Source organism: Pantoea eucrina, assembly GCF_002095385.1.
Lineage (GTDB): Bacteria > Pseudomonadota > Gammaproteobacteria > Enterobacterales > Enterobacteriaceae > Pantoea > Pantoea eucrina.
Map to the genome: position 1 here is coordinate 1 of NZ_MIPP01000015.1, position 57671 is coordinate 57671.

Here is a 57671-nt window from a genome sequence, read left to right on the forward strand (position 1 = left end):
CCCCTCCGCAATGAGGCGCACTATAAACATCCCCCAGGATGATGTAAAGCGGTGAATGAATCGTTCGGCTGAAAAACAGCCAGATTTGTTTTTTTTGCCGTCAAAAACAGCATTCTGCTTACTGAAACAGCAATTTATCGCGTAAAGATGGGTAAAACGCCTTTGCTGTTCTGAGCCCGCTGCGTATTCTCAGCGCATGTAAGGTGTCCTCTCTCTTTAAGGAGTAAATGATGGACAAAATTATCAGCTCATCACAGCAACAATCTCTGATCGGCACTCATAAAGTCCTGCGTAATACCTACTTTCTGCTCGGCCTGACGCTGGCGTTTTCTGCAGTGACCGCCACGCTGAGCACGGTCTATGCACTCCCCTCACCCGGCCTGATCCTGATGCTGGTAGGTTTTTATGGTTTGATGTTTCTGACCTACCGTCTGGCAAATAGTCCGGCCGGAATAGCAGCAGCGTTCGCCTTCACCGGCTTCCTCGGCTACTGCCTGGGGCCTATCCTCAGTTCATTTCTGAGCGCGGGTATGGGCGATGTAATCGCCATGGCGCTGGGCGGCACGGCACTGGTCTTCTTTTGCTGTTCAGCCTATGTACTGACTACCCGCCGCGACATGTCATTCCTTGGCGGTATGATGATGGCAGGCTTTGTCGTTCTGCTGGTTGCGGTCGTAGCAAACCTGTTCCTGCAGCTGCCGGCCCTGCATCTGGCTATCAGTGCGCTTTTCATTCTCTTCTCTGCAGGGGCTATTCTGTGGGAGACCAGTAACATTATTCATGGTGGCGAGACCAACTATATCCGCGCGACCGTTGGACTCTATGTCTCTCTCTATAACATCTTTGTCAGCCTGCTGAGCCTGCTGGGTTTCGCTAACCGCGACTAACGCTGCAGCGCACAAAAAGCAAACCCCGCTCTGGCGGGGTTTTTGCTTTTTCAGGCGGCGGGAATTTACAATAAGCGCAGATAACAGATGAGGAAAACGCGTGATTGTTAACGGCAGTGAGATTGTAACGGATGCAGAAGGCTATCTGACTAACCACGCAGACTGGTGTGAAGAGGTAGCGCTGGCGATCGCCCGGCAGGAAAACATTGAGATGAGCGAGGCTCACTGGGAGGTCGTCCACTTTGTACGCGACTTCTACCAGGAATTTAACACCTCGCCTGCAGTACGCATGCTGGTAAAGGCGATGGCGAAAAAGTATGGCGAGGAAAAAGGCAACAGCCGCTATCTGTTCCGCCTCTTTCCGGACGGCCCGGCAAAGCAGGCGACAAAAATTGCCGGCCTGCCTAAACCCGCAAAGTGTCTCTGATCAGCCAGTGGTAAAGCTGGCCGGTCGTTCGGCCGGCTCACAGGACTCAGTCACGACGTTGTCCACCCGCGCACTGCGCGGCCCGCCTGCCTGAAGCCAGCTGATTAGCGTTTCGACCTGCCGTTCCGGACCGCAGGCCAGCACTTCGACGCTGCCATCGGACTGATTACGGGCGTAACCGGTCAGGCCCAGCGCTTTCGCCTGCTGCTGGGTGTGATAACGAAAGCCCACGCCCTGTACCATGCCATATACCCGGATTGTGCAGCTGCGTTCAGCCATAGTGCCTTTCCCCTATTCCGCGTTGCAATTTGGCGCCATCCGCCGGAAAATAGCGCCTCATTTTTTCAGGTAAGCATAGCAAACTATGACCGTTCGATTGATTCTCACCAAGGGACGTGAAAAATCCCTGCTCCGCCGTCATCCCTGGGTCTTTTCCGGCGCCGTTGCGCGCATGGAAGGAAAAGCGCAGTCTGGCGAAACTATTGATATCTGCGACAGCTCTGGCAAATGGCTGGCACGGGCCGCTTATTCACCGGAGTCGCAAATTCGCGCACGCGTCTGGAGCTGGCAACAGGATGAATCAATCGATATCGCCTTCTTTGTTCGCCGTTTAGAGCAGGCGCAACAGTGGCGTGACTGGCTGGCGACCCGCGACGGACTCGATAGCTATCGCCTGATCGCTGGCGAATCAGATGGTATGCCCGGCGTAACCATCGATCGCTTTGGTCATTTTCTGGTACTGCAGCTTCTGTCCGCAGGGGCAGAGTATCAGCGGCCTGCCATTGTCTCTGCGCTGCAGCAGTGCTATCCGGAGTGCGCTATCTACGATCGTTCCGACGTCGCCGTGCGCAAGAAAGAGGGGCTGCCGCTGGCGCAGGGCCCGGTAAGCGGCGAACTGCCGCCTGCCCTGCTGCCTATTACCGAGCACGGTATGAAACTGCTGGTAGATATTCAGGGCGGCCATAAGACTGGCTACTATCTTGATCAGCGCGACAGTCGTTATGCCACCCGTCGCTATGCGCAGGACGCGCGCGTGCTTAACTGCTTCTCTTATACCGGTGGATTTGCCGTTTCGGCGCTGCTCGGCGGCTGTCGCGAAGTGCTGAGCGTGGATACCTCACAGGATGCGCTGGACGTAGCAAAACAGAACGTTGAGCTGAACGGGCTCGATGTGTCGCGGGCACAGTTCCTGCGGGATGACGTTTTTAAACTGCTGCGCCGCTATCGTGATGCAGGCGAAAAGTTTGATCTGATTATTATGGATCCGCCTAAATTCGTTGAGAACAAAAACCAGCTGATGGGCGCCTGCCGTGGCTATAAAGATATCAATATGCTGGCGATGCAGCTGCTTAATCCAGGCGGTATTCTGCTGACGTTCTCCTGCTCCGGCCTGATGGCTACGGATTTATTTCAGAAGATTGTGGCCGATGCGGCGCTGGATGCCGGACGTGATGTACAATTTATAGAGCAGTTCCGTCAGGCGGCCGATCACCCGGTAATAGCCAGCTATCCGGAAGGTCTTTATCTGAAAGGTTTTGCCTGCCGCGTACTGTGACTTGAAAACCCGATCCCTGCCCCCATATTTAGTGGCAGGTAAAGTTTTGGGAGGTCGCAATGATTGCCAGTAAATTTGGAATTGGACAGCAGGTCCGGCATCGTCTTTCTGGCGTGCTGGGTGTCATCGTCGATGTTGACCCTGAGTATTCGCTGGATGAGCCGGAACTGGATGAAGTTGGTGCAACGGAAACGCTGCGTGCCGCCCCCTGGTATCATGTGGTGATGGAAGACGAAGAGGGCGAACAGGTTCACACCTACGTTGCAGAAGTGCAGCTGGCAGGTGAAACGCTGTTCGAGCATCCAGAGCAGCCCTCTATGGATGAGCTGGCCGCCTCTATCCGGCAGCAGCTGCAGGCACCCAGCCTGCGACATTAATTATATCGGCGACGCAGGTCGCCGTTTTATTGTCTGATTCAGGCTGGCGTAATATTCAGACGCGGGATTTCAATCTTCGGACAGCGGTCCATAATCACCGTCAGGCCAGCATCACTTGCCAGCACGGCCGCCTGCTCATTGATAACGCCGAGCTGAAGCCACAGCGTTTTCGCGCCAATCGCAATAGCGTCCTGTGCCACCTCCCATGCCGCCTCAGCATTACGGAATACATCTACCATATCGACTTTACCGGGGATTTCTGCCAGTGAAGCGTAGGCGGTCTGCCCCATCAGCTGCTGCCCGGCCAGTTTAGGGCTCACCGGAATCACCTCATATCCCTGATCCAGCAAGTAACGCATCACGCCATAGCTGGGACGAGCCGGTTTGTCGCTGGCCCCCACCAGTGCGATACGACGGGTATTCATCAGCACATCACGAATTGTTTGATCGTTCATTCATTTCCCCTTCTCTTTATTGCCAGAGTGTAGCTGCCCTTTCCGCTCGCGGCGCAAGCCGCAAAGATGAAATGTTTGCGCCAGGGCACGAATAAATATGTTTAAATGTAAATTTAGTGCCATAATGAAATACTTTGCTACACATCACTGATTACCCGCCATATTTCGGGAGTAGAAATGAAGCTGTCACCGGCTGTCACAGGCATTATTGCGCTGCTTGTCACAGCATCCTGCCCCGCCATTACGCTTAAACTCGATCCGCAGATTGATTTGCTGGTGCTGGACGGGCGGAAAATTGCCGGCTCACTATTAAAAGGCGCAGACAGCCTTGAGCTGGAACAGGGGCAGCATCAGTTTCTGTTTCGCGTTGAGAAACCCTGTCCTGACGCAACCCATTTCCAGTCAGTGCCGATGATTGTCACATTTACCGCGGAAGCACACTCTGTGGCGATCCACCTGCCCTCGCTGAACAGCCGGCGTGAACGCAGCACGTTTAATAAGCTCCTGAACTTCAGGCTGATTGATGAGCGGGGCACAGAAATTGCCAGCCTGCGCGATCGTCTGCCGCAGAGCAGCAGCGGTGACATGATGCAGGCGATGATGGCTTACAACCGCGCAGCACAGACGGCATCCGTACTGCGCTTTGCTGCTCCTTCGGCGACAGCAGTAAGCGAAAACCCCGATTTTGCCTGGCAGGATGCCAGCGATTTGCCCTCAATACAGCGCTGGTTTAAACGCTTTGATGCAGCAACCCGTCAAAAGTTACTGAGCTGGATGAAAACGTTACGCACCAGCTAGCGCCTCACTTTTCCTGGCGCTGCCTGGCTCAGGCTTTACGCGCTACCGGTACACCCAGCTCACGCAGCTGTTCAACAAAGCGCGACGGACAGGCTTTATTAAACAGCAGCCACACCTGTTCACGTGCCCGCGTCATAGCCACATAAGCGAGGCGCCGCTCTTCCGCATCGGGAAAATCTTCCACGGGTGGCAGCAGCCCCTCCTCCAGCACCGACTCACGCGCCGGAGCCGGAAAGCCATCGGCTCCCTGATGGAGGCCGGTCAGGATGACGTACTCCGCCTGCTGACCTTTACTGGCATGGATTGTCATAAACTCCAGCTGTAATCCGGGCCAGCGCGTTTTTGCCCGGTCCAGCAGCGCCGGACGCAGATGATGGTAGCGCGCCAGCAGCAAAATCCTCTCTTCCGGTTTCGCAAATCCGCTGAGTTTGTCCAGCAGCCCCTCCAGCTGATCGTCCGGCAGCAGCGTTACCGCCTTTTTACTTCCTTTGCTCAGACTGGTGAGCGTTTTTTTCAGCTGGTGCGGATTTTGCTGGATAAAACCATTAGCAATGTCAGCAATGCGGCTATTGAAGCGATAGGTGGTATCCAGCACGCAGCTGTCGCCGTCGCCAAAATAGTGGTGAAAAGCGGTGGTCAGATTGAGCTTAGCGCCGCTAAAACGGTAGATTGCCTGCCAGTCATCGCCTGCAGCAAACAGGCTGGTATGAGCATTCTGCGCGCGCAACGCCTTTAAAAGTGCGGCACGCTGCGGCGAGATATCCTGAAACTCATCGACCAGAATATGCTTCCAGGAGCTGATAAAACGTCTTTTTTCCAGCACCTCTGTCGCCTGCTGGATCAGGCCGGCAAAATCAACGGCGCCCTCCGCTTTAAGCGCACTTTTCCAGGCTTTCAGCAGCGGAGCCATCAGTTTTATCCGCTTACTGAAGCTATCGCGCCACGCTTCCGGAACGGCCGCGATTGTTTCCGCCTGATTACCGCTCTGCATCCGCAGCAGGCCCAGCCACTGCTCAAGACGCGGCGCCAGCCGCTGCGCGATAGCGCTATCCTGCCAGAATGCGCCGTCCGGCAACGTCCACGCCAGATCCTCCTCCAGCCACTGACGCCAGCCGCTGGCCTGCGCCTTTTTAGCCGCGCACTGCTCGCGCCAGCTCTCCAGCAGCAGCTGGCGACGGGCAGCGCTGTCACTCTCCAGCTGGCTGATAACCGGCGGCTTGCGGCCACTCTCGCGAATAATATGCAGCGCCAGCGCATGAAAGGTACGCGCCTGCAACGCCTTTACGTTAAGTTGCGTGTCCAGGCGTTGATTTATCTCTTCTGCAGCCTCCCGGCCAAATGCCAGCAGCAGTATCTGGTCAGGATGAGCCAGTCGCCGCTGCAGCAGCCAGCCAGCACGTGCCACCAGCACGGCGGTTTTACCGCTGCCTGCACCCGCCAGGACCAGCAACGTCTCTTCACCATTAACCACCGCTTCTGCCTGCGCACGATTAAGCGGTGAGCGCTCAACCGTGGCGAAAAAATCCGGATTTGCCTGAATCACCTGCTCGCTCCAGCGACGGTTACGCTGGCGAATTGTGGCTTCGCCCTGCTCCAGCCACTGCCGGCAGCGATGCCAGCGTTCACGACAGTTATCCAGCGCCTCCAGGCGCGCCAGCGGCAGCGGCAGTGCCGCAATCGTCTCGTTAACCCGGGCCAGGATAGCAGCCAGCTCACTTCGCTTCAGCCAGCGATCCTCTGCGGTCAGCTGCGAAATATGCTGCAGCAGCTCATCCAGCACGCCCGTACTGATATGGCTCATTTCAGCGCTCCACTGCTGCCAGGCGTGCTGCAGATAGTGATAAAAACGCTGCGTCTCCTGCCACTCGGTACCATGCAGCCGCACCACCTGATTCTCCGCCAGCAAAAACTCCAGCTCGCCCCATACCAGACCGCGTTTGCAGCTGATATCCAGCAGCTGATTAAACGGAATAAGGTATTCATGACGATCGCCGCTGACTTCAACACCGGCGGTCAGCAAACGCACCCGGTTGTAAGGATGCTGCGCCAGACGTTTACCCATTGCTGTTGCTTTCAGTTCCATGTCCGCATCATCAGGTGAAATTCAGTTATTGCGCAGTTTACCTGTCAGACACTTGGCGCTCCAGCCTTAAAACAGGCTAAACTTGGCGACACATATTGCGGATTGCAAAAGGAAAAACGCGTTATGCGCACCGTACTTAATATTCTGAATTTTATCCTTGGCGGCTTTCTCACTACGCTTGGCTGGCTCTTTGCCACGCTGGTCAGCATTGTGCTGATTTTTACGCTGCCGCTGACGCGCTCCTGCTGGGAAATCACAAAACTTTCGCTGGTTCCGTTCGGCAATGAAGCGGTTCACGTTGATGTACTGCGTCCTGACAGCAAAAGTGCGTTTCTCAACGCTGGCGGTACATTTCTGAACATCTTCTGGCTTATTTTCTTTGGCTGGTGGCTCTGCGTAATGCATATCTCAACCGGAATCGTGCAGTGTCTGAGCATTATCGGTATTCCCACCGGGCTGGCGCACTTTAAGCTGGCTGCGATTTCACTCTGGCCGGTTGGCCGTCGGGTGGTGAGCGTCGAAGAGGCGCAGGCAGCGCGTGAAGCTAACGCGCGCCGCCGCTACTGAGGATCCGGTTTATGTCCGACGCTATGCCCGCCTGGCGCCGCTATCTGTTTAACAGCAGCCTGCGCTATCTGCTGCGTATTTTTCTGGCGCTGTCGGGCTGCGCCGCGTTTCCCTGGTGGCTGCAGCAGGTAGAGTGGACCATTCCGCTTACGCTGGGGGTGGTCGCTGCCGCGCTGGCCGATCTTGACGACCGCTGGACAGGCCGTCTGCGCAATCTGATCATCACCCTGTGCTGCTTCTGTATCGCGTCGGTCTCCGTTGAGCTGCTTTTCCCCAGACCCTGGGCGTTCACTGCCGGCCTGGCGCTCTCAAGCTGGGGATTTATCCTGCTGGGCGCGCTTGGCCAGCGTTACGCGACCATCGCGTTTGGTGCCCTGCTGATTGCGGTATATACCATGCTGGGTATCGGGCTCTTTCCACAGTGGTGGATGCAGCCCGCGCTGCTGCTGACGGGAGCACTCTGGTACAACCTGCTGACCTTTATTGGCCACCTGATGTTTCCGGTGCGACCCGTTCAGGAGCAGCTGGCGGCCAGCTTTTCCCAGCTGGCGCGTTATCTTGAGGCGAAAGCAAACCTGTTTGATCCGGACGGCGGTGAGCAGGATGATGCCGCTCTGATTGCCACCGCAATGGCTAACAGCCAGTTAGTCGCGCAGTTAAATCAGACTAAAAATACCATTCAGAGCCGGCTGCGTGGCGATCGGGGTTCGCGCAGTACCCGCCGCAGCCTGCATTACTATTTTGTGGCGCAGGATATTCATGAGCGCGCCAGCTCTTCGCACATACAGTATCATCAGCTGCGAAATAACTGGCGTTACAACGAAATCCTGTTCCGTTTTCAGCGTCTGCTGAATATGCAGGCGCAGGCGTGTCGCCAGCTGGCTGAAACGATCGTACTGCGCCAGCGCTGGCATCACAGCAGCCATTTTGAGCGTGCTTTTGCGCGCCTTGAGACGGCCCTTGAGCGCCTGCAGCAAAGCGACCCGGATGCCGGACATACCGCCCCGCTCTCCTGGTTACTGCGTAATTTGCGTGCCATTGACGCGCAACTTGCTTCGCTTGCTTCAGAACAGCAGCTGTTTGAGACGCCGCTGCAGAGTGAGCACCATCTTTCGCGTGACACGCTGCGTGGCTGGTCCGATATACGTCTGCGTCTGAGCCGTCACCTTACGCCCGCCTCTCCGCTGTTTCGCCACGCCATCCGAATGTCGCTGGTGCTCTGTATAGGTTATGCCTTTATTCAGATTACCGGGCTGCAGCGCGGTTACTGGATACTGCTTACCAGCCTGTTTGTCTGTCAGCCCAACTATAACGCCACGCGTCGCCGGCTGGCGCTGCGTATCGGGGGGACGCTGGCAGGTGTGGCAATCGGGCTGCCGGTGCTGTGGCTGGTGCCCTCGGTGGAGGGGCAGCTGCTGCTGATCGTCCTCAGCGGCGTGCTGTTTTTTGCTTTCCGTCAGATTCAGTATGCGCAGGCCACGCTGTTTATTACCCTGCTGGTACTGCTCTGCTTCAATTTACTGGGTGAAGGCTTTGACGTGGCCCTGCCGCGTATTGTTGATACGCTTCTGGGATGCGGACTCGCCTGGCTGGCGGTGGCGTTTGTATGGCCTGACTGGCGTTTTCGCAAGCTCACCACAATAGCCGATCGCGCGCTGAATGCTAACTGCCGCTATCTGGATGCCATCATGGAACAGTATCATCAGGGCAAAGATAACCGGCTGGCTTACCGGGTCGCACGCCGGGATGCGCACAACGCTGACGCCGAACTCGCCTCTGTGGTATCGAATATAAATAGTGAACGCCGGGCAGATCAGACGCTGCGGGAGCACGCCTTCAGACTGCTCTGTCTTAATCACTCGTTTCTGAGCTATATCTCAGCGCTGGGTGCACATCGCACCCGCTTATCACCGGGGAAACTGCTCACGCTGCTTGATGACGCCGTCTGTTTTGTTGAGGATGTTTTACAGATTGAGTGCGTGACAAACGATCGGGTAGCCGCGATGCAACATACGCTCCAGCAACGCATCGGCGAACTGAAAACCAGCTCTGAAGCCCAGGCACCTCTGATTTTGCAGCAGCTCGATTTACTGATCACGCTGCTGCCTGAGATCGCCCGCCTGCGCCGCGCCCTGGCGCAGGCCTGAAACAGTAACAGCGGCTCCCGGGTTTACCGGCGTAGCCGCTCCTGGTACCAGCTGCTCAGCGCCTCTTTTACGTCTGCCGGAAGCGCCGCCTGATGATGGCCAGAGATCGCTCCTTCCAGTGCCAGCAGCGTTTTCAACCCGACATGCTTGTTGACGCTGCGCAGCTTAAGCCAGCTCTGTCGTGACCCCATCTCCTGCAGTGATTCCACTGAGCTGATCCCCGCTTTATGCAGCATCAGCTCCATACGCAAACTGAGATTAGGAAGATCTTTGAGCCGCAGCGAAATATGTTTTACTGCGGCATCAGCCTGTGCCGCCTGCAGGGAGCTGGCTGACAAACTGATCAGCTGTCTCCTGTCCTGCCATAGCTGCTGATCCACTTTGAAGTAGCTCAGGGTGACAGGGATACCGCGCTTGCGGTAAACCAGCGGCTCCAGCGGCCGCTGAACGGCATAAAGCCGCAGCGCCTCACTGGCGCGCAGGTAGAGCGTGTCATTATCAATATAGGCGAACACCACGCGCTCAATAGCCAGCGCATAGCCGCCAAACTGCGTACGCGACTCTATATCTCCCAGAACCGACAGGGCGTCGATCGATTGTTCCACTACCTCATTTTTTCGCTTCATCATGTCCCTTTTCCTCATTCCTTGTGCAGGGTATTTCCTATAAAACAGTGACTATTCATTTAGTTAGAAGATAAAAAAAACGATTTACTGATTCAACGAATAAAACGCTTTTGGTGCCATCTTCTGCCAGTTTTGAGAGACATTTTCAGAAAATGAAGTTGATCTCTGTTAATTTAAACAGTACTGTACATTCATCCAGTTCACTACTGAGCGAGTATATTATGCGCACGCATTTCTCTGGCCCTGTTGATCGTTCCTCCTGGTTAGCGCCTTCCACTGCAGTTCAGCCGTCAATGGGCGGTATAACGGAATTACGCTACAGTGAGCATCCTGGCATGATGCAATTGCTTCTGCTTCCGGTGCTCAAACAGCTGAGCGAACAGTCACGCTGGCAGCTCTGGCTGACGCCAGCGCATAAAGTCAGCCGCCGCTGGATCCAGCAGTCTGGTCTGCCGCTTGAGAAAAGTATGCATATTACTGAATCAGACCGGATCAGTACGGTTGAGAACATGGCGAAAGCGCTGCGTACCGGAAATTACAGCGTAGTGCTTGCCTGGATACCCTGTGAACTGCATGAGAATGAGCGTCAGATGCTGCAGCTGGCAGCAGAAGAAGGCGAAGCTTTGGGTCTGATTATGCGACCGGAAGAAGCCGATATCATTTCTGCCAGACAACCCGGAAGCACAAAAATTCCCTCGGATTTGTTTCATTAAGTAAAAAGTGAGATTTATCTCAGCTTTTTTTTCCGGCCTGTTGCCGCTAAGCTACTGATAATGTTCCCGCCAGTCAGGACAAGGGCTTAGCTGCAATTCTCTATTTACAGACCGAAAATTTTGCCCCGTCAATTGTTAAAATGTGTGTATTTACACCTGTTTTTTTACCTGCTCACCTCACATCATACTTGTAAGTTTTCAATCTCGTTGTAGACTTTAGCTCGCCAGGGTGCTCAATAACCTCCGTTTTTTCGGTAGAGTCATAAGCGAGCGTTCAGACCCGGCGAAGGATTACAACCAAGAGCAACCTTTTTGCTCATTGCCTATTTGGATGATAACGAGGCGCAAAATGAAAAAGACAGCTATCGCAATTGCAGTGGCACTGGCTGGCTTCGCTACCGTAGCGCAGGCCGCTCCTAAAGATGACACCTGGTACACCGGTGCTAAACTGGGCTGGTCTCAGTATCACGATACTGGTTACTACGGTAACGGTTACGCGAACAACGACGGTCCAACTCACGAATCTCAGCTGGGCGCAGGTGCTTTCCTGGGCTATCAGGCGAACCCATACCTGGGCTTCGAGCTGGGCTATGACTGGCTGGGCCGTATGCCTAACAAAGGCGACAACATCAACGGCGCATTCAAAGCGCAGGGCGTTCAGCTGGCAGCTAAACTGAGCTACCCGATTGCTGATGACCTTGACGTGTACACCCGTCTGGGTGGCATGGTATGGCGTGCAGATTCTACCCAGAACAACACTCTGACCGGCGAACGCCGCAGCGACCACGACACCGGCGTTTCTCCGCTGGCTGCAGTGGGTGTTGAATACGCAGTGACCAAGAACTGGGCAACCCGTCTGGATTACCAGTGGGTTAACAACATTGGTGATGCAGGTACCGTTGGCGCGCGTCCAGACAACGGCATGCTGAGCGTAGGCGTTGCATACCGCTTCGGTCAGGATGAAGCTGCTGCACCAATCGCTGCACCAGCTCCGGCACCAGCTCCGGTTGTTGAAACCAAGCGTTTCACTCTGAAATCTGACGTGCTGTTCACCTTCAACAAATCTACCCTGAAGCCAGAAGGTCAGCAGGCTCTGGATCAGCTGTACAGCCAGCTGAGCTCAATGGATCCTAAAGATGGTTCCGTTGTAGTTCTGGGCTTTACCGATCGCATCGGTTCAGACCAGTACAACCAGAAACTGTCTGAGAAACGTGCTCAGTCTGTTGTCGACTACCTGGTATCTAAAGGTATCCCGGCTAACAAAATCTCTGCACGTGGCATGGGCGAATCCAACCCGGTTACTGGCAACACCTGTGACAGCGTGAAAGGCCGTAATGCCCTGATCGACTGCCTGGGTCCAGACCGTCGCGTTGAGATCGACGTGAAAGGCATCAAAGACGTTGTAACTCAGCCACAGGCTTAAGTTATCGCGTAAAAAAAACCCCGCTCCGGCGGGGTTTTTTGTTTCTGCTATCTGCTTACTTTTTGTTCTCTTCGCTGCCTAAGATGGCCTGCAGATCCTGCTTTAACGTAGACATCTGACTGGCATATTTCTCTTTCCGTTCGGCATCTTCAATCAGCTGTACAATTGTCTCAGAGAGCGTGCAGTGGCGACGCTGCGCCAGGCCCGCCAGCCGTTGCCACACCAGATATTCTAAATCGATAGATTTTTTACGCGTATGCTGGTGTTCAGCATTGAAGTGACGCTTGCGGCGGGCACGTATGGTTTGCTTCAGGCGATTTTCCAGACCCGGATGAATATGCTGCGCAATCCACTGGTTCACCTCAACCGGCGTATTTTCCAGCGCAAGCAGCGCGTCAACCGCAGCCTGTGCCGCGCTGAGCTCCAGATAGCGGGTGATTAGCTCCCCCTCCCGATGTTTTTTCACCAGGTATTTCCATTTCCATCCACTTTCCAGATTTTCAAGCTGCTGGTATTTCATCGGAATCCCACCGTGACCACGTAACAACTTAAGAATAACAGCTTTTTTGCGCGATGCAGCAACGAAAAACATGTTGCTCCTGTCACATTCACTACCGGAACTCGCCGTGATAAACCCGGTTGTATCCTGTATAATCACGCTTTTCCTAAATCAGACTAATGCGAATATTTTGACCAGCAACCAACTTACGTGGCAAGCCCTGCAGCCAGATAGCACCCCCTGGCAGACCCTCTTTTCAACGGTTTCACTGAAAGATAGCGATAGCCTTGCCGCGGTTCAGCCGCGTTTGCTGAATGCGCTGGCGCATTTACACCATCAGTCTGCGGGTTTTCCGCTGCTACTGTTACGCAGCCAGGAAAATAGCGACTATCTCGCCTGGATTGCCGGGGCCGCACGGCGTTTTCAGCCTGATGCCGGGCAGCTCTATGGCGGTGACTATCATGTGATGGGCGACACCGTTACGCTGCTGCCGCCTTCAGACATCAACCGTCCTTTTACCAGTAGCGGCGGCGTGTTTTATGCTGACTGGATCGAAGCAGAGCAGCTGTTTGGCTGCGTGCGTCAGTATAAGGATCGCGTGATGCCTGAGCCCGGGCTGCTGCATCGCGCTAACGGCGGCACGCTGATCCTCTCCATTAATACGCTGCTGGCACAGCCCCTGCTCTGGCTGCGCCTGCGCCGGTGTATCGAACTGCAGCGGTTTGAGTGGTATTCGCAGGATGAGCGACAGCCCCTGCCGGTGACAATTCCAGCTCTGCCGCTTAGCGTCCGCCTGGTTCTGTGCGGCGATCGCGATGCGCTGGCCAGCTTTCAGGAGCTGGATGCCGAAGTGCACGAAATGGCGCTCTACAGTGAGTTTGAAGAGAACCTGCAGATTGCCGATGAGAGCGATATGCTCAACTGGTGTCAGTGGGTTCTGACGCAGGCAGCACGGGCAGACCTTAATGCACCGGAGGCTGATTTCTGGCCACCGCTGCTGACGGAAGCGGTACGTTTTTCCGGCGATCAGGATACGCTGCCGCTCTGTCCGCGCTGGCTGAGGCGACAGCTGCATGAGGCCGCCCTGCACGGCGACATCATTAATGGTGAAGCGCTGACGGAGGCGCTTGAAGCACGCCAGTGGCGGGAAAACTACCTTACTGAACGCATGCGCGATGAGATCCTGCTAAATCAGATCATGATTGAAACAGATGGCGAGGTTATCGGACAGATCAATGGCCTGTCGGTTATTGAGTTTCCGGGGCACCCGCGCGCCTGGGGTGAGCCGTCACGTATTACCTGTGTGGTGCACCCAGGCGATGGTGAACTCAACGACGTGGAGCGTAAAGCTGAGCTGGGCGGTAATATTCATGCCAAAGGCATGATGATTATGCAGGCCTATCTGATTGCTGAGCTGGAACTCGATCAGCCACTGCCCTTCTCCGCTTCGATGGTGTTTGAGCAATCTTACTCTGAAGTGGATGGTGACAGCGCCTCGCTGGCAGAGCTGTGCGCATTAATCAGCGCGCTGGCTAATCAGCCGCTGAGCCAGCAGATTGCGGTGACCGGCTCTGTTGATCAGTTTGGTAATGTGCAGCCGGTCGGTGGCCTCAACGAAAAAATCGAAGGCTTTTTTCATGTCTGCCAGGCGCGTGAGCTGACCGGTAAGCAGGGCGTCATTCTGCCTGCCTCTAACGTGCGTCATCTCAGTCTTAGTCAGGAGATCGTTGACGCGGTGAAAGCAGGAGAGTTTCATCTGTGGGCAATTGACCGTATCGATGAAGCCCTGCCGCTGCTGACCGGCGTGGCGTGGCAGAGCGAGAGCGGTGAATCGCTGCTGACTATGATTCAGACCCGCATTACGCAGTTTAACCAGCAGGAATCTGCACCCCGCCCGTGGCCGTTACGCTGGCTCAACTGGTTTAACCACAAATAGGGGCATTGCCCGGCGTACAACTGTTCGCTAATATTCGGGCTTCACTAAAAGAAGGCATATTGAGAACATGGTAGATAAACGCGAATCCTATAGCAAAGAAGACCTGGTTGCCTCAGGTCGCGGCGAACTGTTCGGCGAAAATGGGCCACCGCTGCCCTCTGACAACATGTTGATGATGGACCGTGTGGTCAAAATGACCGAAGATGGCGGCAACTTCGACAAAGGTTTTGTTGAAGCTGAACTGGATATCCGCCCCGACCTCTGGTTCTTCGATTGCCATTTCAAAGGCGATCCGGTTATGCCTGGCTGTCTGGGCCTGGATGCCATGTGGCAGCTGGTTGGTTTCTATCTCGGCTGGTTAGGCGCGGAAGGCAAAGGCCGTGCGCTGGGCGTGGGCGAAGTGAAGTTTACCGGTCAGGTGCTGCCAACAGCGAAAAAAGTGACCTATAAAATTCACTTCAAGCGCGTAATCAACCGCAAGCTGGTGATGGGTGTTGCAGATGGTGAAGTCTTTGTTGACGGTAATCTGATCTACACCGCTACCGATCTGAAAGTCGGTCTGTTTAAAGATACCTCTGCGTTCTGATCCTGCTTAACAAAACCTCCGCCGCGGCGGAGGTTTTCCCTTTGCTGACATCCGGCAGGCTACGCCACCGCCGACCTGTCCTCCATGGCCTGACGCCAGCCTCCCAGCCAGTGAGACCGCGCATCGATCAGTTGATAGGGGCACAGCTCCTTAGAGCGGCCAGTAATGCCGGCCTGATAACCGCGTGAATGTGCACGTTCTAAACGGTCTCTCTTCTGTCTCTTCATACCGCGTTTCCCTCATTTTAGGTCTGGTGGAATCTGGTGGAAAGAAAGAGTGGCGAATTAATGTTCAGCCACAGTAAAGTTCTAACCCCAATGCGCAGAAAAAGCAATGCGCAAAATTCACGCCAGCGTCACGGTTTTGCCGTTAAAACGACATAAAGAAATGTCAAAGCAGTGTCTATGTTTCTGATTAGGCAAAAAAAAGCCCCCGATCTCCGGTGCAACGTTGCTACGAAGAATCAGGGACTTAGCAGTTATCTAAACCAATTCCTAATTTAGCGAAGCCACACTGTCCGCGATCTGCTGTGCGGTCTGCTGCCAGCCTGCAGCCAGCGTGCGGACCAGCGCATCATAACCATCCTCATTTTGCGGCAACGTCACACTAAAGCTGCGCTTGATAAGCTGATCCTGATGCTGCAGCAGCCATTCACCGCTGACCACGACCCGCCCGTCGTAACGTCCCTGAAAGCCACTTACGCTGACGTTAAGCGTATCGTAGCCCTCTCCATGCGGTGACGCGGCGACCACGCGGCCCGGCAGCGCCTGGCTCAGATTAGTAATCAGCGTCTGCTGCAGCTGCTGATCGAGCGGGCTGGCCCAGAGATTGTTGGTGGCAATGACATATTTAACATCGCTGGTCTGATAAACCAGTCCGTTGCCTGCCAGATAATCAGGCACGTTCACATGTTCCACCCAGAGCATCGGCTGGCTGCTGCCCGCGCTGCTGGCGACGCGTACCGTACTGCTGCCTGCCGGCAGCTGATAGTAGGTGGTGTCGATGGTTGTGCTGCACCCTGCCAGCAGCAACATAGCTCCTGCGATGATGGCTTTTTTCACTGTTTCGCCCTCTTTGGCTGCGGATCCTGGCCTGGCTTCGCTTCAAATACCAGGGCATTGCTTTTCGCATTCAGCGTTTTCAGCACTGGCTGCAGCTCACGCAGCACCTGATCAAGCCGCTGCATATCTCCCACCAGTTTATTGTACGCTGGCGATCCCGGCTGCAGCCCTTTCATGCTGCGGTTGAGTTCACGCAGCGTCTGCTGCATATCAGCAGGCAATGTTTTCATTGCCGGACTGCCGGTAAGCTGGTTCAGATTATTCAGCGTATTCTGCAGCTGACGCAGCGTGCGCTGACTCTCTTTCAGCGTGCCGGTCGCCTCATTAATCATCGGATTAAGCGGCAGCGCATTGATCTTATCCAGCGCCGCCATCAGCTTCTGCTGGATCTGGCTGAGACCACCGCTGACGGTAGGGATCACCTCAAGACCTGCTACGCTGTTCGGTCCTTTATAGGCTGGCGCTTTATCGTAGAAATCGAGATCGACAAACAGCGCGCCGGAGAGCAGGTTGCCGGTTTTCAGCGTGCCGCGCAGGCCACGTTTCTTCCCATCCTGCAGATGCTGCTCCAGATTAAAATCACTGCCCAGTCGTGCGGTAAAGCGATCGGGTTCGATGCGAATCAGCACCGGCACGCGATAATCTGTGTTCAGCGCCTGGTCCATACCCGGGATCATATAAGGCACCTGCGCGACGGTTCCCAGACGAATACCGCGGAACTCAACCGGTGCACCCACCTGCAGGCCGCGAATCGAATCACTGAAGAACATCAGGAAATCAGTGTGTCGGGTATAGAGTGAATCCTGAATGCTGCGCTGATCGTCATACAGATGATAATCCGCTTTGTTCTGTGCGACCTCACCCAGATCCCAGCCATCCGGTACGTCAAAGCTGACGCCGCCGCTAAACAGCGTGGTCAGTGAACCCATCTCCACGCGCATCCCCGAAGCAGACATATCAACGGCAATGCCGCTGTCTTTCCAGAAACGCACATTCGTGGTCACCAGCCGGTCATAAGGCGCAGTGACAAACAGCTGATAGGTCATCATACGTTTGTCAGTATCAAAGGTGCTGGTTTCCACCGTGCCGACGCGGTAACCGCGGAACAGCACCGGATCGCCCGGATTGAGCTGACCCGCTTTGTTGCTGTCGAGCACAATGCGGACCCCTTTCGCATCCGGCGGCGCCAGCGGCGGTGAATCGAGCAGCTGATAATGCTCCGGCTGTTCGCCTTTTGCACCGGGCTGCAGCTCGATATAGGCGCCTGAAAGCAGTGTGCCAAGACCGGTGATCCCTTCGCGTCCAATCTGCGGTTTAACCACCCAGAACACGCTGTCTTTATAAAGCAGCTTCTCCATGCCGGCGTTCAGACGGGCTGTGATCTCGACGTGATGCAAATCGTCAGTCAGCACCGCACTCTCTACGGTGCCCACATCCACACTGCGGCTTTTGATAGTGGTTTTACCCGCCACGATGCCTTCGGCGTTTTCGGTGATCAGCGTCACCAGCGGCCCCTGGTGGCTGAAGTGATAAAAAAGGATCCACCCGCCGATCAACAGCGTAACGATGGGTACGATCCAGACTGGCGACCAGCGTTTGATCTGATCGACCTTAGCAGTCCCGTGATTGTTGTCCGTCAAGACGCGACTCCTTACGTTCAGTTTCCTGTTGGCGATCCCAAATCAGACGCGGATCGAATGTAATAGCGGCAAACATGGTCAATATCACCACCAGGGCAAACAGCAGCGCGCCCGGCGCGGGATAGACGTTCATCAGCTGTCCCATGCGCACCAGCGCAGAGAGCACGGCGATAACAAACACATCGATCATCGACCAGCGACCAACAAACTCCACCACTTCGTAGATCAGATGCATTTTTTCGCCATCCCGCTGGCCGCGCCCGCTGGCGTGCCAGCAGAGCCAGCCAATAGCGACCATTTTCAGCGAGGGCACCATAATACTGGCGATAAAAATCACCAGTGCAACGGGCCAGGAACCATCGCTCATCAGCAGGATAACGCCGCCCATGATCGTTGAGGGATACTGGGAACCCAGCGTCTCAGTCACCATGATCGGCATAATATTAGACGGGATATAGAGCATAACGGAAGTCAGCAGCAGCGCCAGCGTCCACTGCAGGCTATGTCTGCGGCGCGGTGCCGCGGCTACCCCGCAGCGATCGCAGCGCGGCTGCGTCGCCGGCAGAATAGCCGTACAGCAGGGGCAGCTGCGCAGCCCCTGCTGCAGACCACTTTTTCCCGCCTGCGGCGTAAACGGCAGCGCGGGCAGCGCGTCGATTTGTTGCCAGACCCAGCGCCGATCCACACACTGAAACGCGCGCAGCTGCAGCAGGCAGAACAGGCACCAGGGCCAGAAGCTGCTGCCTAAGCCGATCTCGCCATACGCCATCAGCTTGACGAAACTCACCAGCACGCCGGCCATAAAGATCTCTGCCATGCCCCAGCTGCGCAGCTGAAAAAGAATACGCGCCAGTCCCCGCCGCAGCGGGTGCGGCAGAGCAATCCGGTTGACCAGCAGCAAAATCGTCACCATGCAGAAAGCCGGAATACCCTGCACAAACAGCAGAAACAGGGAAGCCAGGCTGCGGTAATCCTCCCGCACCATGACGCGCGGGATCTCCGGCAGCGTAATGCGGCTGGAGAGACCGGCGACGTGCATATCGATAAACGGAAACAGATTGGCCAGCACCAGCATAAACAGCGCCGCCAGCGCATAACCGGTTGGACGCTTGCGCGGTTCATGCCAGTTAGCCAGCAGCTGCGTATGGCAGCGCGGGCAGCGGGCACGGCTGCCCGCCGGCACAGCGGGCAGCCTGACGGTTAAATCACACTGTGGACAGAGCATCCACTGCTGCGCCTGCGGCGACGTTGCGCACATGCCCTTTTCCTCTGTGTTATGCGCCGTTTTTCAGCGCTTCCAGCTCTTCCCAGCGGGCAAAGGCGGTTTCCAGCTCCTGCTCCGTCTGCGCCAGCGTATCCAGCACCGGCTGCGTTTTTTCATGCGGCTGACTGAAGAAATCGGGATGGCTCATCTGCGCCTGCAGCTCACCAATCCGCGCTTCCAGCTGCTCCAGCTTTTGCGGCAGCTGTTCCAGTTCACGCGTCAGGTTATAGCTTAGCTTGCCTGCGCTGCGTTTGGCGGTTTCATTTTTTTCAGCCGTTTTCACCGGCGCGGAAACCGTCGGGGCAACACGCGTCTGTTTGTACGCCGCGCGCTGCTGCTGCGCATCATGATAGCCGCCCACAAACGCGCCCACTTCGCCGTTGCCTTCAAATATCCAGCATTCGGTAACGGTGTTATCCACAAACTGACGATCGTGGCTGACCAGCAGTACGGTGCCCTGATATCCGTCGACCAGCTCTTCCAGCAGCTCCAGCGTTTCAACGTCCAGATCGTTGGTCGGTTCATCGAGGATCAGCAGGTTGCTGGGCTTCAGGAACAGCCGCGCCAGCAGCAGGCGATTGCGCTCTCCGCCCGACAGCGCGCGTACCGGCGTCATGGCGCGTTTCGGATGGAACAGAAAGTCCTGCAGGTAACCCAGCACGTGACGGGGTTTGCCGTTGACCATCACTTCCTGTTTGCCTTCCGCGAGGTTATCCATCACGGTCCGGTCCGGATCGAGTTCAGCGCGATGCTGATCGAAATAGGCAATTTCAAGCTTGGTGCCGCAGTGCACCCGTCCACTGTCCGCTTTCAGCTGCCCCAGCATCAGGCGCAGCAGCGTGGTTTTTCCGCAGCCGTTAGGCCCAATCAGCGCAATCTTATCGCCGCGCTGGACCTGGGCTGAAAAGTCTTTAACCAGCGTTTTGCCTTCGACGCCGTAGTTTACATTCTCCAGCTCAAAGACAATTTTTCCGGAGCGGGCCGCTTCGCCGACCTGCATATTGGCTTTGCCCATCACGTCACGACGCTCGGAACGTTCGCGACGCAGCGCTTTCAGTGCCCGCACGCGGCCTTCATTGCGGGTACGACGCGCCTTGATCCCCTGACGGATCCACACCTCTTCCTGCGCCAGCTTGCGGTCAAATTCAGCATTCTGCATCTCCTCAACCCGCAGCGCCTCCTCTTTACCCACCAGGAACTGATCGTAATCTCCCGGCCAGGAGACCAGCTTGCCGCGATCGAGATCGACAATGCGCGTCGCCATATTGCGGATAAACGAGCGGTCATGCGAAATAAACACGATGCTGCCGGTAAAGGTTTTCAGGAACGTTTCCAGCCAGTCGATCGTTTCAATATCGAGGTGGTTAGTAGGCTCATCCAGCATCAGCACGCGTGGGTTACTGACCAGCGCACGGCCCAGGGCCGCTTTACGCAGCCAGCCGCCGGAGAGCGAAGAGAGTTCTGTATCAGCCTGCAGGCCAATCTGCTGCAGAACATCGTTGATACGGCTGTCGAGCTGCCAGAGATTCTGGTGATCGAGAATCGTCTGCAGCCGGCCCATTTCATTGAGGTTTTTCTCGCTCGGATCCTCCATCACTTTATGCGAAATGGCGTGATAGGCTTTGAGATGCTCCGCCTGCTCGGCCACGCCCTCAGCGACAAAGTCATACACCGAACCGGTAATGTTACGCGGCGGATCCTGCTGCAGGCGCGAAACGATCAGGTCCTGCTCATAGATGATACGCCCATCATCCAGCGGCTGTTCGCCGTTGATGATTTTCATTAATGTGGATTTACCGGCACCGTTACGGCCCACCAGACAGACGCGTTCGCCCTCTTCGATGTGCAGTTCGGTATTATCCAGCAGCGGTGCGTCACTGAATGAGAGGTAGGCACCATGGATACTGATCAACGACATATAAATTATTCCTTACCGGCGTGGCTGACCAGCCAGCAGTTGTGAATTTGACGATTACGGGCAAAGTCCTGTGACAGGGTTTTTTGCGTGATCTCCTGCGCCTGCAGACCGAGCCGTTGCAGGCCCTCCAGATCCATTTTGAAGCCGCGCTTGTTGTTGGAGAACATAATGGTGCCGCCGCGACGCAGCATGCGCTTCAGGTTTTGCAGCAGCATCAGATGATCGCGCTGCACATCAAAATCCGCCTCCATACGCTTGGAGTTGGAGAAGGTCGGCGGATCGATAAAAATCAGGTCAAACTGCTCGTCGCTTTCACGCAGCCAGCTCAGGCAGTCGGCGTGCAGCAGGCGATGCTGACGGCCGGTCAGACCATTAATGCGCAGGTTGCGCTCTGCCCACTCAAGGTAGGTACGCGACATGTCAACCGTAGTGGTGGATTTTGCCCCGCCCAGCCCGGCGTGCACGCTGGCGCTGCCGGTGTAAGAGAACAGGTTCAGGAAGTCTTTACCTTTACTCATCTCGCCGAGCATCTGCCGCGCGATACGGTGATCGAGGAACAGGCCGGTATCAAGGTAGTCAGTAAGATTAACCAGCAGCCGGGCATTGAACTCCTGTACTTCAAAGAATTCGCCCTTTTCTCCCAGTTTTTGATACTGATTTTTGCCCTTTTGCCGCTCGCGGGTTTTCAACACCAGCCTGTTAGCCGGGATCTCCAGCACGCTGAGCGTGGCGCTGATGACATCAAACAGCCGCTGGCGCGCTTTGGCCGCGTCGATGGTTTTTGGTGGCGCGTACTCCTGCACCACCACCCAGTCGGCGTAGCGATCCACTGCAACATTGTATTCCGGCAGATCGGCATCATAAAGGCGGTAGCACTCAATGCCCGACTGACGCGCCCATTTCTCCAGCTTCTTCAGGTTCTTGCGCAGGCGGTTTGCGAAATCTTCCGCAATCTGCGCGCTGCCAGCCGCACCGGACGCCGCCAGCTGATAATTTTTCTGCACGCACTCCAGCGGGCCATTTTTCGCTTTAAACTGGCGCTCCGCGCGCAGCTGCAGGCAGCTCAGCAGATCGGGTGAGGCGCTGAACAGCGACAGATTCCAGCCGCCAAACTGCTGCTTCATAATGCGGCCCAGCTGGCTGTGCAGCGCAATCAGCGCCGGCTCGCTCTCCAGACGCTCACCATAAGGCGGGTTACTCAGCACCGTTCCGGTCACGCTTTTATCGTCAAGCGGATTACTCAGCTTCAGCACATCCTGCTGCGCAAAGGTGAAAAGCTCGAAGACGCCGGCACGACGCGCGTTAGCGCGCGCCCACTCCAGCACGCGGCCATCGTTATCATAACCAAAGAAGCGTGCCTGGGCGGCTGCGGTGCCAGCCCGCGCGCGCTGCAGCGCTTCGCTGCGCAGCTCCTGCCACAGCGCTGCGTTATGCTGCTTCCAGCGGCTAAAGCCCCAGTGGCTGCGCAGCAGACCCGGCGCGCGATCGCAGGCAATTAAGGCCGCCTCAATCAGCAGCGTGCCGGAACCGCACATGGGATCCAGCAGCGGCGTTTCCGGCTGCCAGCCGGAACGCATAACAATGGCAGCCGCCAGATTCTCTTTCAGCGGCGCCTGACCGGTCTGCTGACGATAGCCGCGCTGATGCAGCGCGGTGCCGCTGAGATCCAGTGCGATGCTGACGCGATCTTTATTCAGCCAGGCGTTAATGCGAATACCGGGCTGCTCGCGATCCACGCTGGGGCGCGGCAGATCCTGACGGGTAAAGCAGTCAACGATCGCATCTTTAATTCGCAGCGCGCCAAACTGGCTGTTGCGGATAACGTCGTTGGTGCCGCTGAAATGGATGGCAAAGGTGGTTTCGCTGTCAAACAGCTCAGCCCAGGGGATACTCTGCGCGCCGACATAGAGATCGAGGTCACTCCAGACACCGAATTCTCCCAGCGGCAGCAAAATACGTGAAGCCAGACGGCTCCACAGCAGGCTTTGATACATTACGCGATCGTCGGCACGGAAGTGGACGCCGCCCTGCACCACCTGCAAATCCTGCGCGCCCAGCGCGTCCAGCTCAGTTTTCAACAGCTCTTCGAGCCCACGCGCCGTACTGGCAAACAGAGAATTCATATCGTCACTTATACTCTTGCTAAAATTGCTGCGCATTATAGCGAATCAGCGTCCTATGTCATAAAGTTAGCTTCTTTTTGTCTGCATGGAGCGATGATGATTACCTTATCCCGTCTTTATATTCACCCGGTCAAATCGATGCGCGGCCTGCAGCAGTCGCATGCACAGGTGCTGCAGAGCGGTCTGGCGTTTGATCGCATCTTTATGATCACCGAGCCTGACGGGACGTTCATCACCGCCCGGCAGTTTCCGCAGCTGGTGCGTTTTACGCCGGTTGTGCTGCCGGATGGCCTGCTGATTAACGCGCCGGACGGTCAGCAGGCGCTGATCCGCTATGCCGACTTTGCAGCAGAAGAGAGCGAAACCGTTGTCTGGGGCAACACCTTTACTGCCCGCATCGCGCCGGAAGCGATTAACCGCTGGCTGAGCGACTATTTTCCGCGCCCGGTACAGCTGCGCTGGACAGGTGAGACGCCGACGCGGCGCGTAAAGCGCTTTGACGCCGTGCCGCTCGGCTTTGCCGACGGCTATCCGTTTCTGCTGGTCAATATGGCGTCGATGCAGGATCTGCAGCAGCGCTGCCCGGCTGGCGTACGCGTAGAGCAGTTTCGCCCTAACCTGGTGGTCAGCGGTGCCCCCGCCTGGGATGAAGATAGCTGGAAGCGGCTGCAAATCGGTGACGTTGAGTTTGTCGTGCCGAAACCGTGCAGCCGCTGCATATTTACCACTATCGGGACAGAGAACGGAGAGAAACATCCGGCGGGTGAGCCGCTGACCACGCTGCAGGGCTTTCGCAGCGCGCAGGATGGCAGCGGTGATATCGATTTTGGCCTCAATCTGATAGCCCTGAACAGCGGGCTGATCCGCAGCGGGGACAGCGTGACGATTCTGGAACGCCATACCCCGCGCGTCTATGGTGCCGGCAAAACAGAAGCTTCGCTGACAGCAGAGCCAGGTGCGCCTGCCAGCGTCACCATTACCTGTCAGGGCCGGCGTTTTGAGGGAGATAATCAGCAGGTATTACTGGAGCAGCTGGAGATGGCCGGGTTTCGTATTCCCTACTCCTGCCGGGCCGGGCTGTGCGGCAGCTGTAAAGTCACGCTGGTCGCCGGCACCGTCAGGCCGTTAAAGCAGAGCGCCGTACGTGCTGACGGCACTATTCTGAGCTGCAGCTGTATTCCGGACAGTGATATTGAGCTGGGATAAAATCTAAACCGCGCGCGCGTACCAGGTCGCCAGCTGCAGCGGCTGCAGGCGATCGTTCATGATTTTGATCGCATCGCCAAGCTGCATGCTTTTTCCCGCCATGCTCAGTGCCGGCTGCGCCACCAGACAGAGCGCCGCGTTTTCACTGCTTTCTACTACCAGCAGCTGTGCCTGCTCACCGCTCTCAGCCAGCGTAGCCGTGACCATATCGCCCGCGACCGGCTGCCAGCTATGTTTGTGGCTGATGAAGTGCCAGCTTTTTGGCATCAGCGGCTTGAGGAAGCGGCTTGCCACCAGCGCATTCAGGATCAGCTCGGCACGCTGATGAGCGGATAATTCACTCTCACGACAGCGGTCATCGAAACTAAAATAGAGTGCGGCATCATCGACGCAAAATCCGCTGCTGTTAAAAGCGTCGGGCGTCAGCATTTTGCGGGAGAAGCGGGAGCGGAAGAGTGTGCCATCAGCCAAATCAAGCATCATACGGTCATGCTCGGCGTCATAATACCAGCGCCAGTTGTCATCGGGTTTGATTTTCATGATGTGCCTTGTGGGATTCTGCTGCGCTAAATGGCGCCTAAAAAATAAAATATCGCTTTAAGCAAAAAGCTGAAAAATAGAACAACAGGGGAAAATATAAACGAGCCAGAGGGAGAAATAAACCCCCTGGCCGGGGAAAGTGAGATATGTCTTAGAGGTGGGTCACGATATCTTTAATTAAAGCCGGTCCCTGATAAATAAATCCGGAGTATATCTGCACCAGGGTGGCGCCCGCGGCAATTTTTTCCCGTGCGGCGATGAGTGAATCTATTCCACCGGCACCAATAACAGGTAAGCGCCCCTGCAGCTCCTGCGCCAGCCGGCGGATTACCTCTGTGCTGCGCGTCTGTACCGGGCGTCCGCTCAGGCCGCCCGCTTCATCTGCATGTTTAAGTCCGCTGACCAGCGTACGATCCAGCGTGGTATTGGTTGCAATCACACCATCAATCTGGTGACGCACCAGGCTGTCAGCAACCTGGATTAATTCCTCCTCAGACAGATCCGGCGCAATCTTTACGGCCACCGGAACATATTTAAGGTGTCGCTGCTGTAGTTCCTGCTGTTTTAATTTAATCGCCGCCAGCAAATCGTCCAGCGCATCGCCATATTGCAGCGTACGCAGACCCGGCGTGTTAGGTGAAGAGATATTTATCGCAATATAACCCGCATGGGCGTAGACCTTCTCCATGCAGATCAGGTAATCCTCTTTCCCCTGCTCAACCGGGGTATCTTTATTCTTGCCAATATTGATCCCCAGTACGCCTTTAAATCGCGCTTTTTTGACGTTCTCTACCAGATGATCAACCCCGTGGTTATTAAATCCCATGCGGTTAATGATGCCGCCCGCCTCAACCAGACGGAACATACGCGGTTTATCATTTCCGGGCTGCGCACGCGGCGTTACCGTACCGACTTCAATAAAACCAAACCCCATCGCGCCAAACACATCAATGCACTCCGCGTTTTTATCCAGCCCGGCCGCCAGACCCAGCGGGTTGGGAAACGTCAGGCCCATACAGCTTACCGGACGCGCCGGCAGCGACTGCCGAATCAGCCCCTCCAGCGGCGTACCGCTGATAAAACGCAGCTGCTGGAAAGTGAGTTCATGCGCGCGCTCGGGATCGAGTTTAAACAGGGCGGGCCGGACGATGGGATATAACATGCACTCTCCTGAATGGCAGTAAAGGAAGAAACAGCGGGTGCACGGGAAGACGTGCGCCAGAATGGTAAGGTGCTCTGGCGCAAAAGTAAATTAGTGACGAACCTCAGAACAGGATCGCGATCAACGGCGGGACGAATAACGACTCAGGCGATTACGGCACGCCTGCAGACCGTGATAGAGCGGCGGACAATACCAGAGCAGTTTCAGCCGGGTATTATGCCGTAATACGCGCCGCACCAGACTGTTTACCCGCGGCTGCCACTCGGCAGGTACTTTAATGCGGTGTTTACGGATCTGTGCCAGGCAGCCATGCATAATAGTCTGATAGTAGTCATCCAGTAATACCTCATCCTGCGGCAGCTGATGCTCTCGTAAAAACGCTTCACTGCTGTCGCGGGCGATAAAGTAGTTTTTTATCCAGGAGAAGTCGCGGGTGCTTTGCGACAGCGAACTCTGCATAAAGCGCTTGTAGTAGTAGCTCTCGCCGGTGCAGTAGAAACTGTGCGCCTGCATATAAAGCGCGAACATAAAAGGCGCATCTTCATGATTCTGAATCGGCAGGAAACTCAGCCCCAGCCGCTCAATCAGCTGCCGGGAAATGATGCTGCTCCAGATCACCCGGTGGGCCGACTGATGCTGGATCAGCGTGCGCAGACTTTCGCTGCCGCCGGAGAAAAGGCCGCTGACGTGACGCTGATGAATCGTCTGATAGTGGCGCTGCGGTTCCGGGACGTCGAAAAACATTTTTGCGCCGAAGCAGAACAGCTCAAGTCCGGTATGCTGCGCCTGCGCGCGCCGGAAATCGGCAAACAGAGTGGCGGAGATAAAGTCATCGGCATCCATAAAATAGAGGAAATCGCCGGTGGCGACCGCCAGCCCTTTCATCCGCGCTGCGCTGACGCCGCCGCGGTTGCCGCTCAGCAAAGTGACCTGCGGATGCGCCTCAGCGAACGCCGTAAGCCAGCTCACGCTCTCATCCGTTGAGCCGTCGTCAATGATAATAATCTCATCTGCCGGCGACGTCTGCTGCAGCAGCGACTGCATCGTCTCCGGCAGCCACGGGGCGCAGTTCCAGTTCGGAATAATGACCGATATAGTCGGGACGGAGCGCGACGTCATACTTATCCTCTTTCTTCAGCATTAACAACGGGTGTACGGCGCAGGCGCTTCAGCACCAGGCTATGCAGCAGACAGCAGACGCCGAGATTCACGGCACCAATCAATGCCAGCCAGAGCAGATTAATCCAGCGATTCTGGTTCCACTCAATAGGCAGCAGCATGCTCAGGCCGGCAATCAGGCCCGATACCGCCCAGATCAGCGCCACGTCGCGCGTTAGCCAGCTGAAGTGGATACCCGGCGCAAAACGACGGTGTACCAGCCATGCCCAGCCAACCAGGTAGAAAATGTTCTGCGCCAGCCACAGCCAGCCGGTTCCCAGCGCGCCGTAGTGAATCGCACACCAGATGTTAAGCGGCACCAGCAGAATGGCAAACAGGGTAAAGCCCTGCATATGGAGTTTTAGGTTGCCATTCACGTACTGCAGGTGATAGAGCAAGCCACAGATCGCCTGAATTCCGCTGCCTAAAGCGTACAGCGTCAGGACAAAAGCCATCTCATCGACAATCTGCGTTTTTTGCGTCCACGCCCAGAGCAGCGGACCCGAATAGCAGGCGATAGTGATACTGAGCGGGGCCATAAAAATGGCGACTGCCTGCGTGGTGTAACGGTAGAGACGCAGAGATTCCGCATCGCCCTGCTGCCGGGTTTTCATGCCGGTCATGCGCGGCACAATCGCCTGCATAATCGGGCTGCTGAGCAGCAGGATACCGGTCGCCGCCGTTGCCACGACGGTAAAGGATCCGTACTCGCTCAGCGGCAGGGTTTTAGACAGCACCAGACGGTCAATCTGCGAGATAAACGTCCAGATTGCGCTGGAGAACGCGGCGCTCAGCGCAAAGCGAATAAAAGGCCTCAGCACCTCTTTCAGGTCGCTGCGCTTCTCTTTGCGCGCGGCGCGCGGGATAAGCTGATACGCCTTCCAGATGCAGCAGCCCGCCTCGGCGATGGAGACCAGCAGCTGCCAGATAAAGAATGTCAGCACGGCGTTGGCGAAGAGCTGGATCACCAGCACCGCACCAAAGGTGCGCAGCGTGGTAATAGTCAGGTTAACGCCATTCAGCCAGACCTGATGTTCAAAGCCGATGATCACGCTGCGATAGGGACTGGTGCGCCAGCGAATGGCCGCGGTGATCACCATAATCGCCACGGCGATAACCACATCGCCGGCCGGCAGATGACGCGCATCCAGCCAGTGTGTCGCTATCCAGGGCGTTGCCAGCCAGCCCAGCACCACCAGCACCAGCGTTGAAAAAAGGAAAAAGCGCGTCAGGGTAGTAAACAGCGCCGGAAACCAGACAAATTCTGCCTGATTAGCGCGGTAGCGCGCCGCTTCACGCATCAGCGTGGTGGAGACGCCCGCATCCAGCAGCTGCAGCCAGGTCAGTAATATAGAAAAGAAGCCGACCAGGCCATACGCTTCCATCCCCAGATTCTGAATATAGAGCGGCACCACTAAAATACCTGACAGCGTCAGGTAGATCTGCCCGACATAGTTGGCAATCGCATTACGTTTGATAGACATAAAAGTATGGGGGTCTGGGTATTTTTCTCAATGTCTTCAAGCGTGACACAAAAATGTGACAGCGCCCACAGGAGTAATTCTTAAAAACCACCTGGCATTCACGCCGCAGCTTTTTCTTAAATTCATCAATAAAAAACAGAGATTGGGCCGTTTTATCCGCCGCCGCTCTGTGGGCCCGGCTGGCAGCGCAGGCAGTAGCGTTGCGCAGGCAGCAGATCGATAGCGGGATCCGTTTGCCGTTTTAAAGCTTTTGATTGCCGGATAAATCATTTACCCCTTTTCCGGCGCTCTGGCAGGATTAAGACAATCAGTTCTCAATTAAACGTTATCGATAACTTTTTGTTATAAGGAGCAGGTATGCGGATCTTAACGCTGGCGGGCAGCCCCCGTTTCCCTTCACGTTCGACGGCGCTGCTGACGCTCTGCCAGCGTCAGCTGGAAGCCCGGGGCGCCGAAGTTATTGCGTGGAATATTCACAATTTTCCGCCGGAAGATTTGATCCATGCCCGTTTCGACTCCCCTGCCCTGAATGCGTTTAAAGCTGACATCGCCAGCGCGACCGGCGTCATCATTTCTACTCCTGTCTATAAAGCGTCGTTTGCAGGTGCGCTAAAAACTGTCCTGGATCTGCTGCCGGAGCGGGCGCTGGAAGAAAAAGTCGTACTGCCGCTGGCAAGTGGCGGCAGCGTGGCACATATGCTGGCGCTTGATTACGGGCTTAAACCGGTACTGAGCGCGCTGAAAGCGCAGGAGGTGTTACAGGGAGTGTTTGCGCAGGATCTGCAGATTACGCATTACGACCGCCAGCCGGAATTTGCCAGCGATCTCACTTCCCGTATTGATGATGCGCTGGAGAACTTCTGGCTCGCGCTGCAGCGCCGTCATCTGCTTTTTGCCCGGGCTGTCTGAGGAGAGACTATCGTGAAACGACTTATAACGGCTCTGCTGCTCCCGGCGCTGGCTGCCCTGTTTACCCTGACGGCCAGCGCAGCGGACGCGCCTTCTCAGATCCGTATCGGCTACCAGAAAGGCTCGGTCAGCATGGTGCTGGCAAAATCGCACCGGCTGCTGGAGCAGCGTTTTCCGGCGATGGCAATTAAGTGGATTGAGTTTCCTGCCGGCCCGCAGATGCTGGAAGCGCTTAACATCGGCAGTATCGATTTAGGCAGCACCGGGGATATTCCTCCGCTCTTTGCGCAGGCCGCCGGCGCCGATCTGCTTTATGTCGGATCGGAACCCGCGAAACCTAAAGCAGAAGTGATCCTGGTACCGCAGAACAGCCCCATCCACAGCGTGGCCGATCTGAAAGGCCGCAAAGTTGCCTTTCAGAAAGGCTCCAGCTCGCACAATCTGCTGCTGCGCGCGCTGCAGCAGGCGGGTCTGAGCTTCAATGATATTCAGCCGGTCTATCTGACGCCAGCCGATGCCCGCGCGGCGTTTCAGCAGGGTAACGTTGACGCCTGGGCGATCTGGGATCCTTATTACTCAGCCGCTCTGCAGCAGGGCAATGTGCGCGTCCTCACTGACGGCAGCACGCTGAACCTGACCGGCTCTTTCTATCTGGCGACCCGACAGTTTGCTGAAGCCAGTCCCGACACCCTCAGCCAGGTGCTGGCCACCTTCAGCGAGGCGGATGCGCTGACGCAGAGCCAGCGAACGCAGAGTATCGACCTGCTGGCGCAGGCGATGGGCCTGCCAAAACCGGTCCTGGCGAGCTATCTCGATCATCGTCCGCCTACCACGATTACCCCCGTCAGTGCACGCACCGCCGCCGCGCAGCAGCACACTGCCGATCTGTTTTACGCCAGCCATCTGTTGCCGGTAAAACTCACCATCGCTGACCGCATCTGGCAACCCCGGACGGCCCATTAATAAGGAACAACACAATGAGCATATCTGTTTTCTGGTTTCTTCCCACGCACGGCGATGGTCACTATCTGGGAACCGCCGAAGGCGCCCGTCCGGTGGATCACGGTTATCTGCAGCAGATAGCACAGGCCGCTGACCGGCTGGGTTTTGGCGGCGTGCTGATCCCGACCGGCCGCTCCTGCGAAGATGCCTGGCTGGTCGCTGCCTCGCTGATCCCGGTAACGCAGCGCCTGCGCTTTCTGGTGGCACTGCGTCCCGGCGTGATCTCGCCGACCCAGGCAGCGCGTCAGGCGGCAACGCTGGATCGCCTCTCTAACGGTCGTGCGCTGTTTAACCTGGTGACCGGTGGCGATCCGGAAGAGCTGGCGGGCGATGGCGTTTTTCTCGACCATCGCGAACGCTATGCAGAATCGGCGGAATTTACCCGCATCTGGCGACGTGTTTCTGAAGGCGAAACGGTGGACTATGAGGGCAAACACGTCAAAGTGCGCGGTGCGCGCCTGATGTTCCGTTCGGTACAGCAGCCGCGTCCGCCACTCTGGTTCGGCGGCTCTTCTGATGCCGCGCAGGATCTGGCTGCTGAACAGGTTGACGTCTATCTCACCTGGGGAGAGCCGCCCGCGCTGGTTAAAGAAAAGATTGAGCAGGTACGCGCCAAAGCCGCAGCGCAGGGGCGCACGGTGCGCTTCGGTATTCGTCTGCACGTGATTGTGCGCGAAACGAACGAAGAGGCGTGGCAGGCCGCGGATCGGCTTATTTCACATCTGGATGACGCCACGATTGCCAAAGCACAGGCGGCGTTTGCGCGCACGGATTCGGTCGGACAGCAGCGGATGGCTGCCCTGCACGGCGGCCAGCGCGATAAGCTGGAGATCAGTCCGAACCTCTGGGCTGGGGTTGGCCTGGTACGCGGCGGAGCCGGTACTGCGCTGGTCGGCGACGGGCCAACTGTCGCAGAACGCATGCGCGAATATCAGGCTCTGGGGATTGAGACCTTTATCCTTTCTGGCTATCCGCATCTGGAAGAAGCGTACCGCGTTGGCGAGCTGCTGTTTCCCCATCTTGACCTGGCCGTGCCGGAAGTGCCTGCACCGCGCATCGTGCAGGCGCATGGCGAAGCCGTGGCCAATGATTTTACGCCACAGAAAGTTGCGCAAAGCTAAGGAGTCACCATGTCTGAGCAGATAAAAACGCTGCGCAATGCGCTGCTGCCCTGGCTGCTGCCGGTGGGAATAGTGGCGATATGGCAGCTCGCTTCGTCGCAGGGCTGGCTCTCCACGCGTATTTTACCGGCGCCGGAGAAAATTGTGACCGCCTTCTGGCAGCTGACCGCCAGCGGTGAACTGTGGCAGCACCTGGCCATCAGCAGCTGGCGCGCACTAATCGGTTTTGCTATCGGCGGCACGATCGGGCTGGCGCTCGGACTCATCACCGGTACATCGCGCACCGGTGAGCGTCTGCTGGATACCTCGCTACAGATGCTGCGCAACGTGCCGCATCTGGCGCTGATCCCGCTGGTGATCCTCTGGTTTGGCATTGATGAATCGGCCAAAATTTTCCTGGTCGCACTCGGTACGCTGTTTCCGATCTACCTCAATACCTATCACGGGATCCGCAATATCGATCGCGGGCTGATAGAGATGGCGCGCAGCTATGGCCTCTCCGGCTGGTCGCTGTTTGCGCAGGTTATCCTGCCTGGCGCCCTGCCCGGCATCATGGTCGGGGTGCGCTTTGCGCTGGGTCTGATGTGGCTGACGCTGATTGTGGCTGAAACCATCTCGGCCAACTCCGGTATCGGCTATCTGGCGATGAACGCGCGCGAATTTTTGCAAACTGACGTGGTGGTGGTGGCCATTATTCTTTATGCCCTGCTGGGCAAACTGGCAGACGTGGCGGCACAGCTGCTGGAGCGTATCTGGCTGCGCTGGCACCCGGCCTGGCAACTGAAGGAGAGCAACGCATGAGCAATGCCGTACAGAATCCGGCGCGCCTGATCAGCGGCACGCCGGTCGCCATCAGTAACCTCTCTAAGCACTATGGCAATCGTACTATTCTTGACCAGGTCAGCCTGCATATTCCGGCCGGGCAGTTTGTTGCCGTGGTCGGGCGCAGCGGCTGCGGTAAAAGCACCCTGCTGCGGCTGCTGGCCGGACTGGAAGTCGCCAGTCAGGGTGAGCTGCTGGCAGGTAACGCGCCGCTGGCCGCGGCGCGCGACGATACGCGACTGATGTTCCAGGATGCGCGTCTGCTGCCGTGGAAAAAAGTGATCGATAACGTCGGACTCGGCTTACGCGGCCGCGAATGGCGCAGCGCCGCGCTGGAGGCACTGGAGGCCGTAGGGCTTGACGATCGCGCAAATGAGTGGCCTGCTGCCCTCTCAGGTGGACAGAAGCAGCGCGTGGCGCTGGCGCGGGCGCTGATCCACCGTCCTGGCTTACTGCTGCTCGATGAACCGCTGGGCGCGCTGGATGCCTTAACCCGCATTGAGATGCAGAGGCTGATCGAATCACTCTGGCAGCAGCACAATTTTACGGTACTGCTGGTGACGCATGATGTCAGCGAGGCGGTGGCGCTGGCCGATCGGGTGTTACTGATTGAAGAGGGTAAAATCGGGCTCGACCTGTCGACCGATTTGCCGCGTCCGCGCCGCAAAGGCTCGGCTCGGCTGGCGGAGCTGGAAGCGAGCGTACTGGATCGGGTGATGACGCGCAGCGCCGCTGAGCAACCGCTGCGCTTTGCCCGGCAGCGTTAACTGCCCTGCCCGCTGGCGGGTCTGTCCGCCAGCGGGCTGTGCATCAGTGATGCAGCAGGTCATCCACCACCTGCGCTTTACTCAGCTGGTAAGGGAAGAACGTGGGCCAGTTTTCCAGTTCATCAAACAGCGCAGCCTGCGAGACATTACCCGTAAAGATATGAAAGTGGGATGACTTACGCGGGCTGATAATGTGATCGCTGAACTGTACAAAGTGCGGCGCTTTACTGGCTTTATCAGTGCATTCAAACAGATAACGCACCCCTCTTTTACCGGAAACGTAGTTGAGCACCTTGTAACCTTTATAGGCATATTTACAGCTGCTGACCGCGCCTTTTTCGGTAAATTCCATCACGTCGTTTTCAATGCCGATGTCAGTAATATCGCTGGCATAGCCGATGAGATAGTACTGTTTAATGTCGCTGAACGAGCGCGTTTTATCGGCTGCCGCTTTTTTTTGAAATACCGGATCCAGTGAGCCATCTCTGGCATAGGGATAAACGGACTGCCATACCCCTTCCCAGTCGGAAAGCGGCCGATCTTTCACATCGCCATCGGCAAAGATGCCGCTGGCCGCGCGCACCTCTTTTTCACTCAGTGGAGCACCGTGCGAATGACCGCCGTGTGCAAATACCGTTGAACTGCAGGCCAGCCCCAGAAATAGTGTCCAGTACGCTACTTTCATCCTAATATACTCACGCTTTGTTTTATTGATGTTATAACATAACATATAAGTCAGCGTAACGCACCCTGCCGGATTAGCGGCCAAAGTAGTGATTTATGAGAAGGTTTGGCGCGCCATACTGTAGTGCCCGCATGGCCGCAAAAGAGCAGCCGCAACCGGTGACGGTTGCGGCTGCGGAGGATTACGCGTTCAGCGCTTTGGTGATTTTCTCATAGAGATCGCCGGAAAGATTATCCAGCCCCTTTAGCTGCTGCAGTGCCTGACGCATTAACGCCTGACGTCCTGCATCATAGCGCTTCAGGCGGATCAGGGGTTCAATCATGCGCGCGGCCACCTGCGGGTTACGCGTGTTGAGATCGGTCAGCATTTCAACCAGGAACTGATAACCGCTGCCATCCTGCGCGTGAAACGCCGCCGGGTTGCCCGCCGCGAATGCGCCAATCAGCGCCCGGATGCGGTTGGGGTTACCCATGGTGAAGGAGCGATGGTTCAGCAGCGCACGCACGTTGCGTAACACTTCTGGTGCCGGGCTGGTCGCCTGCAGCATAAACCATTTATCCATGACCAGACCGTCCTGATGCCAGCGCTCATCCCAGGCGGCCAGCAGCGCGTCGCGGCACGGCAGCTGTGCCATCACCGCTGCCGAGAGCGCCGCCAGCGCATCAGTCATATTCGTGGCGTGCGCATACTGCGCCTGAACCAGACGATCGGCCTGCGTCGTATCCCCCAGAGCCAGATAGCTCAGACAGACATTCTTCAGCGCGCGCCGGCCAATTTCCGCATGATCAACGCGATATTCGCTGCTCTGGCTGGCCAGATAGAGCGCATAGCACTCGTCGTTCAGCTCGTTTGCCAGCGTGCGCATCAGCGCATGGCGTACGGCGGCAATCGCCTGTGGATCGATGATGTCGAACAGCTCTGCTATCTCATTTTCTGATGGCAGGGTCAGGATCAGCGCCATCAGCGCCGGATCGCCCTGCTCATCCAGCAGCACCGCCCGGAAAGCGTCAGCAACGTGCAGAGGCAGCGATAGCGGCTGGCCCTGCTGGTAGCGCGCGACGTTGAGACGAATATAGGTTGCGAGCAGACTCTGCGCCGCATCCCAGCGGGAAAACTCATTGCTCGCGTGACGCATCAGGAAGGTGAGCTGTGCGTCGCTCCACTTATAATCGAGTTTTACCGGTGCAGAGAATTCACGCAACAGTGACGGCACCGGCTGAAAATAGACGTTATCAAAGACAAACGTCTGGAACGCCTGCGTCACGTTCAGCACGTGATGTACCGGCTGGCCGTTATGCTGCAGCGGGATCACTTTGCCTTCGTTATCGTAGAGTTCGATATCCAGCGGAATGTGCAGCGGCAGCTTCTCCTGACCATCTGCGGTTGGCGGCGTATGCTGGGTCACGTGCAGGGTATACTGCTCCAGCTCCGGATTATAGTCATCGCGCACGCTCAAGACCGGCGTGCCTGACTGGCTGTACCAGCGACGGAACTGGGTTAAATCGACGCCAGAGGCATCTTCCATCGCCTGGACAAAATCGTCGCAGGTTGCCGCACTGCCGTCGTGACGTTCGAAGTAGCACTGCATGCCCTGCTGAAACTTCTCTTCACCCAGCAGCGTGTGCATCATGCGGATCACTTCCGATCCCTTCTCATACACCGTCAGGGTATAGAAGTTATTCATCTCTATAACCTGATCCGGCCGGATCGGGTGCGCCATCGGGCTGGCATCTTCGGCAAACTGCGCACCGCGCATCACCCGCACGTTATCAATACGATTCACCGCGCGGGAGCCGAGATCGGAGCTGAATTCCTGATCGCGGAATACCGTCAGACCCTCTTTCAGGCTGAGCTGGAACCAGTCGCGACAGGTGACGCGGTTACCGGTCCAGTTATGGAAATACTCATGGCCGATCACCGCCTCGATGCCGAGATAATCTTTATCCGTCGCGGTTTCCGCTTTTGCCAGCACATATTTGGAGTTAAAGACGTTGAGGCCTTTGTTCTCCATCGCGCCCATATTGAAGAAATCCACGGCGACAATCATAAAGATATCGAGGTCATATTCGAGACCAAAACGCTCTTCATCCCACTTCATGCTGGCTTTCAGCGAGGTCATTGCCCAGTCGGCACGATCGAGATTACCGCGGTCAACAAAGATCTCCAGCGCGACGTCGCGCCCTGAACGGGTGGTAAAACTGTCGCGCAGCACATCAAAATCACCTGCCACCAGCGCAAACAGATAGCAGGGTTTCGGGAACGGATCCTGCCACGTCACCCAGTGACGCCCGTCGTCCAGCTCGCCGCTCTTTAGCTTGTTACCGTTGGAGAGCAGATACGGGTAGCGCACCGGGTCGGCCCGGAGCGTGGTGGTAAAGCGCGCCAGAACGTCAGGACGATCCAGGTACCAGGTGATGTGCCGGAAACCCTCCGCCTCACACTGGGTGCAGAGCGCCTCGCCCGACTGATACAGCCCTTCCAGCGCGCTGTTTTTAGCCGGATGGATCAGGTTTACAATGCGCAGCGTGAAGTTGTCAGGCAGCTGACTGAGGATCAGCGCCCCCGCCTCTTCGCGATAGTGCGGCCAGGGCGCGCCATCTACCGTCAGCTCAACCAGCGTTAACGCTTCACCATCAAGATGCAGATCGGCGTCTGCTGCGCCGAGACGTTTGACCTGACTGATGGCTGTTACGCGTGTTTCTGTTGCATCCAGATCAAACGTCAGGTCGATATCCGTAATGGTGTAATCAGGCACCCGGTAGTCGTGGCGATATTTAATGTGCGGCTGTTGCGTCATATATCCTTCTCGCATCGTTGTTATGTTGAGGCCATCCTGTTGCGGTGGCGCAAATATCTCAAAGTCTAAGCGGCCTGACGGCGAGTTGCCATGCGCAATGCGCGCTGGCGCAGAAAAGGCTACAATTCAGTAACAATGGCACAATTGACCCTCGACCCGCCACCTGCAAATGTGGTGTGATCGCAGAGATTACTGTTTTATACTCCTGCGTCTTTAGGATTTTGTTAAACACCGGGCTCTGCTCCGCGGAAGAGGATGCTGAAACGCACCATGACTGGACACGCTTCCCCGATTTTGACCACGCTGCTTGATACCGATGCGTACAAGCTTCATATGCAGCAGGCCGTATATCATCGTTACTACGATGTCCCGGTTACCGCAGAATTTCGCTGTCGCAGCGATGAACAGCTTGGCCGGTATGCCAGCGAGATTCGCGCGCAAATTGATACTCTGCAAGATCTGACCCTGAGCGACGATGAGTTTGCCTGGCTCAGTAACCTGCCTTTTTTCCAGCACGACTATCTGACCTGGCTACGCGCCTTTCGCTTCAATCCGGCGCAGGTTGAGGTACGGGACGAGCGGGGCCAGCTGCGCATCCAGATCCGCGGCCCGTGGCGTGAGGTCATTCTGTGGGAAGTGCCGCTGCTGGCGCTGATCAGTGAAGTGGTACATCGCCACCGCACGCCGCAGATCGCCGCAGAGCAGGCGGTCGCGCATCTGCAGCAAAAACTTTCAGCCTTTCAGACGCAGGTTGCCGATCTCGATATGTCGCGCTTTCAGCTGATGGATTTCGGCACGCGCCGCCGCTATTCACAGGAGGTGCAGGAAGCGATTGTCAGTACGCTGAAAGCGGAGTTTCCGTGGCTGGTGGGCACCAGTAATTACGATCTGGCGCGTCGTCTGCAGCTGACGCCGGTCGGCACCCAGGCCCATGAGTGGTTTCAGGCGCATCAGCAGATCAGCCCGGTGCTGGCCAACAGCCAGCGCGCGGCGCTGCAGTCGTGGCTGGATGAGTATGATAACCAGCTGGGCATTGCGCTCACGGACTGCATCACCATGGACGCCTTTTTGCGCGATTTTGGTCCCGGCTTTGCCCATCGTTATCAGGGACTGCGCCACGACTCCGGCGATCCGGTTGAGTGGGGCGAGAAAGCCGTTGCGCACTATGAGCGGCTCGGTATCGATCCGCGCAGCAAAACGCTGGTGTTCTCTGACAATCTCAACCTGGATAAAGCGCTGGCGCTCTATCGTCACTTTGGTCAGCGTGCCAACGTGGTGTTTGGTATTGGCACGCGCCTGACCTGCGACATTCCGGGCGTAACGCCGCTTAACATCGTGATCAAACTGGTCAGCTGCAATGGCAAACCGGTCGCTAAACTCTCTGACAGCCCGGGTAAAACGATTTGTCAGGATAAAGCCTTTGTGCGTGCGCTGCGCAAAGCATTTGACCTGCCGCTGGTTAAACGCGCCAGCTGACCTGCCACGGGCAGGGTTCACTCCCCTGCCCGCCGCCATTAAAATCACTCACTTCCCGCAATTTTGCTTGTTTCCTGATGGCTCGCAAGTAACATAGCAACACCCCTGAACGTGGGAGAATTGGCTGTTTCTGTCAGCACCGTACGTCACCTGTGACGATAGCCGGGTGCGGCGGGACACCCGTTATTTCATCTATATATAGAGAGATTTTTATGAGCGTAGTGCCTGTAGCGGATGTACTGCACGGCCGGGTCGCGGTTGACAGTGAAGTCACCGTACGCGGCTGGGTGCGTACCCGAAGAGATTCCAAAGCCGGTCTTTCCTTTATCGCCGTTTATGACGGCTCCTGCTTTAATCCCGTTCAGGCTGTCGTCAATAATTCTCTGAATAATTATCAGGATGAAGTGCTGCGTCTGACCACCGGCTGCTCGGTCATTGTTACCGGCACCGTAGTGGAATCACCGGGCCAGGGCCAGGCATTTGAGCTGCAGGCACCCGTGTTGAAGTGACCGGCTGGGTTGACGATCCTGACACTTACCCGATGGCTGCCAAACGTCACAGCATTGAGTATCTGCGCGAAGTGGCTCACCTGCGCCCGCGTACCAATCTGGTTGGCGCCGTCGCACGCGTGCGTCATACCCTGGCGCAGGCGCTGCATCGCTTTTTCCATGAGAACGGCTATTTCTGGGTTTCCACGCCGCTGATCACCGCATCAGATACGGAAGGCGCAGGCGAAATGTTCCGCGTATCGACGCTGGATATGGAAAACCTGCCGCGCGATCCGCAGGGTAAAGTGGATTATGACAAAGATTTCTTCGGTAAAGAGGCGTTCCTGACCGTATCAGGCCAGCTGAATGCTGAAACGTATGCCTGTGCGTTGTCAAAAGTCTACACCTTTGGCCCAACGTTCCGTGCGGAAAACTCCAACACCAGCCGTCACCTGGCGGAATTCTGGATGCTGGAGCCGGAAGTGGCGTTTGCCACGCTGGATGACGCCGCAGCGCTGGCTGAAGCGATGCTGAAATATGTCTTCAAAGCTGTACTGAATGAACGTGCTGATGACATGGCGTTCTTCGCCGAGCGCGTGGATAAAGATGCCGTTGCGCGCCTTGAGCGTTTTGTTACCACCGATTTTGCACAGGTAGACTATACCGACGCAGTTGACATATTGCTGAAGAGCGGCCAGAGCTTTGAAAACCCGGTTGCATGGGGTGTGGATCTCTCTTCTGAACATGAGCGCTATCTGGCCGAAAAACACTTCAAGGCGCCGGTGGTGGTGAAGAACTACCCGAAAGATATTAAAGCGTTCTACATGCGTATGAATGATGACGGTAAAACCGTAGCGGCAATGGACGTGCTGGCACCGGGCATTGGTGAAATCATTGGTGGATCGCAGCGTGAAGAGCGGCTGGATGTGCTGGATGCCCGTCTGGCAGAGATGGGGCTGAATAAAGAGGATTACTGGTGGTATCGCGACCTGCGTCGTTACGGCACCGTACCGCACGCCGGCTTTGGTTTAGGGTTTGAACGTTTGATCGCCTATGTCACCGGCGTACAAAATGTAAGGGACGTTATCCCCTTCCCGCGTACCCCGCGCAACGCGAATTTCTGATTTCTGCAATTAAATATAAGAAATTCATATATATACCGAGGTCGGCACTGCCGGCCTTTTTTTATTTTTGTAAATCTTGAGATATCTCACAAAGTTCCGTAATTATTACAAATTGTCACACAATTTTTCTTTTTGATACTCAATTAGGAGATTTGAATCATTTTCGGGCTAGAAATAGCAACTGCGGAGTGAAAAGATGCGTGCAGACATATGAGACACCAAACTTCTTTCAGGGTTCCTGTAAAGTTTTCCTGACGGCAGTGGCAGGTGTCCAGATAACTCCAATGAGGGTAATAAATAATGATGAAGCGCAACATTCTTGCAGTGGTTATCCCTGCTCTGTTAGCTGCCGGTGCAGCAAATGCAGCAGAAATCTATAACAAAGATGGCAACAAACTGGACCTCTACGGAAAAGTTGACGCACGCCACACATTCTCTGACGACGCTGGCAACGATGGCGACGCCTCTTATGTGCGCTTTGGTTTCAAGGGTGAAACGCAGATTACCGACCAGCTGACCGGTTACGGCCAGTGGGAATACAACATCCAGGCAAACGTTGCTGAATCTCAGGGTACTGAAGGTTCCAAAACCCGTCTGGGCTTTGCCGGTCTGAAATTTGGCGACTACGGCTCATTCGACTACGGTCGTAACTACGGCGTAGGCTACGATCCACTGGCGTGGACCGACGTTCTGCCAGTATTCGGCGGCGACTCTGGCCGTTCTGACAACTTTATGCTGGGTCGTTCTAACGGTCTGGCGACCTACCGCAACAGCAACTTCTTTGGTCTGGTTGATGGCCTGGCGTTCGCTGCTCAGTATCAGGGCAAAAACGAAGAGTCCGCCAATGGCCGTAGCGCAGATCGCGCAAACGGCGACGGCTGGGGTACTTCTTTAACCTATACCTCTGAGATCGGCGTAGGCATCTCTGCTGCGTACACCTCTTCTGACCGTACCAACGGCCAGCAGGCTAACTTCTACGGTAACGGCAGCGAGAAAGCTGACGCCTGGTCAACCGCGCTGAAATATGACGCGAACAACGTGTACCTGGCTGCGATGTACGGTGAGAGCCGTAACTCAACCTGGATCAGCACTGCTGCTAACGGCGCGACCCCGGCCCTTGCTGGTGCAGTAAACAAAGAGCAGAAGTTTGAAGCCGTTGCTCAGTACCAGTTCGACTTCGGTCTTCGTCCATCCCTGGCTTACGTCCAGTCTAAAGGCAAGGATATCGAGACCTGGGGCGATCAGGACCTGTATAAGTACGTTTCAGTGGGTACTTATTACTACTTCAACAAAAACATGTCTACCTATGTTGACTACCAGATCAACCTGATGGATGACAACGACTTTACCCGCGCAGCTGGCATCACTACTGATGACACCGTTGGCGTAGGCCTGGTTTACCAGTTCTGATTCTGCGAATCAGCACGGTTTAACCACGTAAAACGGAGCCTGATGGCTCCGTTTTTCTTTTCAGTGATCTACCTCGCAATTAGCAGTGCTTATATCCGCCACCGGCACAATTCTTTTTGAGATGGCCGGTTGGCAAGCCTCGCGTCTGACGTTAACCTGATAGCTCATTTCGCTAAAGTTCACCCAAACGGAACTGACTCATGTTTGAATCTATCTCTGCCGCACCTGCCGACCCTATTCTGGGGCTGGCCGATCTGTTTCGCGCTGATGACCGTCCGCATAAAATTAATCTGGGCATTGGCGTATACAAAGATGAAACCGGAAAAACGCCGGTGCTGACCAGCGTGAAAAAAGCTGAGCAGTACCTGCTGGAAAATGAGACGACCAAAAACTATCTGAGCATTGACGGCCTGCCCGATTTTGCCCGCTGCACTCAGGCGCTGCTGTTTGGCAACGACAGCCCGCTTATCGCCGCAGGCCGCGCCTGCACGGCGCAGACGCCAGGCGGCACCGGCGCCCTGCGCGTGGCGGCGGATTTTCTCGCCACGCAGACCAGCGTTAAACGCGTCTGGGTAAGCAATCCAAGCTGGCCAAACCATAAAAACGTGTTTAACGCTGCCGGCCTCGAGGTGTGTGAATATCAGTACTACGACGCCGCAAACCACACGCTCGATTTCGACGGCATGCTGGCAGCGCTGCAGCAGGCGCAGGCGGGCGACGTGGTGCTGTTCCACGGCTGCTGCCATAACCCGACCGGCATCGACCCGACGCGCGAGCAGTGGCAACAGCTCGCAACGCTGTCACAGGAAAAGGGCTGGCTGCCGCTGTTTGACTTCGCCTATCAGGGTTTTGCACGCGGTCTGGACGAAGATGCTGAAGGCCTGCGCATTTTTGCCGCAGCCCACCAGGAGCTGCTGGTTGCCAGCTCCTACTCTAAGAACTTTGGTCTCTATAACGAGCGCGTCGGCGCCCTGACGCTGGTAGCGGCCAGCAGCGACGCGGCTAAAACCGCGTTCAGCCAGGTGAAATACAGCATCCGTGCCAACTACTCCAATCCGCCGTCGCACGGCGCTGCCGTTGTCGCCACTATCCTCAGCAATGAGGCGCTGCGGACTATCTGGGTACAGGAGCTGACTGATATGCGTCAGCGTATTCAGCGTATGCGTCAGCTGTTTGTGAACACGCTGGCAGAAAAAGGCGCGCGCCAGGATTTCAGCTTCATCATCAAACAGAACGGCATGTTCTCATTCAGCGGCCTGACCAAAGATCAGGTCGTGCGTCTGCGTGATGAATTCGGCGTGTACGCGGTAAACTCAGGTCGCGTTAACGTGGCAGGCATGACGCCGGATAATATGTCGGCGCTGTGTGAAGCGATAGTCGCAGTACTCTAAGCGAAATGCGTGAACAGGCGGCGGGTGAGGCTCTCACCCGCCGCTTTTTTTATGGCTACTGCAGGAAAGGATTGGTCAGACGCTCACGTCCCAGCGTGGATACCGGCCCATGCCCGGGTACAAACGCAATGTCGTCGCCCAGCGGCAGCAGTTTGGTTTTGATGGCACTGATCAGATCGCTGTGGCTGCCCTGCGGGAAGTCGGTGCGCCCGACGCCGCCGCTAAAGATCACGTCTCCTGAGATAAGCAGCTTTCCGGCGCGATCGAAAAAGACAATGTGCCCCGGGGTATGACCCGGACAGTGCAGCACCTCCAGCGCCACGTTGCCCAGCTCTACCACATCACCCTCTTCCAGCCAGCGATCCGGCGTCAGCGGTGCACACTCCGGCAGCCCAAACATCCGGCTCTGCGTGGGCAGATTATCGAGCCAGACTTTGTCCAGCTGATGCGGGCCGGTCACCGGTATCTGGAAATGGGCCGCCAGCTCAGCCGCCGCGCCGGCATGGTCGAGGTGGCCGTGCGTCAGCAAAATCTGCGACGGCTTCAGGCCGCGCTCCGCCAGCGCCGCTTTGATGGTTTCCGCATCGCCGCCAGGATCGACCAGGGCTGCAATGCCCGTCTCTTCATCCCAGATAGCTGAACAGTTTTGCGAAAAGGCGGTAACCGGAATAATGTGATAATTCATAACGCTCCATGGCCGGCACACGCAGCGCTGCCGGCATCAGGACCAGTGCCTTGCAGGCCCGGTATCTATGTGTACGAAGTTGCTGCGTGGATAATATCCTACACCACCCGCGCGCATAGATAACGCCGCTTTACGCACGTTACTCAGGGCAATGCCCTCAATATGGAAATCCATCGCCTGGCCTTTGGTGTGATAGCTATGCTTCGCCACGCCAGGGCCCGATTCGCGCAGCATGTTGTTGGTCGACAGCGTACGATAACCTGAGATGAGCTGTACCGGTTTACGGGTATCCAGCAGCGCCTGCAGGCGGTAGAGCTGATCAAACAGATGGGGATCGATGCTTTTCACTTTATTTGCGCGGTAGTCGCGGAAAAAGTGATTAAGACGCGCCAGTTCGTCGCGATCGTAGCTTTTACCGTTGAAAAACTCAGTTTTGAGGGTTTCACCGGTATGCATGTTGCTGAGCGTCAGAATACGCGGACGTGAGGTCGACACAGAGGCCAGCGCTGAGCCGGGGAGCAGGGAGAGGCCTGCTGCTGCGCCGCCAAGCAGCAGTAAGCGGCGGCGCTGAGAATCGATATTAGCCATGAAACGAGGTTACCTGAATAAAACACATTGAATGTGTAAAAAGTACACAAGGCCGCACAGTAACGGCAGCATGGATATCAGTCAACCCGGAATCTGTCTCAGAATGTGCAAAACCCGACCAGAAGCAAATTTCTGGCCGGGTTTCAGGGGCGTTTCGCTTATCAACAATCTGGCGAAAATCAGCACGCTACAGCAGGAGCTGTCCTGCCCGGGCCAGCACCTGGCTGCCGGAGCGCGCCGTATTATCATAATTGTAAATATCTGTACGGTATTGCGCCTGCCCGTCATCGCTGACCCAGGCGGTCAGATAGTACAGATTGACCGGGATACGATGCCGAATCGGCACATAGCGCGTGTCACCCTGCTTCAGCGTGCTGGAAATACGGCTGTCGTTCCAGCCAGCATCCTGCAGCAGCAGGTTAGCCAGATCGGAGGCTTTATTTACGCGTACGCAGCCGGAGCTGAGTGCGCGAATATCGCGCTGAAACAGGCCGTGGTTTGGCGTATCGTGCAGATAGATGGCGTCTGAACTGGGCATATTAAACTTATAACGTCCCAGTGAATTGGTGGCACCCGGTGCCTGACGGATGCGATACGGGAAGCTGGCAGCAGAAACCATCTGCCAGTTGATCATCGTCGGGTCGATCACTTCAGCGTCAGCGCTCCAGCCTGACAGCAGCGTATAGCCGTGCCGGTAGAGATAACCAGGATCCTGTTTCACCTTCGGCACAATATCCTGACGCACCAGCGTGGTTGGCACGTTCCACGGCGGATTGAGCACCACGTTGTTCAGCGCACTGCGCATAAGCGGCGTTTTGCGATCGGGCCGTCCGACAATAACCCGCGATGAGAGCACCGTGCTGCCGTTGTTATAGTAGGTCAGCGAATAGTTGGGAATATTCACCATTATCCCGTTATGCATATCATCCGGCAGCAGCCGCAGACGCTGAATGTTCAGCGCCAGCAGTGAGGCGCGCATCTGCGGTGAGACATTGAGCCACTCGCGGGTGCGCGGGCCAATTGCGCCGTCATCCGCCAGCCCCTGCCAGTGCTGAAAGCGCTTCACGCCCTCAACCAGCGCAGTGTCATAGATATTGCCGGCTGCAGAAGGCGATCCGGCCAGTATATTTCCTGCCGGCTGCGGCGTCGGGGCCGGAAGATCGGTGACGCTGGTGGCGGAAGGACTTACTGCCACCGGCTGGCTTTCAGCAACCGGCACGGCGCCCGCCGGCACTGCATCTTCATCAGGTGCAGGCGTAGTGGCGTGGTCAGATGCGGTCAGCATACCGGTGCGCTGAAGAATTTCCCGCAGCGCCGGCACATCATCGCTGACCTGCCCCGGACGCAGCGTTGCTTTGTCACGCAGCTGCGGCCAGGAACGATTATCCGTCAGCAGCGTCTTCAGCGCCGCATGCATCGGCTGATACTGCGGATGCTGCGGCTGCAGTGAGGCCACAAACGCGCGGCTGCCGCCAGCGTTGACCGCGTTCTGCCACTGATTGATCGCTGACAGCGACGGCATGGTAAGCCTGTAAGGCACATTGCTGTAAAGCCAGGTTTCACCCTGCGCCGGTACGCCCGCCACAAACTGCAGGTAACCCAGCATGGCATCGCTCAGCACCACGTCGCGCGCAAAGCCTTTAATGTCCGGATCGGTCAGCCGCTCAACCCAGCGGCTGAACTGTGGCTGCACGCCTGAAAGCGCGACCTCAGCCAGCTGCTGCTGAAACGCCTGCACCGTATCGCGGTCCTGCCAGAGCGGCGCCATTCCGCGCGCGGCATAAAGACCCGCCAGACCCGGCAGGTAAAAAGGGCGATCGCTGGCGCTGAATGCCTGCAGGATCTGCTGCTGGCTGGCCGCCACTGACGTGGTGCCGTGCCCGCCGGCTGTCATGCTGGCGGTTTGTGCAGCCTGCCCCGCGGCCAGTGGCAAGCCTGCCAGCACGACACTAAACACCAGCGCCATGCGATTAAATCTGAACGTTTTACTCAGCAACATCCCTGCCCCCTGTTACCTGAGACGCAGCCTGCCCTGTGCGCTGCGTACAACCTGACTTTCATGATGAGTATATAAAGAAAAAACGGCATTCGCCTCTCAGGGCCAATGCCGTTTACAGATTAACGCTGGTTGCGCGGTTTAACCAGTCAGGCGCTTAGCTATTTTGCGTTTCCAGCCCCTGCTCGCTTTGCGCCGTTTTTACCGGTGCCGGATCGGCGGAAAAACCACGCAGGCCCACTACGTGCACATGCTCCGTATTGTTAAATACTTTACGAACCAGTTTATAAGTGGTGCCTTTTTCCGGACTGATATTTTCCGGCGCGGCGATCACCAGCTGCATCTCCAGACGCTCGCAGAGTTCAAACAGCGTCGCGATTGAACGGGCATCCAGACGCGCCGCTTCATCAAGGAACAGCAGACGGCACGGTGAGATATCTTTGCCGCGCAGACGACGCGACTCCTCTTCCCAGCTCTGCACCACCATCACCAGAATTGACATCCCGGTACCAATCGCCTCGCCGGTTGAGAGCGCCCCGCTTTCCGCGCGCAGCCATCCGTCGGAGCCGCGATTTACTTCAACTTCCATTTCCAGATAGTTGCGGTAATCCAGCAGCTCCTCACCGATGGTCTGCGGCGTACGCTGGCCCATATCAATCTGCGGGTTAAGACGCTGATAAAGTTTGGCCAGCGCTTCCGAGAATGTCAGCCGGTTACTGGTAAAGAGATCCTGATGCTGTTCGTGCTCTTCGGAGAGCGTATCCAGCAGCGTGGCGTGTGTCTCACGCACGTTGACGTTAAGCCGTACGCTCTTCACCTGACCAAAACTCACCGTCTGCAGCCCCTGGTTCAGCTGCCGGATGCGGTTCTGTTCGCGCTGAATAGTCTTGCGAATAATATTGGCCGCACTGCGTGAGCTGATCGCCAGCGTCTGCTCACGCGCCGTCAGCTCTTCAGTCAGACGGTTCAGCTCAATCTCCATCTGCTCAATCGCCTCGACCGGATCGTCAGTGCGGATAATATCCTGACGGATACGCTCGCGCAGATGCTGATAAACGGCGATAAAGAACTGAATTTTACGCTCCGGACGCTTGGGATCTTCCGACATGCGCAGAACATCACGCAGATGTTCATTATCCGCCACCGCAAGACGCAGCGCGCCCAGGGCTTTATCGGACATTGAGCGCAGCTCGTCACCGCTCATATAGGCCAGCTCGCGCCGGTGCAGCCGTCGTTCCACGCCGTTGTCTTTCACCAGACGCAGTACGGAGCACCAGCCCGCCTTGGCACTGACCACCTGCTCACGCAGGATGCGATAATCGCGCTCCAGCTTACGCAGCTTTTTCTGCAGGCTGTCCATTTCTGCTTCGCAGAACGTCAGCTGTTTCTCCAGCTGGTTACGCCGCGCCCGGTTATGGCTGAGCGCGGTATAAAGTTCATCGCGCCGGATACGCGCCCGCTCTTCCGCGCTGGCATCGGCGTGAACGCCGATATCCTGCATCTCCTGCTGCAGCTCTTTCAGCATGTCGCGTTTGGCATCGTGCGAACTGCGCAGCGAGGCCAGCACCTGCGAGTACTGCGTCAGCTGCGCCTGATGTTCACGCAGGCGTTCACGGGCGCGGCTGCGCTCGCCTTCAGCCTGCTCCAGGCGCTGCCGTAGCTTATCAGAGAGATCGCTGTTACCGGTCAGCATCCCGGCTGAATCGCCATAGCTGAAGTGGGCGCGGCGCTGTACCACCTCCGTCAGCGCAAATGCCTGCTGGCGCGCGCTGAGCTGCTGCGCCTGCGCCTGCTGGTAGTCGCGCTGCAGCTGATCGTGCTGCTGCGGATCGTTCTGCAGCACCGCCACCAGCGACTCCAGCTTGCTGAGTTTGCTGCCGTGCTGGTGCAGGAAGCGCGCCGCCTCCTGCGCCTCTTCCACCCGCTCACGGATCTCTTCGCAGCGATCCGGCAGGGTGTCATCCAGCAGCAGGTTAACGCGAGGCAGCAGGCGGTTAAGCTGGGCGACGCCGTCGCGCGCCTGTTCAAACTGCGCACGCTGCTGCTGATTATTACTCTCATGCTGCGCCAGCCCGCGCTCCAGCTCACTGCGCCGGCCGTTAAGCTGACGGATTTGCGCTTCCGGATCCTCATCAAACGCCACCGCCAGATGGCTGCCGATAAAGCGGCTGAAAGACTGATGCAGACGCTGCGTTTTCTGTACGTCAAATGAGAGCGTCGCGTAGCGTTCTGCCAGCCTGTCGCGTTCAATGCCCAGCAGCTCAAGCTGATTTTCACGTGCGGCGCGGCCAAACAGCGGCACCTTAGGAAAACGCGAATAGCGCCACTGACGCTCTGCGACTTTGACCACGACAGCTTTATCCAGCTCATCTACGCTGAAGACGCTGTCATCAAAGGATTGTGGATCGCCCTCAATCAGATAGAGATCTTCCGGGCACTCTTCCAGCCCTTCGAGCTGTTCGCGTATCAGCGCCAGATCCGGCACCACGATGGCGTGGCGCGAAGGTCCATAGAGCGCAGAAAAATAGGGGGCATCGTCCAGCGTGACATCATCATAAATTTCGGAGAGCAGCACGCCGCCAAAGCGCTCTGCCAGCTGCGTGAGGCGCGCATCTTCTGCGCCGCCTGGCTGGCTGAGGCGTTCAATCTGCTGCTCAACGTCGCGTTTACGCGCCGCAATTTCATCTCGCTCTACGGTGGTTTCACGCTCGCGCTCCAGCAGCTGTTGCATAAAGGCGGTCACCTGCTGACTGCTGCTCAGCTGCTCACCTGTCTGTTCGCTAAGCTGCGTCAGAATCTCCTGAGCGGCCAGCCAGTGCGGGGCGCGTGCCGTCAGCGTTGCGATACGTTCGCGCAGCTGTTCCAGCTCCTGACGCATCTGCATGCGCTGCTCACCGGCATCGGCAACGCTGGCGCTGAGCTGCTCAATCTGCGCTTCCAGCTCGCGCTGCAGCCCTTCCAGCGCGTCTGCTTCATAGTGCTGGCCCTGACGTTTGCAGAACTCTGCCAGCAGGCGTTCAGCCTCATGCTGCTCGCGCAGGCGACCTTCTGATTCGTTAAGACGCAGCCGCAGTGACGCCAGCTGATCGGCATAATGACGCTGATTCGCGGCGTCGCGCAGCAGCTGGCGACCCACCTGCCAGGCGTCCTGACGGCTGACCTCACCGGCAATGCTGGTTACCAGCGCCAGCGCCTGCTCAAACTGGCTGTGTGCGGCTTCCGCCATACTCAGTTTCTGCTCCAGCCGCAGCAGCTGGCTGGTCGCCTCTTCGTCGCGTGCCTGGAACGTCTCCAGCCAGTCAGCGGCGTTATCAATCGTCAGGTCCGGCAGCTGGCAGCGCGTACGGGCTTTCTCCAGTGCCTGCAGCGCCTGCTGATACTGAATAGAGCGCGTCTGCTGAACATCCAGCGCCTGCTGGAAATCGGCCAGCTGACTTTTCAGCTCATCCACTTCAATTTCAGCGGCTTCGGCGCGCGCCTCATTCTCTTCCTGGATCTCACGCGCTTCAGCTACAACCTCATTCTGCTCTTCCAGCCGGTAGCTCAGCTCTTCAAGATCGGCATCATAACGCGCGATTTTCTCCTGCTGGCGCATTGCGGTCTGCACCAGATTAAGATGATCGCTGGCCGCCTGATAATCGATCTCCAGATCGCTTTCAGCGGCGCTATGCTCAGCCAGCTCACGCGCCATTTCCACGTGACGATACTGCTCCGACACCAGCTGGTTGCGGCTGCTGAACAGCTCATTGCGCAGCTGAAGCGCCCCGTCCAGATGTACCCGCCGTTCGTTCGCATGACGCATATAGTCAGCTGAGACGTAGCTGGTCGCCTCAGAGATCAGATGCTTGAACAGATCGCGATCGGACTGCGTCACGCGAATCGCTTCCAGCGTCATGCGGTTCTCACGCAGTGCCGCTTCCATATCCTGAAACGCTTTACGCACGCCGCCGTTTTCCGGCAGCAGATAGTCGCGCAGCGAACGGGTGATGGCGCTGGAGATACCGCCGTAGAGCGACGCCTCAATCAGCCGGTAGAATTTACTGCGATCGCTGGCTGAACGCAGGCGACGCGGCACCACGCCGAGTTCAAACAGCATGGCGTGATAGTCAGTAATGGAGCTGTACTGGCGGAACTGCACGCCTTCCTGTGCTTCAACGCGATCTTTAACCTCTGTCAGCGGCAGTACACGCGCCTGACGGCTGTTAAGGATCTCGGTCAGCATGTCAGTGGGCAGCGCATCCGCGGGCAGGCCATGAATACTGAACGGTTTAATATCCACTTTCTTATCGCGCCCGGCCACCTGCTGCAGACGCACCCCGACCACAACGCGCTGATGGCGTGAGTTGACGACATCCAGCACTGAATAGCAGACGCCAGCGCGCAGTTTACCGTGCAGACCCTTATCGCGGGAGCCTGACGTGGCGCCTGCTTCCGTGGTATTACGGAAGTGCAGCAGGGTTAAATCGGGGATCATCGCCGTAACAAACGCGGCCATGGTGGTGGATTTACCGGCACCGTTACCGCCTGAAAGCGTGGTAACCAGTTCATCGAGATCAAAGGTGCGGGCAAAAAAGCCATTCCAGTTGATCAGTGTCAGCGAACGAAACTTACCGCGTTCAATCATACCTGCTTCTCCTCCGCGTTATCAGTCGCATCACTGCTCTCCGCATGTTCACTCTCCTGCTCCGCCTCATCGGCTGTTGCAGAAACGGCAGCCTCTTCGGGTGTCATCGCTTCACCCACGCGGATCAGACGCAGCTGCGCCTCACGCGGATCGTCGCCGCTGCGCACGTCAGCACCAAAGCGAAAGACTGATTCCATAATGCGAAATTTGCTGCTGTCATTACCCATAAACCACACCATTCCCAGGCGACGCAGACGGCTCAGTGAGGCGCGCATCTTCTCCTGCAGGCGGGTGCGATCGAGATCGGAACCGGTTGAGCGCTGATTGACCAGCTTAAGCAGCTTGTGTTCATCCGCCAGCGACAGCAGCTCATCATAGAGCTCCTGCTGGGTAAAAATACCCTCGTTTGCCAGACGCTCCGGGCTCAGATAGAGGTAGCAGAGAATTTTGCCTACCATCATATCCAGCTCAGAGAGCACCGAGCGTGGGATCAGCGTGGTTGAGCGCGGCCGCAGGTAGAAAAAGCCTTCTGGCGCGCGGATCAGCTCCACGTTATAGCGGGCATAAAACTCTTCAAGATAGGTTTGGTAGTCCATCAGAAAAGCGTGATTGTCCAGCTCTTCGATACCGATATGCCGGCCCGCGCGCAGCTGACTGTCGAGCGCCGGAAAAAGGGGATTGGCCAGCGCCAGTGCCAGTTTAACCGGCATCACTTGTTCAATATTTGTCGATGACATGCGCCTGCACCTTGGCTCCGTAATCATTAATGGTCTGCCATTCTGCTGGCAAACCGGCTAAATCTGCTTCAGCAACGCCCAGCCGCACCGCCTGATCGATCACGATACGCGCCAGATCGAAATGGCGCGCGCGCGGATATTGCGCCAGGTATTCGCGCATGACGGTGGCAAGGTGCAGCGGTTTTTGCTCGCGACGATACACAGCCAGCGCCTCTTCAATCATGGCGGCCAGCTGCTCGCGGATCTCGTTAAACTCTTCATACTCCATTTCCGGCGGAAGCTCGCCCATGACCTCATCGTTACGCAGCGTCATCTCTTCATCGCGCATATCGAGCAGGCGGTCAGCGCTGGCGTAAGTCAGCATCCACGGCTGATCAAAATAGTTCTGTACCGATTGACGCAGCCGCTGTGCAAAGACCCGGTTCTTATCCATATCAATCGCGGTACGGATAAACTTGTGTACGTGACGGTCATAGCCGATCCACAGATCAATCGCCTGCTGGCCCCAGCTGATAATGCGATCGAGTTTGTTCTGCAGGTCATAAACCAGTTTGTCGACGAAACCGAGATCGGGACTGCTTAGCGTGGCATCCTGGATGCGCAACAGGTTTGCCTGCAGCTTATCGCCCGCCGCTTCCAGCGTATCCTGCAGTTCACGCAGCGTGCCGGAGGTCTCAGAGAGCAGCAGTTCACAGCTGGAGATCGCGGCGCGCCAGTCTTTGTTGAGCAGCGCGGCGATATCATTTTTTACCGTCTGCTGCTGCTCATCCATCAGGCGCTGCGTCATATCGATGCTGTCAAAAATCTCAGCAACCGAATATTTCAGCGGAGCAAATACGTTGCGGTGCCAGTGAAACTCATCGCCATCTTCTTCAGCGGCGTCAGCAGCGCGCTTCAGCTCCTGACCCACAATTGAGAGCTGCATTGAGAGGCGCAGCGTGGAGAATTCGCGCTGGCGGATATAGTAGTCGGTGATGCCAATTCCCAGCGGCGTCAGGCGGTAGATAGCGTGCCCTTCAGACACCTCGCTGGTAAACCGGTTAAGCAGTCGCTGCCGAACCAGGTCGTTAATCGCATTGTTCGCACGCACCTGCACGGTTTCATGCGTCTGTTCAAACGCTTTGCTGACGTGACGAAAGGCGTCGGTCAGCTCACCTTCACTCATTTCACCGTCCATGCGCTCACCGTTAAGGGTGGCGATGGCCAGCAAAAAGGCCAGACGTTCTACCGGCAGCGCAAGCGAGAAATCGTTTTTGCGTGCCCAGGCCACCAGTTCTGGCACCGTCTGGGAAAAATCGCTCATAGTTGATCCTTTTACCTGGGTTTGCGCGCCGTTACATGGATATAACGCCCTAAGCTTAAAAAGGGCTCCTGACGACAGTAGCGCCGCTCCATTTCAATAATCTCTTCCACGCTCTTACCTGCACCGGGCTGCGGTTTCATGTAATCACTGAACACGCGAACACCGGTGCGCTGCTCAATCACAAAACCGCACTGCGTGAGCCATTGATAGACGTCCTGCGGCTCGCGCGGAAAATCGGGCGACAGGGTACGCTTTTTGCGTTTGGTCATATTGGCGCGCAGGTAGCCGAAATTACCCAGCGTAAGCGTGCGAAACGTCAGCCCGTGTGCGTTGTAAAACATCAGCGACAGCACACCGCCTGGTTTCAGCGTCTGCCACAGCGCCTGCAGCACGGCCAGCGGATCGGCCACCCACTCCAGCACCGCGTGAAACAATACCAGATCGACTGGCGTATCCAAATGCTCGCCTACCTGCTGAGCGCTGACTTGCCGGAACTGCATATTGTGGCTGACGCCGGTTTCCCGTGCGTGGTCCGCCGCCAGTTTCAGCATTTCACCGGAGAGATCGCAGAGCGTGACCTGATGCCCGCGGGCAGCGAGTCCGCTGGAGATTTGCCCCACGCCGCCGCCAGCATCCAGCACAGATAGCGGTCCGGCAGGCAGTGACGGCAGCAGCGCCTCCAGCTCATCCCACAGAATGGCCTGACGCACCAGCCCTTTGCGGGTGCCGTAAATGTTTTGCGAGAATTTATCCGCCAGATCGTCGAAATTACGATCCTGCATGGTGTGCGCTCCGGTTTGCGGCAGTTAACTTGTGCTATTTTGTCACAGGCTCACCAGGAATGAACCTTTCACGCTGCAGTAACTGTCTGGCTGCTGTTTTTTCAGACAAAAGGAGTAAAAAAGGATGTTATTTGCCTTAAAAAAAGTCATTGGCGGCTTGCTTCTGCCTTTGCCGCTGCTGTTACTGCTGATGGCAGCCGGACTTTTGCTGCTCTGGCTGACGCGCTGGCAAAAAAGCGCCAAAGTTTTACTCTCCGTCAGCTGGCTGCTGCTGCTGCTGCTGAGCCTGCAGCCGGTGGCCGACCGCCTGCTGCTGCCGCTGGAAAACCGCTACCCGACGTGGAACGGTACAACGCCGGTGGCCTGGATTGTGGTGCTGGGCGGCGGTTATACCTGGAACCCGGACTGGGCGCCCGGCTCTAACCTGATTGGTAACAGCCTGCCGCGCGTGACGGAGGGCGTAAGGCAGTGGCGACGCAACCCGCAGGCCAAAATGATTTTTACCGGTGCGGCGGCAGGCCAGAATCCGCGCAGCAACGCAGCGGTTGCCGCCGACGTCGCGATGAGCCTTGGCGTACCGCCTAGCGCCATCATTACGCTTGATTCGCCGAAAGATACCGCTGAAGAGGCGCAGGCGGTAAAACAGATGACGGGCAATAGCGCATTTCTGCTGGTCACCTCCGCCAATCATCTGCCGCGTGCGATGGCTTTTTTTCACCACGCCGGGCTGGCACCGATCCCCGCGCCGGCAAATCAGATGGCGATCGTCTCGCCGCTTAACGGCTGGGAGCGTGCGCTGCCCTCGCCACTCTGGCTGAGCCACAGTGAACGGGCTATCTATGAGACGCTGGGACAGATCTGGCAGCACCTGCGCGGTCAGTCGGGCAGCCGTGATGATGCTGCGCCCTGATGTCAGAAAGAGAAAGTGTCAGACAGAGCCAGCGGCGTTGCGCCTGCTGGCCTGACAAAGAGAGTTAACGCTGCATCGCCGCGCGTACGCGCGCCAGATCTTCTGGTGTATCCACGCCCACGCTCGGGATAGTTGTGGCAACCGCCACATGAATTTTTTCGCCATACCAGAGCACGCGCAGCTGCTCCAGTAGCTCAATCTGCTCCAGCGCGCAGGGTTGCCAGGCGACATAGCGGCGAATAAAGCCGGCGCGGTAGGCATAAATACCGATATGCCTCAGCAGCGTATCTCCCGCCTGCTCGCGCGACTGCGCATAGCGCTCGCGATCCCAGGGAATGGTGGCCCGCGAGAAATAGAGCGCGTAGCCCTGCCGGTCGGTTACCACTTTAACCGCGTTCGGATTAAACGCCTCATCGGCATCTGCGATCGGCACCGCCAGCGTGGCCATGCCAGCCTCTGCCGCGGCGAGATTCTCCGCCACCTGACGCACGATACCGGCCGGGATCATCGGCTCATCGCCCTGCACGTTGACAATGATAGTGTCATCGTCAAAGTTGCAGGCTTCAATGACTTCAGCCAGCCGCTCGGTGCCGGACTGATGATCGGCCCGCGTCATACAGACTTCACCGCCGGCCGCAGTTACTGCTGCAGCGACTTCGGGGTGATCGGTTGCGACGATTACGCGATCGGCTCCCGACTCCCGCGCACGCTCCATGACGTGCACGACCATGGGCTTACCGTGGATATCGACCAGCGGTTTACCCGGCAGACGCGTCGAAGCGTAGCGCGCCGGAATGATAGCAACAAAACTCATGGATGGATCTCTTCAGCCGTCAGCGTTCGCGCCTCGGTTTCCAGCAGCACCGGAATGCCATCCCGGACCGGGAATGCCAGTCCGTCAGGCTTGCAGATAAGCTCCTGCTGCGCCTTGTTGAAGTAGAGTTTTCCGTTACAAACCGGACAGGCCACAATCTCAAGTAAACGGTGATCCATACTTTTCTCCTTTCAGGATCGGGGTCAGTTAGTCAGCATACCATAGCGGTTGCCAGACTCTATTACGCGCCGCGGGCCAGTCGGGTGATATCGTCGAGCAGCGGTGCCACTGCCGCACCGGAAAGCTGCGCCTCTACCGGCAGATACCACCAGTTGTCGCGCGCAAACTTACGGCACTTCACCGCATCTTTCTCCGTCATCAGCAGACATTGTCCGCTCAGCGTCAGGCCGGCAAGCTCCGGCTCGCTGTAAGCGTGATGATCGGCAAACGCGATTTCCGCTACCGTTTTAATGCCCTGCTGCTGCAGCGTGGTGAAAAAGCGCGGCGGATGGCCAATACCGGCCATCGCCACAATATCTGGCAGCGCACTGAGCGCAGCGGTTTCGCCCGATAGCAGGTTAACCGCCCGACCCGGCTGCAGCGTCATGGCAATTTCCGGACTGGTGGCATTGCCACCATTAACGATCACTGCATCCACCTGCTGCAGCCGGTGCGCACGCTCCCGCATAGGCCCGGCGGGTAACCACCAGCCGTTGCCAAAGCGGCGCACGCCATCCACCACCACAATTTCGCGATCGCGCTGCAGCGCATAATGCTGCAGGCCATCATCCGTGATGATGATGTCCAGCGAATGCGCCGCCAGCAGCGCTTCGATAGCCTGACGGCGCCGGGGCGCCACGGCAACCGGTACGCCGGTGCGTTGTGCAATCAGCACGGGTTCATCCCCTGCCTCGGCCGTTGAGGTTTCCCCGGTTACCAGCAGCGGATAGTGTGCCGCTTTCCCCCCGTAGCCGCGTGACACCACGCCCGGACGCAGCCCGCGCGCCTGCAGCGCTTCTGTCAGCCAGATTACTACCGGCGTCTTACCGTTACCGCCTGCCGTCAGGTTACCGACCACCACCACCGGACACGGTGCCCGCCAGCTCTGCTGCCAGCCACGCTGATAGCTCAGGCGAATCAGCCAGGTGATAGCACCATACAGCAGGCTAAGCGGCCACAGCAGCAGCCACAGCGGCGAGCGCCCGCTCCAGATGCGTTCAATCATTGACCGAACTGTAACTTATGCAGCTGTGCATAAGCCCCTTTCTCCGCCAGCAGCAGTTCATGCGTACCGCGTTCAACAATACGGCCATCCTCGACCACCACGATCTCATCTGCTTTTTCAATGGTAGAGAGACGGTGTGCGATCACCAGCGAGGTCCGGTTTTTCTGCAGCTCATCCAGCGCCGACTGAATGGCGCGTTCTGACTCCGTATCCAGCGCAGATGTCGCCTCATCCAGAATCAGAATCGGGCAGTCGCGCAGCAGCGCGCGCGCAATCGCAATACGCTGGCGCTGGCCACCGGAGAGCAGTACGCCGTTTTCACCGATAACCGTATCCAGGCCTTTATCCATTTTGTTAATGAAATCCATAGCGTGCGCCATGGTGGCGGCCTGTTCAATCTGTGCCCGGCTATAGTCACCGTTACGCGCATAAGCGATGTTATTGGCGATGGTGTCATTAAACAGATGCACATTCTGCGATACCAGCGCTACCTGATTACGCAATGAGCGCAGGGTATATTCACGCAGATCGTGCCCATCCAGCAGAATTTCGCCGGAATCGATATCATAAAAGCGCGTCAGCAGGCTGGCCATGGTCGATTTGCCCGAGCCGGAGCGGCCGACCAGTGCAACCGTTTTACCCGCCGGCAGCGTCAGGTTAATATCGCGCAACGCCGGGATCTCACGCCCCGGATAGGTAAAGGTCACGTTGCGAAACTCAACGTCGCCTTTAGCGCGTTCAACCGTGCGCGTGCCGTTATCCACTTCCTGCTCACTGTCGAGGATGGAGAACAGCGTCTGGCAGGCTGCCATACCGCGCTGAAACTGGGCGTTAACGTTAGTCAGCGATTTCAGCGGACGCATCAGGGCAATCATGGAAGAGAAGACCACGGTAATGGTACCGGCGGTCAGCGTTTCCATCACGCTGGGGAAGCTGGCGGCATAGAGTACAAACGCCAGCGCCAGCGAGGCGATAAGCTGAATCACCGGATCGGAGATGGAAGAGGCAGAAACCAGCTTCATCCCCTGCTGACGCATTTTATTGCTGACCTGAGAGAAACGTTCCGCTTCCACTTCCTGACCGCCAAAAATCAGCACTTCTTTGTGCCCTTTCAGCATCTGTTCTGCGCTGGTGGTGACCTGTCCCATGGTGTTCTGCATGTTTCGGCTGATGTTGCGGAAGCGCTTTGAAACGGTGCGGATAGCGAACGAGACCAGCGGTGCCAGCAGGATCAAAATCAGTGAGAGCTGCCAGCTGTAGTAGAACATCATGATAAACAGGCCGATGATCGAGGCGCCCTCGCGCACCACGGTTACCAGAGCACTGGATGAGGAGGAGGCCACCTGTTCTGAGTCATAGGTAATACGCGACAGTAGCGTG

The 57671-nt window shown here is 56.9% G+C and carries 49 protein-coding genes and 1 pseudogene (1 of these 50 running past the window's edge); 22 read left to right on the top strand and 28 right to left on the bottom strand.

Features of this window, described 5'->3' with window-relative positions; all coding sequences use genetic code 11:
* Window positions 1–230 precede the first annotated feature (230 nt).
* Together yccA and HA43_RS08605 are read left to right on the top strand one after the other, a co-directional pair.
* Window positions 231–887: an FtsH protease modulator YccA gene (gene yccA / locus HA43_RS08600; RefSeq protein WP_039383670.1), complete on the top strand. Its 657-nt coding sequence runs from the start codon at window positions 231–233 to the stop codon at window positions 885–887.
* Between the two features lie 100 nt (window positions 888–987).
* On the top strand, window positions 988–1314 hold the full coding sequence (locus tag HA43_RS08605) for a TusE/DsrC/DsvC family sulfur relay protein (RefSeq protein WP_094111453.1): 327 nt from the start codon (window positions 988–990) through the stop codon (window positions 1312–1314).
* On the opposite strand, the gene yccX is transcribed toward HA43_RS08605, so the two are convergent.
* Window positions 1315–1593, bottom strand: a complete 279-nt coding sequence (yccX, locus tag HA43_RS08610) for an acylphosphatase (RefSeq protein WP_094111454.1) — start codon at window positions 1591–1593, stop codon at window positions 1315–1317. It lies immediately after the preceding gene.
* A gap of 85 nt (window positions 1594–1678) precedes the next feature.
* On the opposite strand from yccX, the gene rlmI reads away from it, so the two are divergent.
* Both rlmI and hspQ read left to right on the top strand, forming a co-directional pair.
* On the top strand, window positions 1679–2869 hold the full coding sequence (rlmI, locus tag HA43_RS08615) for a 23S rRNA (cytosine(1962)-C(5))-methyltransferase RlmI (RefSeq protein ID WP_094111455.1): 1191 nt from the start codon (window positions 1679–1681) through the stop codon (window positions 2867–2869).
* 59 nt (window positions 2870–2928) lie between these two features.
* Window positions 2929–3246 carry a heat shock protein HspQ gene (gene hspQ / locus HA43_RS08620; protein ID WP_039383664.1) on the top strand — a complete coding sequence of 106 codons (318 nt, stop codon included), beginning with the start codon at window positions 2929–2931 and terminating at the stop codon, window positions 3244–3246.
* A 38-nt stretch (window positions 3247–3284) separates the two neighbouring features.
* Here the strand turns inward: hspQ and HA43_RS08625 are convergent, their stop codons facing one another.
* Entirely contained in the window at window positions 3285–3701 is a 417-nt protein-coding gene (locus HA43_RS08625; RefSeq protein WP_039383662.1) for a CoA-binding protein, read from the bottom strand.
* 177 nt (window positions 3702–3878) lie between these two features.
* Between HA43_RS08625 and HA43_RS08630 the strand changes: the two genes are divergently transcribed.
* Complete coding sequence (locus tag HA43_RS08630) at window positions 3879–4499, top strand: YccT family protein (protein ID WP_039383659.1); 621 nt, start codon at window positions 3879–3881, stop codon at window positions 4497–4499.
* A 28-nt stretch (window positions 4500–4527) separates the two neighbouring features.
* Here HA43_RS08630 and helD read toward each other — a convergent pair whose 3' ends face one another.
* Complete coding sequence (helD, locus tag HA43_RS08635; protein WP_094111456.1) at window positions 4528–6582, bottom strand: DNA helicase IV; 2055 nt, start codon at window positions 6580–6582, stop codon at window positions 4528–4530.
* Window positions 6583–6705: 123 nt separating this feature from the next.
* Here helD and HA43_RS08640 point away from each other — a divergent pair, with 123 nt between their 5' ends.
* Both HA43_RS08640 and yccS read left to right on the top strand, forming a co-directional pair.
* The gene (locus tag HA43_RS08640; protein ID WP_094111457.1) at window positions 6706–7149 is read left to right on the top strand and encodes a YccF domain-containing protein; all 444 of its coding nucleotides are present in this window, start codon (window positions 6706–6708) and stop codon (window positions 7147–7149) included.
* Window positions 7150–7160: 11 nt separating this feature from the next.
* Entirely contained in the window at window positions 7161–9296 is a 2136-nt protein-coding gene (yccS, locus tag HA43_RS08645) for a YccS family putative transporter (RefSeq protein WP_094111458.1), read from the top strand.
* A 23-nt stretch (window positions 9297–9319) separates the two neighbouring features.
* On the opposite strand, the gene HA43_RS08650 is transcribed toward yccS, so the two are convergent.
* Window positions 9320–9922, bottom strand: coding sequence for a TfoX/Sxy family DNA transformation protein (locus tag HA43_RS08650; protein ID WP_094111488.1), 603 nt, complete (start codon window positions 9920–9922; stop codon window positions 9320–9322).
* 221 nt (window positions 9923–10143) lie between these two features.
* On the opposite strand from HA43_RS08650, the gene sulA reads away from it, so the two are divergent.
* Window positions 10144–10635: an SOS-induced cell division inhibitor SulA gene (sulA, locus tag HA43_RS08655; protein WP_094111459.1), complete on the top strand. Its 492-nt coding sequence runs from the start codon at window positions 10144–10146 to the stop codon at window positions 10633–10635.
* Window positions 10636–10984: 349 nt separating this feature from the next.
* Window positions 10985–12058, top strand: coding sequence for a porin OmpA (gene ompA / locus HA43_RS08660; protein ID WP_039383647.1), 1074 nt, complete (start codon window positions 10985–10987; stop codon window positions 12056–12058).
* Between the two features lie 55 nt (window positions 12059–12113).
* Here ompA and matP read toward each other — a convergent pair whose 3' ends face one another.
* A complete protein-coding gene (gene matP, locus HA43_RS08665; protein ID WP_139074201.1) occupies window positions 12114–12578 on the bottom strand; it encodes a macrodomain Ter protein MatP in 465 nt (154 codons plus the stop codon).
* Window positions 12579–12648: 70 nt separating this feature from the next.
* Here matP and HA43_RS08670 point away from each other — a divergent pair, with 70 nt between their 5' ends.
* Both HA43_RS08670 and fabA read left to right on the top strand, forming a co-directional pair.
* Window positions 12649–14493: an AAA family ATPase gene (locus tag HA43_RS08670; protein ID WP_094111460.1), complete on the top strand. Its 1845-nt coding sequence runs from the start codon at window positions 12649–12651 to the stop codon at window positions 14491–14493.
* A gap of 67 nt (window positions 14494–14560) precedes the next feature.
* Window positions 14561–15079, top strand: a complete 519-nt coding sequence (gene fabA / locus HA43_RS08675) for a bifunctional 3-hydroxydecanoyl-ACP dehydratase/trans-2-decenoyl-ACP isomerase (RefSeq protein WP_039383641.1) — start codon at window positions 14561–14563, stop codon at window positions 15077–15079.
* Window positions 15080–15138: 59 nt separating this feature from the next.
* Here the strand turns inward: fabA and rmf are convergent, their stop codons facing one another.
* From rmf to rlmKL, 6 genes are all read right to left on the bottom strand, one after another.
* Window positions 15139–15306: a ribosome modulation factor gene (gene rmf / locus HA43_RS08680; protein ID WP_071668711.1), complete on the bottom strand. Its 168-nt coding sequence runs from the start codon at window positions 15304–15306 to the stop codon at window positions 15139–15141.
* A 267-nt stretch (window positions 15307–15573) separates the two neighbouring features.
* Window positions 15574–16140, bottom strand: coding sequence for a membrane integrity-associated transporter subunit PqiC (gene pqiC / locus HA43_RS08685; RefSeq protein WP_094111461.1), 567 nt, complete (start codon window positions 16138–16140; stop codon window positions 15574–15576).
* On the bottom strand, window positions 16137–17780 hold the full coding sequence (gene pqiB / locus HA43_RS08690; protein ID WP_039383639.1) for an intermembrane transport protein PqiB: 1644 nt from the start codon (window positions 17778–17780) through the stop codon (window positions 16137–16139). Before pqiB ends, pqiC begins: the two co-directional genes overlap by 4 nt.
* A complete protein-coding gene (gene pqiA, locus HA43_RS08695; RefSeq protein ID WP_094111462.1) occupies window positions 17752–19038 on the bottom strand; it encodes a membrane integrity-associated transporter subunit PqiA in 1287 nt (428 codons plus the stop codon). The genes pqiB and pqiA overlap by 29 nt, the downstream gene beginning before the upstream one ends.
* A gap of 16 nt (window positions 19039–19054) precedes the next feature.
* The gene (locus HA43_RS08700; RefSeq protein ID WP_039383636.1) at window positions 19055–20962 is read right to left on the bottom strand and encodes an ABC transporter ATP-binding protein; all 1908 of its coding nucleotides are present in this window, start codon (window positions 20960–20962) and stop codon (window positions 19055–19057) included.
* A 5-nt stretch (window positions 20963–20967) separates the two neighbouring features.
* A complete protein-coding gene (gene rlmKL / locus HA43_RS08705; RefSeq protein ID WP_094111463.1) occupies window positions 20968–23085 on the bottom strand; it encodes a bifunctional 23S rRNA (guanine(2069)-N(7))-methyltransferase RlmK/23S rRNA (guanine(2445)-N(2))-methyltransferase RlmL in 2118 nt (705 codons plus the stop codon).
* 96 nt (window positions 23086–23181) lie between these two features.
* Between rlmKL and HA43_RS08710 the strand changes: the two genes are divergently transcribed.
* Window positions 23182–24291, top strand: coding sequence for a YcbX family protein (locus HA43_RS08710; protein ID WP_094111464.1), 1110 nt, complete (start codon window positions 23182–23184; stop codon window positions 24289–24291).
* 3 nt (window positions 24292–24294) lie between these two features.
* Here the strand turns inward: HA43_RS08710 and HA43_RS08715 are convergent, their stop codons facing one another.
* From HA43_RS08715 to HA43_RS08730, 4 genes are all read right to left on the bottom strand, one after another.
* Window positions 24295–24831: a cell division protein ZapC gene (locus HA43_RS08715; protein ID WP_039383627.1), complete on the bottom strand. Its 537-nt coding sequence runs from the start codon at window positions 24829–24831 to the stop codon at window positions 24295–24297.
* Between the two features lie 151 nt (window positions 24832–24982).
* The gene (gene pyrD, locus HA43_RS08720) at window positions 24983–25993 is read right to left on the bottom strand and encodes a quinone-dependent dihydroorotate dehydrogenase (protein WP_094111465.1); all 1011 of its coding nucleotides are present in this window, start codon (window positions 25991–25993) and stop codon (window positions 24983–24985) included.
* 120 nt (window positions 25994–26113) lie between these two features.
* Window positions 26114–27112: a glycosyltransferase family 2 protein gene (locus tag HA43_RS08725; protein ID WP_094111466.1), complete on the bottom strand. Its 999-nt coding sequence runs from the start codon at window positions 27110–27112 to the stop codon at window positions 26114–26116.
* Window positions 27113–27114: 2 nt separating this feature from the next.
* Window positions 27115–28635: a lipopolysaccharide biosynthesis protein gene (locus tag HA43_RS08730; RefSeq protein WP_094111467.1), complete on the bottom strand. Its 1521-nt coding sequence runs from the start codon at window positions 28633–28635 to the stop codon at window positions 27115–27117.
* A gap of 357 nt (window positions 28636–28992) precedes the next feature.
* Here HA43_RS08730 and ssuE point away from each other — a divergent pair, with 357 nt between their 5' ends.
* From ssuE to ssuB, 5 genes are read left to right on the top strand one after another with little or no spacing between them, the layout of a single operon-like run.
* The gene (gene ssuE / locus HA43_RS08735) at window positions 28993–29544 is read left to right on the top strand and encodes an NADPH-dependent FMN reductase (RefSeq protein WP_094111468.1); all 552 of its coding nucleotides are present in this window, start codon (window positions 28993–28995) and stop codon (window positions 29542–29544) included.
* 12 nt (window positions 29545–29556) lie between these two features.
* Window positions 29557–30507: a sulfonate ABC transporter substrate-binding protein gene (locus HA43_RS08740; protein ID WP_094111469.1), complete on the top strand. Its 951-nt coding sequence runs from the start codon at window positions 29557–29559 to the stop codon at window positions 30505–30507.
* 14 nt (window positions 30508–30521) lie between these two features.
* The gene (gene ssuD / locus HA43_RS08745; protein WP_094111470.1) at window positions 30522–31667 is read left to right on the top strand and encodes an FMNH2-dependent alkanesulfonate monooxygenase; all 1146 of its coding nucleotides are present in this window, start codon (window positions 30522–30524) and stop codon (window positions 31665–31667) included.
* Between the two features lie 9 nt (window positions 31668–31676).
* Complete coding sequence (ssuC, locus tag HA43_RS08750; protein ID WP_094111471.1) at window positions 31677–32468, top strand: aliphatic sulfonate ABC transporter permease SsuC; 792 nt, start codon at window positions 31677–31679, stop codon at window positions 32466–32468.
* Window positions 32465–33256: an aliphatic sulfonates ABC transporter ATP-binding protein gene (gene ssuB, locus HA43_RS08755; protein ID WP_094111472.1), complete on the top strand. Its 792-nt coding sequence runs from the start codon at window positions 32465–32467 to the stop codon at window positions 33254–33256. Before ssuC ends, ssuB begins: the two co-directional genes overlap by 4 nt.
* Before the next feature lie 43 nt (window positions 33257–33299).
* Here the strand turns inward: ssuB and zinT are convergent, their stop codons facing one another.
* Window positions 33300–33941 carry a metal-binding protein ZinT gene (gene zinT, locus HA43_RS08760; RefSeq protein ID WP_094111473.1) on the bottom strand — a complete coding sequence of 214 codons (642 nt, stop codon included), beginning with the start codon at window positions 33939–33941 and terminating at the stop codon, window positions 33300–33302.
* Between the two features lie 181 nt (window positions 33942–34122).
* Window positions 34123–36738 carry an aminopeptidase N gene (pepN, locus tag HA43_RS08765; RefSeq protein ID WP_094111474.1) on the bottom strand — a complete coding sequence of 872 codons (2616 nt, stop codon included), beginning with the start codon at window positions 36736–36738 and terminating at the stop codon, window positions 34123–34125.
* A gap of 270 nt (window positions 36739–37008) precedes the next feature.
* Between pepN and pncB the strand changes: the two genes are divergently transcribed.
* From pncB to HA43_RS08785, 4 genes and pseudogenes are all read left to right on the top strand, one after another.
* Window positions 37009–38214, top strand: a complete 1206-nt coding sequence (gene pncB, locus HA43_RS08770; protein WP_039385774.1) for a nicotinate phosphoribosyltransferase — start codon at window positions 37009–37011, stop codon at window positions 38212–38214.
* A 212-nt stretch (window positions 38215–38426) separates the two neighbouring features.
* Window positions 38427–39826 (top strand): annotated as a pseudogene (asnS, locus tag HA43_RS08775) (asparagine--tRNA ligase).
* Between the two features lie 300 nt (window positions 39827–40126).
* Window positions 40127–41236: a porin OmpC gene (ompC, locus tag HA43_RS08780; RefSeq protein ID WP_071668705.1), complete on the top strand. Its 1110-nt coding sequence runs from the start codon at window positions 40127–40129 to the stop codon at window positions 41234–41236.
* 200 nt (window positions 41237–41436) lie between these two features.
* On the top strand, window positions 41437–42627 hold the full coding sequence (locus HA43_RS08785; protein WP_094111475.1) for an amino acid aminotransferase: 1191 nt from the start codon (window positions 41437–41439) through the stop codon (window positions 42625–42627).
* Between the two features lie 55 nt (window positions 42628–42682).
* On the opposite strand, the gene HA43_RS08790 is transcribed toward HA43_RS08785, so the two are convergent.
* From HA43_RS08790 to cmoM, 7 genes are all read right to left on the bottom strand, one after another.
* Complete coding sequence (locus tag HA43_RS08790; RefSeq protein ID WP_094111476.1) at window positions 42683–43312, bottom strand: MBL fold metallo-hydrolase; 630 nt, start codon at window positions 43310–43312, stop codon at window positions 42683–42685.
* Between the two features lie 36 nt (window positions 43313–43348).
* A complete protein-coding gene (gene mepK / locus HA43_RS08795; protein WP_039383591.1) occupies window positions 43349–43900 on the bottom strand; it encodes a peptidoglycan L,D-endopeptidase MepK in 552 nt (183 codons plus the stop codon).
* Between the two features lie 187 nt (window positions 43901–44087).
* Window positions 44088–45899 carry a L,D-transpeptidase gene (gene ldtD, locus HA43_RS08800; RefSeq protein WP_094111477.1) on the bottom strand — a complete coding sequence of 604 codons (1812 nt, stop codon included), beginning with the start codon at window positions 45897–45899 and terminating at the stop codon, window positions 44088–44090.
* Between the two features lie 154 nt (window positions 45900–46053).
* A complete protein-coding gene (mukB, locus tag HA43_RS08805; RefSeq protein ID WP_039383586.1) occupies window positions 46054–50520 on the bottom strand; it encodes a chromosome partition protein MukB in 4467 nt (1488 codons plus the stop codon).
* Entirely contained in the window at window positions 50517–51257 is a 741-nt protein-coding gene (gene mukE / locus HA43_RS08810; RefSeq protein WP_039383583.1) for a chromosome partition protein MukE, read from the bottom strand. Before mukE ends, mukB begins: the two co-directional genes overlap by 4 nt.
* Window positions 51238–52560 (bottom strand): chromosome partition protein MukF, encoded by a 1323-nt coding sequence (mukF, locus tag HA43_RS08815; RefSeq protein WP_039383581.1) that lies wholly within the window; start codon window positions 52558–52560, stop codon window positions 51238–51240. Before mukF ends, mukE begins: the two co-directional genes overlap by 20 nt.
* An 11-nt stretch (window positions 52561–52571) precedes the next feature.
* Complete coding sequence (cmoM, locus tag HA43_RS08820; RefSeq protein ID WP_039383578.1) at window positions 52572–53342, bottom strand: tRNA uridine 5-oxyacetic acid(34) methyltransferase CmoM; 771 nt, start codon at window positions 53340–53342, stop codon at window positions 52572–52574.
* Between the two features lie 124 nt (window positions 53343–53466).
* Between cmoM and elyC the strand changes: the two genes are divergently transcribed.
* On the top strand, window positions 53467–54252 hold the full coding sequence (gene elyC / locus HA43_RS08825) for an envelope biogenesis factor ElyC (protein ID WP_094111478.1): 786 nt from the start codon (window positions 53467–53469) through the stop codon (window positions 54250–54252).
* A 64-nt stretch (window positions 54253–54316) separates the two neighbouring features.
* On the opposite strand, the gene kdsB is transcribed toward elyC, so the two are convergent.
* The 4 genes from kdsB to msbA all read right to left on the bottom strand — a co-directional run.
* The gene (gene kdsB, locus HA43_RS08830; RefSeq protein ID WP_094111479.1) at window positions 54317–55066 is read right to left on the bottom strand and encodes a 3-deoxy-manno-octulosonate cytidylyltransferase; all 750 of its coding nucleotides are present in this window, start codon (window positions 55064–55066) and stop codon (window positions 54317–54319) included.
* Complete coding sequence (locus HA43_RS08835) at window positions 55063–55245, bottom strand: Trm112 family protein (RefSeq protein ID WP_039383570.1); 183 nt, start codon at window positions 55243–55245, stop codon at window positions 55063–55065. Before HA43_RS08835 ends, kdsB begins: the two co-directional genes overlap by 4 nt.
* Window positions 55246–55307: 62 nt before the next feature.
* Window positions 55308–56291 (bottom strand): tetraacyldisaccharide 4'-kinase, encoded by a 984-nt coding sequence (lpxK, locus tag HA43_RS08840; RefSeq protein WP_039383567.1) that lies wholly within the window; start codon window positions 56289–56291, stop codon window positions 55308–55310.
* Window positions 56288–57671, bottom strand: the 3' portion of a protein-coding gene (msbA, locus tag HA43_RS08845) for a lipid A ABC transporter ATP-binding protein/permease MsbA (RefSeq protein ID WP_039383565.1). Its footprint extends 365 nt past the window's final position; 1384 of the gene's 1749 nt are visible here — the last part of the coding sequence; its start codon lies off the right edge, out of view — the gene reads right to left on this strand; its stop codon occupies window positions 56288–56290. The genes lpxK and msbA overlap by 4 nt, the downstream gene beginning before the upstream one ends.

Excerpts from the sequence above, each read along its gene's own strand:
- pncB (WP_039385774.1), top strand. The coding sequence starts at position 37,009 with ATGACTGGACACGCTTCCCCGATTTTGACCACGCTGCTTGATACCGAT.
- mukE (WP_039383583.1), bottom strand. The coding sequence starts at position 51,257 with ATGTCATCGACAAATATTGAACAAGTGATGCCGGTTAAACTGGCACTG.
- ssuC (WP_094111471.1), top strand. The coding sequence starts at position 31,677 with ATGTCTGAGCAGATAAAAACGCTGCGCAATGCGCTGCTGCCCTGGCTG.
- sulA (WP_094111459.1), top strand. The coding sequence starts at position 10,144 with ATGCGCACGCATTTCTCTGGCCCTGTTGATCGTTCCTCCTGGTTAGCG.
- rlmKL (WP_094111463.1), bottom strand. The coding sequence starts at position 23,085 with ATGAATTCTCTGTTTGCCAGTACGGCGCGTGGGCTCGAAGAGCTGTTG.
- mukB (WP_039383586.1), bottom strand. The coding sequence starts at position 50,520 with ATGATTGAACGCGGTAAGTTTCGTTCGCTGACACTGATCAACTGGAAT.
- HA43_RS08625 (WP_039383662.1), bottom strand. The coding sequence starts at position 3,701 with ATGAACGATCAAACAATTCGTGATGTGCTGATGAATACCCGTCGTATC.
- pyrD (WP_094111465.1), bottom strand. The coding sequence starts at position 25,993 with ATGTTATATCCCATCGTCCGGCCCGCCCTGTTTAAACTCGATCCCGAG.
- ssuE (WP_094111468.1), top strand. The coding sequence starts at position 28,993 with ATGCGGATCTTAACGCTGGCGGGCAGCCCCCGTTTCCCTTCACGTTCG.
- elyC (WP_094111478.1), top strand. The coding sequence starts at position 53,467 with ATGTTATTTGCCTTAAAAAAAGTCATTGGCGGCTTGCTTCTGCCTTTG.
- helD (WP_094111456.1), bottom strand. The coding sequence starts at position 6,582 with ATGGAACTGAAAGCAACAGCAATGGGTAAACGTCTGGCGCAGCATCCT.
- rmf (WP_071668711.1), bottom strand. The coding sequence starts at position 15,306 with ATGAAGAGACAGAAGAGAGACCGTTTAGAACGTGCACATTCACGCGGT.
- rlmI (WP_094111455.1), top strand. The coding sequence starts at position 1,679 with ATGACCGTTCGATTGATTCTCACCAAGGGACGTGAAAAATCCCTGCTC.
- matP (WP_139074201.1), bottom strand. The coding sequence starts at position 12,578 with ATGAAATACCAGCAGCTTGAAAATCTGGAAAGTGGATGGAAATGGAAA.
- ssuB (WP_094111472.1), top strand. The coding sequence starts at position 32,465 with ATGAGCAATGCCGTACAGAATCCGGCGCGCCTGATCAGCGGCACGCCG.
- pepN (WP_094111474.1), bottom strand. The coding sequence starts at position 36,738 with ATGACGCAACAGCCGCACATTAAATATCGCCACGACTACCGGGTGCCT.
- cmoM (WP_039383578.1), bottom strand. The coding sequence starts at position 53,342 with ATGCAGGATCGTAATTTCGACGATCTGGCGGATAAATTCTCGCAAAAC.
- mepK (WP_039383591.1), bottom strand. The coding sequence starts at position 43,900 with ATGGCTAATATCGATTCTCAGCGCCGCCGCTTACTGCTGCTTGGCGGC.
- HA43_RS08835 (WP_039383570.1), bottom strand. The coding sequence starts at position 55,245 with ATGGATCACCGTTTACTTGAGATTGTGGCCTGTCCGGTTTGTAACGGA.
- HA43_RS08725 (WP_094111466.1), bottom strand. The coding sequence starts at position 27,112 with ATGACGTCGCGCTCCGTCCCGACTATATCGGTCATTATTCCGAACTGG.
- hspQ (WP_039383664.1), top strand. The coding sequence starts at position 2,929 with ATGATTGCCAGTAAATTTGGAATTGGACAGCAGGTCCGGCATCGTCTT.
- HA43_RS08790 (WP_094111476.1), bottom strand. The coding sequence starts at position 43,312 with ATGAATTATCACATTATTCCGGTTACCGCCTTTTCGCAAAACTGTTCA.
- HA43_RS08630 (WP_039383659.1), top strand. The coding sequence starts at position 3,879 with ATGAAGCTGTCACCGGCTGTCACAGGCATTATTGCGCTGCTTGTCACA.
- ompC (WP_071668705.1), top strand. The coding sequence starts at position 40,127 with ATGATGAAGCGCAACATTCTTGCAGTGGTTATCCCTGCTCTGTTAGCT.
- lpxK (WP_039383567.1), bottom strand. The coding sequence starts at position 56,291 with ATGATTGAACGCATCTGGAGCGGGCGCTCGCCGCTGTGGCTGCTGCTG.
- HA43_RS08670 (WP_094111460.1), top strand. The coding sequence starts at position 12,649 with ATGTTGCTCCTGTCACATTCACTACCGGAACTCGCCGTGATAAACCCG.
- mukF (WP_039383581.1), bottom strand. The coding sequence starts at position 52,560 with ATGAGCGATTTTTCCCAGACGGTGCCAGAACTGGTGGCCTGGGCACGC.
- HA43_RS08640 (WP_094111457.1), top strand. The coding sequence starts at position 6,706 with ATGCGCACCGTACTTAATATTCTGAATTTTATCCTTGGCGGCTTTCTC.
- yccX (WP_094111454.1), bottom strand. The coding sequence starts at position 1,593 with ATGGCTGAACGCAGCTGCACAATCCGGGTATATGGCATGGTACAGGGC.
- yccA (WP_039383670.1), top strand. The coding sequence starts at position 231 with ATGGACAAAATTATCAGCTCATCACAGCAACAATCTCTGATCGGCACT.
- HA43_RS08650 (WP_094111488.1), bottom strand. The coding sequence starts at position 9,922 with ATGAAGCGAAAAAATGAGGTAGTGGAACAATCGATCGACGCCCTGTCG.
- HA43_RS08700 (WP_039383636.1), bottom strand. The coding sequence starts at position 20,962 with ATGTCGTTGATCAGTATCCATGGTGCCTACCTCTCATTCAGTGACGCA.
- ssuD (WP_094111470.1), top strand. The coding sequence starts at position 30,522 with ATGAGCATATCTGTTTTCTGGTTTCTTCCCACGCACGGCGATGGTCAC.
- zinT (WP_094111473.1), bottom strand. The coding sequence starts at position 33,941 with ATGAAAGTAGCGTACTGGACACTATTTCTGGGGCTGGCCTGCAGTTCA.
- yccS (WP_094111458.1), top strand. The coding sequence starts at position 7,161 with ATGTCCGACGCTATGCCCGCCTGGCGCCGCTATCTGTTTAACAGCAGC.
- HA43_RS08785 (WP_094111475.1), top strand. The coding sequence starts at position 41,437 with ATGTTTGAATCTATCTCTGCCGCACCTGCCGACCCTATTCTGGGGCTG.
- HA43_RS08715 (WP_039383627.1), bottom strand. The coding sequence starts at position 24,831 with ATGAAAATCAAACCCGATGACAACTGGCGCTGGTATTATGACGCCGAG.
- ldtD (WP_094111477.1), bottom strand. The coding sequence starts at position 45,899 with ATGTTGCTGAGTAAAACGTTCAGATTTAATCGCATGGCGCTGGTGTTT.
- HA43_RS08730 (WP_094111467.1), bottom strand. The coding sequence starts at position 28,635 with ATGTCTATCAAACGTAATGCGATTGCCAACTATGTCGGGCAGATCTAC.
- ompA (WP_039383647.1), top strand. The coding sequence starts at position 10,985 with ATGAAAAAGACAGCTATCGCAATTGCAGTGGCACTGGCTGGCTTCGCT.
- kdsB (WP_094111479.1), bottom strand. The coding sequence starts at position 55,066 with ATGAGTTTTGTTGCTATCATTCCGGCGCGCTACGCTTCGACGCGTCTG.
- pqiA (WP_094111462.1), bottom strand. The coding sequence starts at position 19,038 with ATGTGCGCAACGTCGCCGCAGGCGCAGCAGTGGATGCTCTGTCCACAG.
- HA43_RS08710 (WP_094111464.1), top strand. The coding sequence starts at position 23,182 with ATGATTACCTTATCCCGTCTTTATATTCACCCGGTCAAATCGATGCGC.
- fabA (WP_039383641.1), top strand. The coding sequence starts at position 14,561 with ATGGTAGATAAACGCGAATCCTATAGCAAAGAAGACCTGGTTGCCTCA.